We start from the raw sequence: 57,671 nt of genomic DNA on the forward strand, positions 1-57,671 counted from the left end.
CAATAGGATATGGTTAATTATATATTTTGTCGTTTTTCTTATACTAGGTTGTCGTTAATTTTATAAATGAAATAAGTCCTTTGCCATATAGTAAATCCATCGAAAGGAATTACTCCTTAGATACAAATTCCAGAGGTGGTACGGGTGTTACTCGTATCACTCCGGCAGCAAGCGAAGGTGTCATTGACACCCGTGGTATAGTCCCCCCGGCTATACCACGATCTTTTTTTCTACTCATCTCATCTCATCTTTACTGCAACACAATCACCGACCCAGCCTGTTTATTGAGTAAGTGCTATTCCCAAAATAAATTGATATTACGACTTTGAGTATTAATGAGTGTATCTACGCAAACATAGACAAATATGCGCAACTAACACAGCAGCCAATCTAATCAAGAAGGGAGATACAGCTTGATTGCAGGTCGGCGGAAAGTGAGTTCATATCCACACACCTGAATAAGCTTTATGATTAGGGTGACTGAATGTCGCTAACATCGCTGCAGCTTCAAGTGGGAAAGTTATCACTATTTATCAGGGGCGGTATTACTCGTTATCATCAACAAATTGGGTTGGCGATAAACCGAAGTGATGTTTAAATCTTTGGCTGAAATAAGACGGATCATTAAACCCACAATCAAAAGCGACTTGGGCGACTTTTCCTCCTGCGAGCAAATATTGGCACGCTTTCTCTAAGCGGATCTCATTTAGATACTCTTTGAATGTTTTATTGGTGATCGCTTTAAAACGACGCTGCAAGCTACGCTCCGATACGAAGAGTGATTTAGCCGCACTAGAGGTACTAAATTCAGGATCTGAATAGTAATTGTGTACCAATTTTTCTACTTTTTTAAGCCACTCTTTTTCCGTTACATCAATAGACTTGTCCTCTGAATGCTCTTCTACGACGATCATTTCAGGTGCATCACTCACAAGCTCTACTGATGGCCAAGAAAGCTCAACTAAATTTCGTTCTGGCGATGAAAAAATATGTATTTCCCCACCACTGCGCTGTACTAACAGTTGCATCTCCTCTAGTTCAAAACCAGAGATACGCTTATCACTATTGATGGATTGCACCTGATCGCCACAGTCAATCATCACAATAAACAGTCTTTTCTCCCTTTCATAACAATGAATTTGTAGCTCTTGATTTCTATAAAGACGTTTTACCGCATCAGACAGTAGCGTATTGAAAATGATGTCTAGGTTAAAATGGGCAGATTCAATATAAGCTTGTTTAAGCTCATTGTTCACCGCCAACGAAATATTCGCTTTCGCGAACTCTTCACGCCATCCGTCCACACAAGAGTTCAAGATTATCGATAGGTCGTAGAGCAACTGAGTCGCTGTTTTATCATTTCTTACGTTACGAAGTAACGCCAGTTCACGTTTTACTTTTAAAGCTAAAGACTCAAGTCGCGCGAGTTGATGGAGTTGGGAGCGATAAATCAGCTGATTTAATGTAGGAGTAATAGAATCTAACATCTGTTCAACAACGATATGGCGAATTTGTAATTGCTTGCGCAACTGCTGGTTATTAGTCAAAACAATTTTGCTTTGATGCCGTAGTTGATCCGTTTTCAAGGCCACCTGAGCTTTTAACTTTCGGTTTACTTTGGTAACCCAACGAGAACGCCACCATGAAGCAAAAGCAATAAGGCCTATAGAAAGGCAAAGGTAAAGAACAATAGCCCATGAAGACCAATACCACGGGTTATCCACAATAAATGATAGACTGTTTATCATACTGTTTTGCGGATTTGGACTGTAATTTCTCACCAGCAAACGATAGTGTCCAGGTAATAGGTGATCAAGAGTCAACTGAGCGCTTTCTAATCTCTGCCACTCCTTATCCCCTGCAATACGATACTCCAATGATAAGGCTCTCGATTCTGGCAATGCACCAAACAAAAAGCTTATCGAACTTCCATATTCCAGTTCTAGTGTCTGAAAACGACCACGACCGAACATGACAGGAATGTGATCGACATTCACTTGGCTAAAGATAATATTGGTATTAGGAGAGGTAGCAACCGTGAGTTCAGAGGACCATGCTGTCACTAAGCCAAAACGGGAACCTAGCAGCAACTGCTGTTGGTTATTGATAATACTTGATTCGCAAACTCCACTTTTAAATTCATTATTCATCAATCCGTGTGGATCACCAAAATGCTTTACCATCTCACCCATAGGATTGTAGAGCGAGATTCCTTGTGAGGAAGTCAGCCAAATACCGTTGCCCGTTTCAGTTAAACATTTGGGGCTAATATTCTCTTCAACCATATCAATAGATCGAATATCACTACGATCATGTGCCAAAACAAAGACACCATAAGCACTAGCAAACCAAACATCGCCCTTGCTACTCTCAAATATATCAATGCTTTGTCCATAATGACTAGTCGCTCGGAGAAAAACAATTTTGCCTTTGTCAAAAAGATAAACACCATGGTCAGTGCCGATAAATACCCCTCGCCGAGTTGACTTAAGTTTTATTATTTTTGCAGGCAAAAATGCATCAACAAACCATTCAGAACCGAAATCGGTTAGCGAGTTATCGGCCAACTGATATGACCACAAATGGTTACCTGTTGCTCCCCACAACAGTCCTTCATGATCAAATTCAAGGTGTTTAGTATCATTCGAACGCAGCTTCAGAGGTAAAACGCTCGTTTCTATCATCTTTTTTGTCTGCAAGTGATAAATAACGATGCCTGTATGTGTAGCTATCCATAGAGAATGATCATCTATTTGAGCGACATCATGCACTTCTCCAGGGAAAATAAGTTTAGGCTCTTGCCAATCTTCAGCATCGACTTGGTACAACCCTTGTCGAGTTAAAAACAAATATCCTTTATTATCTGACCTTGTCACAATTTTTGTTATGGGATTATTGTTGAGCTGTGCAATGGAATGGCGCTTAAATTTTTGTCCAAACAAAGAAAAGTAACGAACACCTTTATCCGTTGCGATCCAAATCCCACCTTGTAAGTCATTGACCAATGAATAAATTTTATTGCCTGGTAACCCATTATTGTCTTGGTCATTACTTTCTAACTTGACGGTTTTACCTGTCAAAAACGAATAAACAAATAATCCATCTTCAGTACCAATCCAATACTCTTGATCTGTCTCAGCAACAGATAATACATGGGAATCTCCAACCAACTTTTGTTGGCGCTTTGGGTCCTCGACATCAATAATCAGCCCACCATTGAGCGTTCCAATCACAAGTTCTCTACGTTTCTCGGAAAAATAGAGTTTCTCAATGAAGTTTTTACCAGAGCTGAGCACGTGAGAAAAACTCTCTCCATCTGACAGATAGACTCCAGCATTAGTGGCTAATACCCATTTAGAAAGCACAAACTTCGCATCATTAACGATCAATCGACTAGCTTGATTTAATTGATACATTTCTTTAAAAGAATAAGTAACTAACTTGTGGGTTTGCGCATGGTATGTATAAAAGTGCGTCTCATCGGCTAACCAGATGAAATTACCTGACGAACCTATTTTTTTTATGATGATTCCAGGCGTTAAGCTAAATACTAATTCGCGATCTTGTGCGGGATAAGTTCGATAAAGTTCATTATCAATGAACGTCCAAAAAGCGTTATTAAGATAGGTAATATTTTCGCTCTCTTGTGAAAGCACTGAGCCACGCCGGGGAAGGATGTTTTGTCCATCAAAGAAAACCACTTTGCCATGCACATCGTGTATCCAAATTCCCCCTTCTTCACCTAAAAACAAATTTTGTGCGGCAAAAATTTTCCCTTGAGCCTGAGCTGGCAATGGATAGAAGATGGAAGGTGCTTTGTCTAGAGCTTGTGTCCCCTGCGCTAATAAAAGCGTCAGAAAACCCAAGATCCAGAGCAAAGGTTTAAAATAGTCGTTCTTTCCTTTCAACAGACAGAGCCTCAATCAATAGCACGCCACATTGCAAACTGTTTTTTCGTGGCGATAATTGTCAAAACATTCTAACCAAAGATAAGGCTTTTTGAAGCTAAGAAAGCGACAATCTGTGAATCTTTATCCTAGATTTCAGTGCAGATCGTACAACATACAATACAGCGTACATCTATTGAGACAAACAAGTGTAAAAGTTGTTGCTCAGCTGATTTAACAGCTCAAAATAGCTGCCACTTTTCACTTTGATATCTGCGCCTAATGGATCAAGTACTCCCGTTTTAACCTTAGTGCCACGAGTCACAGTATCAATCACCGCCGGGGTAAACTGAGGTTCTGAAAACACGCATTTCGCTTCATTATTAATGATTGAATTTTTAATGGTGATTAGGGTTTTAGCACCCGGTTTTCTGTCAGGACTAACGGTAAAATGGCCGAGGTTATTCAAATGATATTGCTGTTCAAAATAACCGTATGCATCATGAAAAACATAATATCCTTTATCACTAATTTTGCTCATCTTCTGCGTGATTGCTTGATGGGTCGAATCTAATTGAGCTAAAAAGCGGACTAAGTTTACTTTATACTGCTCGGCATTAGCGCTATCACTTTTCACTAAACTTGCGGTAATCGCCGCTGCCACTTGCTTGGCTTGATCGGTTCCAAGCCAAAAATGTGGGTCATACATACCATGGTGATGCCCATCATGATCGTGTTGTTCGCCACTGAGCTCTCTCAGTGTCAGGCCATCAATTTGGCTGATGGTCAAAACGTTGTGGTGACTCGCTAATGTCTTACTTAAGAATGGCTCAAGGTCTTTTCCATACCAAATCACTAAATCCGCCGCTCTGATTTTTTTAACATCAGAAGGGCGCAACGCATAGTCATGCGGTGAGGTATTTGCCCCCAGTAGTACTTCTGGTTCATTCACATCGAGAGTCAATTCATATGTAATCATCTGAATCGGCTTAATGCTGGTCAAAATGACCGTAGACCACGCCAAAGGCGATAATGTTATTAAGCAAAGAAGGAGCATAATCTGACGCAACATGATGGTTTTTCCATTCGGTATATAGCGTTAAAGGGAACGAAATGTTACATTATAACACTTCCGAATTGCAAATAAGTTCCATTCATGTCCAACTTAATTCAGCTGCAAGGCATTTGTGTCGAATTCAACAACCGCCGTGTTTTGGACAATGTCAGTATCAACCTAGAAAAAGGGAAGATTACCACACTGATAGGTCCTAATGGTGCGGGCAAGTCGACGCTCGTTAAAGTATTGCTCGGGCTACAGCCCGTCCATAGCGGAACGATGACGCGCGTAAAAAACCTTAAAATTGGTTATGTTCCTCAAAAGTTAAAACTTAATGACGCGTTACCACTCCCCGTTAAACGATTTTTAAGTTTAGCCGGACGTTTTAGTCAGCAAGAGTTGCTAGACGCACTCCGGCTAGTCGGGGCCGAGCATCTTCTTGATTATGATATGCATAAGCTGTCCGGTGGTGAAACGCAACGGATTCTTATCGCCCGTGCATTGCTACAGCGCCCAGATATTCTAATTCTTGATGAACCAGCCCAAGGAGTTGACGTACAAGGGCAAATTGATCTGTATGATCTTATCGATGCCATACGACATCGTTTCGGTTGTGGTGTCTTCATGGTCTCTCACGATTTGCATCTGGTGATGGCAAAAACGGATGATGTTATCTGTCTTCATCACCATGTTTGCTGTTTCGGTTCACCTGCAACGATTACTCAACACCCAAGCTATATCGCATTATTTGGTACTCTCAATCGCGAAGCCTTAGCTTTTTACCATCACAAACATCAGCATCATCACGACTTAGCAGGCCAACCTGTGAAAGGAGATGCAACTTGCTGTTCAAATCATTCACACGGTCACCATCATGATTGAATTTCTTCTTCCATCAATATTAGCAGGCCTTGGTATTGCCGTTATCGCAGGTCCCCTTGGGTCATTCGTGGTTTGGCGAAAAATGGCTTATTTTGGCGATACCCTCGCACACGCCTCGCTGATGGGATTGGCGCTAGGTTTTTTGCTTGATATCAACCTTTATCTTGCGTTGCTCGTTTGCTGTCTTGGGCTTGCAATCATTTTGGTTACTATGCAGAAACAGCAGCTTGTGGCGACAGACACTTTGCTCGGCATTCTCGCTCACAGCTCGTTATCTATTGGTCTCATTGCAGTAAGCTTCCTTGATAACGTTCGCATCGATTTAATGAGCTATCTCTTTGGCGATTTATTGGCAGTGAACTTTACCGATTTAGCCTTCATTTGGGGGGGAGCGATTGCAGTAAGTGCACTGCTATTTCTTTTTTGGCGGCCATTACTTTCAACTACAGTGAACGAAGAGCTTGCGTTTGTTGAGGGTATCAACGTTGATTTAATGCGTTTACTGCTGATGCTATTGATTGGGGTGGTAATTGCACTAGGAATGAAATTTGTTGGTGCTCTGATTATGACATCGCTGCTGATTATTCCCGCGGCGACCGCTAGACGACTCACAAAAACCCCAGAGCAGATGGCAATATTGGCTTCTTTGGTCGGCGCTTTAGCTGTGCTGGGCGGGCTAATCCTCTCGTGGCATTTTGACACACCTGCAGGCCCTTCGGTTGTCGTGACGGCTACAACGATGTTTATGTGCAGTCAACTTGTAAAACGCTAGTATCAAAACCTATTGAATCTAAAGTAAAAACCCCGAAACAAGGTTCGGGGTTTGTCTTCAAACTGAGGAAGGCGTGATTACCAACCCGTCACTTCACGCAATGCTTTTCCGATATCAGCAAGGCTTTTGACAGTTTTCACACCCGCGGCTTCAAGCGCTGTAAATTTCTCATCAGCTGTCCCTTTACCACCAGAAATGATAGCACCAGCATGGCCCATCCGTTTACCCGGAGGCGCTGTCACACCAGCAATATAAGACACAACCGGTTTCGTGACATTCTCTTTAATGAATGCCGCGGCTTCTTCTTCGGCTGTACCACCGATCTCGCCAATCATCACAATCGCTTCAGTTTCAGGATCATCTTGGAATAGTTTCAAGATATCAATGAAGTTAGAGCCCGGGATTGGGTCACCGCCGATACCAACACACGTTGACTGACCAAAGCCTTCATCTGTTGTTTGCTTAACGGCTTCATAAGTTAGCGTTCCTGAACGAGAAACAATACCCACTTTTCCTTTCTTATGAATGTGGCCTGGCATGATGCCGATCTTACACGCATCCGGTGTAATCACACCCGGACAGTTCGGGCCAATCATACGCACACCAGTCTCTTCGAGCTTCACTTTTACGTCAATCATATCGGTAGTCGGTATACCTTCAGTGATCGTCACAATAAGTTCAATACCAGCGTCAATTGCTTCTAAAATAGCGTCTTTACAAAATGGTGCAGGTACATAAATAACGGTTGCCGTTGCACCCGTTGCTTTCACTGCGTCACGCACCGTATTAAATACAGGCAGACCAAGGTGAGTTTGACCACCTTTACCCGGGGAAACCCCACCGACCATTTGTGTACCGTAGGCAATCGCCTGTTCGGAGTGGAAAGTTCCCTGACCACCAGTGAAACCTTGGCAGATTACTTTGGTGTCTTTATTAATAAGTACCGGCATTATTTACCCTCCGCCGCAGCAACAACTTTCTGAGCTGCGTCCGTTAACGACTCAGCTGCAATGATATCAAGACCAGAATTTGCAAGTACTCCGCGTCCTAATTCCGCATTTGTACCTTCCAAACGCACAACTACGGGAACCGTTACACCAACTTCTTTCACCGCGCCGATAATGCCTTCTGCAATCATATCGCAACGTACGATACCGCCGAAAATATTCACCAATACGGCTTTCACGTTGTCATCAGACAAAATGATTTTGAACGCTTCAGCAACACGCTCTTTGGTTGCACCACCACCAACATCAAGGAAGTTTGCAGGTTTGCCGCCATGAAGGTTAACAATATCCATGGTGCCCATTGCAAGACCAGCACCGTTCACCATGCAGCCAACATTACCATCAAGAGCAACATAGTTCAGTTCCCACTGAGCAGCATGAGCTTCGCGCTCATCTTCTTGTGAGAGATCGTGCATTTCGCGAAGTTTAGGTTGACGATAAAGTGCGTTTGAGTCGATGTTGATCTTGCCATCAAGGCACAACAAGTTCCCTTCAGCGGTGACAACTAATGGGTTGATTTCTAGCAATGCAAGATCATACTGGGTAAACATAGCGCCAAGACCTAGAAAGATCTTCACAAATTGCTTAATTTGGTCGCCTTCCAAGCCAAGTTTGAAAGCAAGTTCGCGGCCTTGGTAGGCTTGCGGACCAACCAAAGGATCAATCGCGGCTTTATGAATCAGCTCCGGAGTCTCCTCCGCTACTTTTTCAATTTCCACGCCGCCTTCTGTTGAGGCCATGAACACGACACGACGAGTCGCACGGTCAACAACAGCGCCTAAGTAAAGCTCATTCGCGATATTAGAGGCTTCTTCAACCAAAATTTTTGATACTGGCTGGCCATTTGCGTCCGTTTGATAAGTAACCAGATGTTTACCTAGCCATTTTTGAGCAAACTCTTTGACACCATCTTTAGTGTCGTGCAACTCAACGCCACCCGCTTTACCGCGACCACCTGCATGCACTTGACACTTAACAACTTTCTTCGCTGTACTAATCCGACCCGCCGCTTCAAAAGCTTCTTGTGGAGTATCACAGGCATAACCTTCCGGTACAGGCAAACCGAATTCTGCAAACAGCTGTTTGGCTTGATATTCATGCAAATTCATTATGTTCTTCCGTTTGTTTATCCCTTAGGGGATTTATTATTTCCATAAAGCGGCAGCTATGCTGCGCCATATATCTGTAGGGTGCTTCTCAAATTAAGCGGCTGCAATTTATCCAAGAGGATAGCTTGTAGCCTTTTGCTTAAATGAAGGCTAGACGTGAGCCTGCCTAGCCTTACATTCACTGAACAACGTTCAGTGAGGTTACACGTCCAGTAGCAGACGTGCTGGATCTTCAAGTAGCTCTTTTACTGTCACAAGGAAACCAACTGACTCACGGCCATCCACCAAACGGTGGTCGTAAGAAAGTGCTAGGTACATCATTGGTAAAATTTCTACTTTGCCATCCACAGCCATTGGGCGGTCTTGGATTTTGTGCATACCCAATATGGCCGCTTGCGGCGGATTGATGATCGGTGTTGACATTAACGATCCAAACACACCGCCATTCGTAATTGTGAAATTACCGCCAGTCAGTTCTTCAACCGTCAATTTGCCATCTCTTCCTTTGAGTGCAAGCTCTTTGATGCCCTTCTCAATTTCGGCAAGGCTTAGCGTATCGCAATCTTTAAGAACCGGAGTCACTAAGCCACGAGGCGTTGAAACTGCCATGCTAATATCAAAATAGCTGTGATACACAATATCTTGGCCATCAATAGATGCATTCACTTCTGGGTAACGCTTTAACGCTTCTGTTACCGCTTTCACGTAGAAAGACATAAAGCCTAAACGAATACCGTGTTTCTCTTCAAACAGACCTTGATATTGCTTACGCAGATCCATGATAGGCTTCATGTTAACTTCATTAAACGTCGTCAACATCGCCGTGCTATTTTTTGCCTCAAGCAGGCGCTCCGCAACACGTTTACGCAAACGCGTCATCGGTACACGTTTTTCACTGCGCGCCATCGCAACGACAGGCTCAGGTTGACTTGAAGCAACTGCTGACGCTGATTTTGCAGCCGCTAGATGAGCATCAACATCTTCACGCGTGATACGTCCACCCACACCAGAGCCTTTCACTTGGCTTGCTTCCAAACCATGCTCGGCGAGTAAACGGCGTACCGCAGGGCTAAGCGCATCATTCGTTTCGTCTGTCAGTGTGGCTTTGTGGCGTTTATCAGGAGACGGCTCTGTATCGTTGGTGGTATCTTTCGTCGGTTCACCTGCAACGGCACCGGGTTTCAATTTCGCCAATAACTGTTTCGAAAGCACCGTCGCACCTTCTTGCTCGATAATGGCTTCGAGAACACCCGCCTCAGGCGCTGGCACTTCAAGAATTACTTTATCAGTTTCAATCTCAACGAGTACTTCATCACGAGCGACGGCTTCACCTGGCTTTTTATGCCATGTCGCGACTGTTGCATCAGCCACTGATTCAGGTAGATCTGGAACCAGAATTTCAATTGTCATAATCTGTGTCTTCCTTTTACTTCTAGTTCGTTAAGCTAGGGTCAGAGCGTCTTCAACCAACGCTTTTTGTTGTTTCAAGTGTACCGACATATAACCAACGGCTGGTGATGCTGATGCAGGGCGACCTGCGTATTTCAGATCAGCACCGGCTGGAATGGCAGAACGGAAGTTATGTTGGCTACTGTACCAAGCACCTTGGTTTTGAGGCTCTTCTTGGCACCATACATAGTCAACAACATTAGTGTATTGAGCGATAGCCGCTTCCACTTCTTCTTTCGGGAATGGATATAGCTGTTCAATACGGACGATAGCAACATCACCTTGTTCGTTATTGCGGCGCTGTTCAAGCAGGTCGTAGTAAACCTTACCAGAGCAGAACACAACACGTTTGACATTCGCTGGGTTGAGATCGTCAACTTCGCCGATAGCCGGCAAAAACGATCCGTCAGCCAAGTCTTCCAGTGTTGAGATACATAGTGGGTGACGCAGCAACGATTTTGGTGACATAACGATCAATGGTCGACGCATTGGACGAACAACCTGACGACGCAGCATGTGGTATACCTGCGCTGGCGTAGAGGGAACCACCACTTGCATGTTTTGTTCGGCACACAGTTGCAAATAACGCTCTAGGCGTGCTGATGAGTGTTCCGGGCCTTGTCCTTCATAACCATGAGGTAGCAGCATGGTTAAACCACACAAACGCGCCCATTTTTGTTCACCGGAAGAGATGAACTGGTCAATCACAACTTGAGCTCCATTGGCGAAATCACCAAACTGAGCTTCCCAAATCGTCAAACCACTCGGCTCCGCTGTCGCGTAGCCATATTCAAAAGCTAGCACTGCTTCTTCCGACAAAACCGAATCCAATACTTCAAAAGGACCCTGTTTATCATGGATATTCGCCAATGGAATATAGGTACTTGCGTCACTTTGGTTATGCAATACCGAGTGACGGTGGAAGAAGGTTCCACGCCCAGAGTCTTGCCCCGAAATGCGGATTCGCTTTCCATCATCAACTAAGGTTGCATAAGCCAGCGTTTCAGCCATACCCCAATCGAGAAGCTTCTCTCCATTAACCATCGCTTGTCGGTCGGTATAGATTTTATCCACACGACTTTGCAGTTTATGGCTTTCTGGATACTGACAAATTCGGTTACCCAGCTCTTTTAAACGCTCAAGGTCAACTTTATTATTCCATGGCATATCCCATTCATGGCCAATATACGGTGACCAATCAACAGAATGCAGTGCCATTGGACGCCACTCTTTCACCACGACTTCACCATGATCCAGAGCATCACGATATTCGTTGACTAACTGTGTGGCAATCTCGATATCAAACTCACCACGCTCTATCAAAACATCGGCATAAAGCTTACGCGGTGTAGGATGCTTTTTGATCTTTTGATACATCAGCGGTTGAGTTGCGTTTGGCTCGTCGGCTTCGTTATGGCCGTGACGGCGATAACAAACCAGATCAATGACGACATCACGCTTAAATTCATTACGATAATCGAGTGCAATGCGGGTGACGAAAGCAACTGCTTCTGGATCATCAGAATTGACGTGAAAAATGGGTGCCTGAACCATCTTAGCGATGTCAGTACAATACATAGTCGAGCGTGTATCACGAGGGTTTGACGTGGTAAAACCAACTTGGTTGTTAATAACAATACGTACCGTCCCTCCCACGCAATAACCACGCGCTTGAGACATGTTAAATGTCTCGGCAACGACACCTTGGCCAGCGATAGCAGAGTCACCATGAATCGAAATAGGTAGCACTGTCGAACCGTCTTCATCTCCCAATCGATCTTGCCGAGCACGAACTGAACCAATCACGACTGGGTTAACAATTTCAAGATGCGAAGGGTTAAATGCTAAGGCTAGATGCACATCACCGCCGGGTGTCGCAAAGTCAGCAGAGAAACCTTGGTGATATTTAACATCACCCGTTCCCCAGCTTTCACCATGCTTACCCGCAAACTCGTCGAACAGATCTTGAGGTTTTTTACCTAAGACGTTGACGAGCATGTTAAGACGACCACGGTGCGCCATACCAATCACAACTTCACGCATACCTGTGCTACCAGCATGACGGATCAACTCTTTCATCATTGGGATGAGTGCGTCGCCACCTTCTAAAGAAAAGCGTTTCGCACCAGGGAATTTCGCGCCTAAATAACGCTCAAGGCCTTCTGCGGCTGTCAATTCTTCGAGGAAAATTCGTTTTTCTTCTTTGCTGAAAGAAGGTTGTCCAACGACTGATTCAAGACGTTGTTGTATCCAACGCTTTTGTTCAGTGTCGATAATGTGCATGTATTCTGCACCGATGGAACCGCAATAGGTTTTGTTGAGGGCTTGATAAATGTCTTTCAATTTCATTGTCTCTTGCCCGATAGCAAAAGAGCCGACATTGAAAGTTTCTTCGAAGTCACCTTCGTTAAGATTGTGGAACGCTGGGTCTAATTCTGCCACTAATGGGCGTTGCCATAAACCTAGGGGGTCGAGTTGAGCCGCTTCATGACCGCGAAAACGGTAAGCATTAATCAGCTGCAAGACTCTTACTTGCTTAGCATCGACATCTGGATCACTAACTTGGACATTGTAATGCTTTGTTTCTTTCGCGAGTCGTCGGAAGTAGTCACGGACACGTGAATGTGGCTGTTCAACCACATTGTCAGCTTGCGCAGGCAAGCCATCAAAAACACGTTTCCACTCCTCACTTACCAGATCAGGATCACTTAGATACAGTTCGTAGAGGTCCTCTACGTAAGTTGCATTGGCGCCAGCCAAGTGTGAAGACTCGAGCCATGCCTTCATCACGCCGTTGTGCATATTTTCCCTTAACCAGTAGTTTTCACGTTTGCTTCGGTCTATGCCGAGCTATAAAAGGCAGGTCCGAAGACCTGCAATTTTTATTCATTTTAAACCGAACGGTTCACAAGCATTGATTTGATATGTCCAATGGCTTTCGTCGGATTTAATCCCTTAGGACAAACACTTACACAATTCATGATGCCATGGCAACGAAAAACGCTAAAAGCATCATCAAGATTAGATAAACGTTCATCTGTTGCGGTATCTCGGCTGTCAATTAGCCAACGATAAGCCGCCAACAAACCTGCTGGGCCGATAAACTTATCCGGGTTCCACCAGAAAGAAGGGCATGAAGTTGTGCAGCAAGCGCACATAATGCACTCATATAAACCGTCTAAATGCGCTCGCTCTTCTGGTGATTGCAAGTTCTCACGAGCCGGAGGCAAGTTTCCGTCAGTCACAAGGTAAGGTTTAACCTTCTCGTAATTTTCATAAAACTGGGCCATATCGACAATTAAATCACGGACGACTGGTAGCCCCGGCAGAGGTCGAATAACAATCGTGCCTTTGGCCAAAAGCGCGGATAATGGAGTGATACACGCTAATCCATTTTTACCGTTCATGTTCAAACCGTCAGATCCACACACTCCTTCACGGCACGAGCGACGAAAAGCAATGGTAGGATCTTGCTCTTTCAGCAAAATGAGTGCATCCAACAACATCATGTCAGAGCCCTCTTCGACTTCAAGCAGATAATCCTTCATGTAAGGCTTTTGATCGACATCCGGATTATAGCGATACAAAGAGAATTTCAATTTCATAATAGTGCCTTCTCCTTAGTATGTGCGCGCTTTAGGCGGAAACGCTTCACGATAAATTGGTTCCATATTTACGCTACGCTTCGACATGCTTTCAGTCTCAGGGTTGTAAATTGAATGGCATAACCAATTAGCATCATCGCGTTCAGGATAGTCAAAGCGAGCGTGGGCTCCACGGCTTTCGGTACGATAATTTGCAGCAACCGCGGTAGCAAATGCTGTTTCCATCAAGTTTTCCAGCTCTAAACACTCGATCCGTTGAGTGTTGAACTCGGTTGACTTGTCTGAAAGATGTGCGTTCTTCAAACGTTCACGAATCACTTTAAGCTCTTCAAGACCTTTAGCCATCGCTTCACCTTCACGGAACACCGAGAAGTTATTTTGCATACAACGTTGCAGATCTTTACGAATTTGCGCGGGATCTTCACCACCTGTACTGTTTTCCCAGCGGTTGTAACGTTCTAGCGATTTTTCAATGTCCGCTTCTGTGGCAGGTTTTGCGTCCGCTTGCTTTTTCAACGTTTCGCCCAAATGCAAGCCTGTTGCTCGGCCAAAGACCACTAAATCCAGTAGAGAGTTACCACCCAAACGGTTCGCGCCATGCACCGATACTGATGCAATTTCACCACACGCAAACAAACCTTGAACTTCCACATCAGCACCTTTAGCATCTTGCTTAATCGCCTGACCTGAAACTTGAGTCGGTACTCCTCCCATCATGTAGTGGCAGGTTGGGATCACTGGAATCGGTTCTTTAACTGGATCGACGTGAGCAAACGTACGTGACAACTCACATACGCCCGGCAGACGAGATTCCAGAGTTTCTTTGCCAAGGTGATCCAGTTTAAGCTTGATGTGTGGACCCCATGGACCATCGCAACCACGACCTTCACGGATCTCAATCATCATTGAGCGGGCTACTACATCGCGACCAGCCAAATCCTTCGCGTTTGGTGCATAACGTTCCATGAAACGTTCGCCATCTTTATTTAAAAGATAACCACCTTCACCACGACACCCTTCCGTCACAAGAACGCCAGCACCAGCAATCCCTGTTGGGTGGAATTGCCACATTTCGATATCTTGCATCGGGACGCCAGCGCGGATAGCCATGCCCACGCCATCACCCGTATTGATGTGCGCGTTGGTGGTTGAAGCATAGATACGGCCAGCTCCGCCAGTCGCTAATACTGTGGCTTTAGATTTGAAATAACAAACTTCGCCTGTTTCCATACACAAGGCGGTACAGCCAAGTACTGCACCCTCTTCATTTTTCACTAAATCAAGTGCGTACCACTCAGAGAAAATAGTGGTCTTATATTTAATGTTTTGTTGATACAAGGTATGAAGTAGTGCGTGACCAGTACGGTCAGCGGCAGCAGCGGTTCGAGCCGCTTGTTCACCGCCAAAGTTTTTGGATTGCCCACCAAATGGGCGCTGATAAATGGTGCCATTGTCAAAACGAGAAAAAGGCAAACCCATTTTCTCTAGTTCAATCACCGACTCTGGACCATTCTTACACATGTACTCGATAGCATCTTGGTCACCGATATAGTCGGAGCCCTTCACCGTGTCATACATATGTTGTTCCCAGTGGTCCTCATGCGCGTTGCCTAACGCAACGGTAATACCACCTTGAGCCGAAACCGTGTGAGAACGTGTTGGAAAAACTTTAGAAAGCAGAGCACAGGATAAACCTTGCTCTGAAATTTGCAGTGCTGCACGCATGCCAGCACCACCAGCGCCGATCACTACGGCATCAAATTCACGAACTGGAATAGTCACTTACGCACCCCACAATACAAATAAGCCAGAGAAGAAGTATCCAAAGAGCACTGCGATAACGACCAATTGCAGGCCACCACGCAATTTAGAACACTTAATGTAATCCGTTAATACTTGCCATAAACCGATCCAACCATGGATAAGGACAGAGACTAACGCCAGCATTGTGAAGACTTTGGTAAAGGTTCCACCAAAAAACTGTGTCCATGAAACATAGGAGATATCACCAGAGAAAGCACAGAAGCTGACTAGGTAGATAGTATAAAGAGTCATAATGATCGCAGAAGCACGGATCAGCAGATAATCATGCACTCCGTTACGACCAAAAGAAGAAACATGTTTTACCATACCAATACTCCCGCTAAAACTGAAAGCACTGCTGTTGCGATGAAGGCGACTTTGGCACTCATAGCCCCTGACTCCAACTCTTCAAAGTGGCCCAGGTCCATCAGCAAATGGCGTATACCACCTGCAATGTGGTAAGACAGCGCTGTTAAAATTCCCCATAAAATAAATTTTGCGAAAAAGCCATTCACAATGTTGCTGGCTTCCATAAAACCTACCGGAGAACTTAACGAGAGGGAGAGTAACCACAGCAAAATTCCGACCGTAACGAACATCATCACCCCAGACACTCGGTGTAGGATGGATGCAATCGCACTGATCGGAAAGTGAATGGTCTGTAAATCTAAATTAACAGGTCTTGACTTTCTTTCTTTCACGGGCTTGCTCACTCAGCTCCATTGAGCATTTATAGTTATAGATGAATTTTGGTTGTAAAACCCACAAAAGTTAACATTATTTTAACATAAAAAGCCCGATATCGCGCAGTTAAATGTAATAATTCCGTTAACAACAAAGACAGAATGCAATACTGAAATACAGTTTCTAGCCTTTTATTTATAAGGTGTTCACCAAAATTTTCAGTGCCACTATACGGCTCGCAACATTCTAATACAATTGATGTAACAATTTTTGCTACACAGAACAGATTTTTAACTTTATATGTATAAAAAATCAAAACAAGTGCACACATCAGACGAGAAAAATTGACTTTAATTAAGAACACACGTAAAAAAATGTCACACAAACATCCTGGACGGATTAAATAATAAACAAAGGAGATTGTTATGGCAGATAAGAAAGCGACCCTTCATATTGAAGGTAAAGCGCCAATCGAGCTGCCGATTATGGATGGGACTGTAGGCCCACAAGTAATCGACGTTCGTAAACTAGGAGCCAACGGATACTTCACTTTTGACCCTGGTTTTCTTGCCACTGCATCTTGTGAATCTCAAATCACTTATATCGATGGCGAAAAAGGGGTGTTACTGCACCGCGGCTTCCCTATTGATCAATTAGCCAATAACGCTGATTACTTGGAAGTTTGTTATATTCTTCTTTACGGTGAAGCCCCTAATCGTAAGCAATATGAAGAGTTTAAACATACGGTGACGCGTCACACTATGGTTCATGAGCAAATCGCAAGTTTCTTCCACGGTTTCCGCCGTGACGCTCACCCAATGGCTGTAATGTGTGGTGTGGTTGGAGCGCTTGCTGCGTTCTACCATGATTCACTTGATATTAATAATGATATACACCGAGAAATAGCGGCTTACCGCCTACTCTCAAAAATGCCAACATTGGCGGCGATGTGCTACAAGTATTCTGTCGGCCAACCATTTATCTACCCGCGTAATGACTTAAGCTATGCCGAGAACTTCCTACACATGATGTTTGCAACGCCGTGTGAAGAGTATGAAGTGAATCCTGTGGTTGCACGCGCGATGGATAAAATTTTCACACTGCATGCCGATCATGAACAAAACGCGTCAACCTCAACGGTTCGCCTTGCCGGTTCTTCTGGTGCTAACCCGTTTGCCTGTATTGCGGCTGGTATTGCCTCTTTGTGGGGGCCTGCTCATGGGGGGGCTAACGAAGCCTGTCTGCGTATGCTAGAAGAGATAGGCAACGTTGATAACATTCCTGAGTATGTCGTCAGAGCAAAAGATAAGGATGATCCATTCCGCTTGATGGGTTTTGGTCACCGAGTTTATAAAAACTACGACCCAAGAGCGACGGTAATGCGTGAGGCTTGCCATGAAGTGCTCAAAGAGCTGAATATTCAAGACCCACTGTTAGATGTGGCGATGGAACTTGAGCGCATCGCGCTTTCTGACGAATACTTTGTTGAGAAAAAACTCTACCCTAACGTTGATTTCTACTCAGGCATTATTCTGAAGGCTATCGGTATTCCAATCTCTATGTTTACCGTTATCTTCGCAATGTCTCGCACTATCGGTTGGATTGCCCACTGGAATGAAATGCACAGTGATCCAGATAATAAAATTGGCCGTCCTCGCCAACTTTACACTGGTCAAAAAATGCGCAACTTTAAACCGTTACACGAACGCGAATAGCAAACCCAGTCATAGTACTTAATAGAAAAGAGCGAGTTCCCACTCGCTCTTTTTTCATTGGATACATTGATCAGAAACAAACCCACTACACAGGGTTATTGATATCGATAAACTCAACCTCAAAGCCATATTCGCTCGCTAACCATTCTCCCAGAGCCTTAACGCCATAACGCTCTGTGGCATGGTGCCCTGCAGAAAAATAATGAATATTTTGCTCTCTTGCTGAGTAGGTAGTCCGCTCTGATATTTCACCAGAGATGAACGCATCTAATCCGTGCTGCGCCGCTAGATCGACGTAATCTTGCCCACCACCAGTACACCAACCCACCGTTTTGATGATTTTGTTTGAGCTCGGAGCTACGTGCAGTGGCCGTCGTTGTAAAGCTTGCTCGATTCGTTGACTGAGTTCATCGGCTGTCAACGCTTGTTCAAAATGGCCGAACATAGCGACCGACTGAGGATGTCCTTCTAATCCGCCATCAACATGAATCCCCAACAAATCAGCTAGCAATTTGTTATTGCCTAATTCTGGATGGATGTCTAACGGCAAGTGATATGCGTATAAATTTATATCATTTCGTATCAAAGCTCGGATCCGGTGGCCTTTCATTCCACGGATGGACTCAGGCTCACTTTTCCAAAAATAACCATGATGCACTAATAAAGCGTCAGCATTTCGTTCAATTGCTTGTTCAATCAGCGCTTGCGAGGCCGTCACACCCGTCACAATCTTTTTGATTTCAGTGCGACCTTCAACTTGCAATCCATTAGGGCAATAGTCTTTAATCAATTGAGGATTAAGCTTTTGATTGAGCAGAGCTTCAAGTTTTAAATTATCCATCTTTCATTCCAAAATTGAGTTTTATCATTAGCGTGGTTATAACAATTTCAAGCTAGAATGTCGAAAAATAAGGACGAGAACAATTAATGACAATGGACCTCAACACACTGGCACACTGGGTGTCGACAACCCCTACTCTTTTCCAAGGAGAGGGTGTAGTCGCGGCGCGTACTCCTTTTTTACCCAATGTTCCGATATTAAAAGAAGAATATAGAGGGAACCCTAGGTTAGGCTTTCTCTACCAGCATTTATGTTCTTTATTGTTTACGCTAAACCCCACTTATTCCGCCGTTTCTGAAGAAATTCAATTGAACGAAGCAGGAAGTACACTAGGTTCGCTAGATTTTGTCATCAAAAATAAACGCAGTCAGCGTTATGAGCATTGGGAAGTCGCAGTGAAGTTTTACCTGCTACATCAAGGGCTGTGGTATGGTCCCAATGCTCAAGATCGATTAGATCTCAAACTTGAACATATGTTGAACCACCAATTGACCCTTTCCCAATCAGCCCAATTTAGTGCGGCTTACCCACTTTGGCGTGACGTTAGCCGTCATTTACTAATGCAAGGGCGCTTGTATGTAAACCCTTTTCACGATGAGCCTGTTCCTAGTGAATGCCTAGGTTATAAACTCAATCTGTCACAAATTGCTGGTTTTTGGTGTTATCAAAGCCAGTCACATCAAATAGATGAAGCATTATTCTTACTGGAAAAGCCTCAATGGATTAGCGGGAAAGGTAAAAACTGCACGCGTTACACAGCAAATGAAGAGCATGGTTTTGTGCATTGCCAAAGTGACAGCGGAAAGTTCTGGTTCATCGTTCCCGACAGTTGGCCTCAGCTTTAACCAAGATAATAGACGACTAAATATAAAATAGGCGGCCTCTGGCCGCCTATTTTAATTGATAAGTTTGCTTACAAACCAGCGTCGGCAAAGACTTGATTAACAATCTGTTGCGCTTCCGCTTCGATTTGCTTGAGGTGCTCATCGCCCTTAAAACTTTCACAATAGATCTTATAAATATCTTCTGTGCCTGATGGACGAGCAGCAAACCAGCCATAATCAGTGGTCACTTTTAATCCACCGATGGCTGCGCCATTACCGGGAGCATGCGTCAAGCGGGCTGTGATCTCATCTCCCGCTAATGTTTGCGCAGAGACCATCTCTGGTGACAATTTGCTCAGCACTGCTTTTTGTGGGCCATTTGCGACAGCTTGAATACGACTATATTTAGACTCTCCATGTTTCGCGGCCAGATCTTCATAATATTGCTGCGGATTTTTACCTGTGACAGCGGTGATTTCCGCCGCCAGTAAGCAAAGGATAATACCGTCTTTATCCGTTGACCAAGGCGTTCCGTCTTTACGCAGGAATGACGCACCTGCGCTCTCTTCACCACCAAAACCGAAGTGACCACTGTATAAGCCATCAACAAACCACTTAAAGCCGACAGGTACTTCACACAGCTCACGGCCAAGATCGGCGACCACACGGTCAATCAATGCACTTGATACTAACGTTTTACCAACAGCTACTTCTTTACGCCATTGCTTGCGGTGACGATACAGATAATCGATGCATACGGCTAAGAAATGGTTTGGGTTCATCAAACCTTTCGGAGTGACAATGCCGTGGCGGTCGTAGTCAGGGTCATTACCAAACGCGAGATCATACTGATCTTTTAACGCTAATAACCCCGCCATTGCATAAGGAGAAGAACAGTCCATACGCACTACACCATCTTTATCGAGTGACATAAATTGGAATGTCGGATCCACCGCTTCACTCACCAGTGTTAAATCAAGCTGATACGCTTTGCCAATTTGACGCCAGTAATCAATACCACTGCCACCGAGCGGATCAACACCCAGTTTTAGATTGGCTTTTTGGATGGCCTCCATATCAATCACATTCACTAAGTCATCAATATAAGGTTTCACAAGATCAACTTGTTTAAACAGCGGCGATTGCTTTGCCGACATAATAGGCAGACGCTTCACGCCTTGCATGCCTTCTGCAATGATCTCATTGGCACGGTTTTCAATCGCTTGGGTGATTTCCCCTTCAGCAGGGCCGCCATGGGTAGGATTGTATTTAATACCACCATCTTGTGGTGGATTATGAGAAGGTGTGATCACAATGCCATCAGCTTTTTGCGCGTGCTTCAAGTTATGAGTCAAGATTGCGTGTGAAATACCCGGAGTTGGCGTATAGCCATTATCCTGTTGAACGATCACTTCAATTTCATTAGCGATCAGTACTTCAAGTACACTAGAAAAAGCAGGCTCAGAGAGTGCGTGCGTGTCTTTTCCGACAAAAATCGGCCCAGTGGTTCCTTGCTGAGCGCGCACTTCTGCTACCGCTTGAGCAATAGCAAGAATGTGGTTTTCGTTAAATGTCGATTTATCCGCACAACCACGATGCCCCGAAGTACCAAATTGCACTTTATGGTCTGGGTTAGCCGCATCAGGTTGAAGTAAAAAGTAGTTTGCAACGAGCGCAGGGATATTATGTAAGTCTTCCTGCCGTGCTTTTTGTCCGGCGCGTGGGTGCATAGCCATTTTTGACATCCTTTCTTAAAATAACAACGAAATAAAAAGCCTCATGATACGGACTTAGTGGTCCGCAGTATGAGGCTTGAATCAGATTTTTATCTATGAATGGGCACAAATCAGATTGAGTGCGTCACTTTCTCAATAATGTCACTCGGGAAATTCATCAATACCATCAGCTGCTCGATCATCTGTTGTTTGCGGCTAGTATTGTTATTGGTAATGACCCAAAATGGTGTGTTTGGAATCGCTCTTGGCTTGGTTGTCTGCCCACTAGCAAGCAAGGTTTGCTCGTTATCAGCAAAATACACACGCTTACGTCCTTTCACTAAGGTCGCTTCAGCAAAACTTACTGGATCGATACGGTATAAGGTTGAAAGCACCAACATAAAACGATCAATTGCTTTTTTCAAAGCCGCAAATTCATCAGAAATGAGCAAAGAACGCATCTCTTTTACGCTATCAATCTGTATCTCTTGTACGGCATCTTTACTCACAACAATGCCCTTGGGCTCGGTACTTACTTGCGTCACGACCGCTGCTGCAGACACTTTACCGTCAACATTGAGCAAACGGCGTAAAATATCCGACGCGCTTTCTCCAATATGTTGGGTTTGGCTGGCAATATAACGGTATAGATCCTCATCAACCTCAATTGTTTTCATTCGCTTTTCACAATCTCAATGTTTAAACTCTGAGGGATTATAGCGAGATCTTCACTGATACTCTACGTTAAACCAATCACTAATAAGATAAAATGTCAGCACTTCTTAATTACAAACTCGAAGGTGAAGGTCACACCGTTGTTTTGATCCATGGTTTATTCGGCAATTTAGACAACCTAGGTTTACTTGCAAGAGACCTAAAAGCCGATCACCAAGTATTGAGTATTGACTTGCGTAATCACGGTCAATCATTTCACAGTGAGGAACATGATTACGCGAGTATGGCATTCGATGTTGCTAGTTTACTCGAAGAGTTAGCTTGTGATTCAGTCACGCTGATTGGCCATTCAATGGGTGGTAAAGTTGCCATGAAGCTGGCTGACATCGCCTCATCCAAAGTCGCCAAACTGGTGGTTTTAGATATGGCACCCGTTAGCTATCAGCATCGGAAACATGATAACGTACTGGCGGGGCTCAACGCGGTTATTGCGCAGCAGCCTACCTCGCGAGCAGAGGTCATGGCCATTTTAGCGCAACATATTGAGCTAGAAGGTGTACGACAATTTCTCAGTAAATCGTTATTTAAACGAGAAGATGGTGTAATGAGCTGGCGTTTTAATGTCCCCGCCATTGAAAAAAATTACTGGAATATTTTAGGCTGGGAACCAATCCCTTGCAGCTCTGTTCCAACCTTATTGGTTAAAGGCAGCAACTCTGACTATCTACTAGCGGAACACCAAGAAATGATCCAGCAGCAGTTTAGCCAAGCGAAAGCACACGTCATCGCCAACACAGGGCACTGGCTACACGCAGAAAAGCCCGTTGAAGTTTTACGAGCGATCAGAAAGTTCATTGGCAGCTAGTCGCTTTACTGTGAAACAACAAGTGTGAAATAGGTACCAATGCGCGCATTAACTTTGACGAATAACAGTGTTATAGTGCGCTCAAGCAAATTGGCATAAAGGATACCCATGCTGTACGACTACATGAACATGCTTGAGTCGATTGGACTCGATCTTCTTTTTGCGTCTATATTTTTCCTTATCGGTATGGCAATAAAAGATGTCCTTAAGCAAGGTAATGTACCGCCATTTGGGCGCCGTATTGTATGGCTAGTTCTGTTTTTAGGTTGTGCTGGCTTTATCCTTAAAGGACTTATCCAACTCAGTTGGGAAGGCACCGGACTGGGGTAAAGAGCACGCTCATCCGCCAGAAAATGACAAATTAAAGGTAATGATTCTATGGCAAGTGTAGGCCTCTTCTTTGGTAGCGATACCGGTAATACTGAAGCCGTTGCGAAAATGATTCAAAAGCAACTGGGTAAGCAGCTCGTTCACGTTCAAGATATTGCGAAAAGCAGCAAAGAAGACATTGATAATTTTGACTTATTGTTACTGGGTATCCCTACTTGGTACTACGGTGAAGCGCAGTGTGATTGGGATGATTTTTTCCCAGAATTAGAAGCGATCGACTTCTCGACGAAATTAGTTGCTATTTTCGGTTGCGGCGATCAAGAAGACTACGCTGAATACTTCTGTGACGCGATGGGTACAGTGCGTGACATTATCGAAAGCAAAGGTGCAACGATTATTGGCCACTGGCCAACTGAAGGTTATGAATTCGAAGCCTCTAAAGCCTTGGTTGCGGGTGACAATAGCCACTTTATTGGTTTATGCATCGATGAAGATCGTCAACCAGAGCTGACTGAACAGCGCGTCAGCACATGGGTTAAGCAGATTTATGAAGAGATGTGTTTAGCCGAACTTGAAGGCTAATCTCTTAAACATAAAAGATCCCCTTGCGAGGGGATTTTTTATTGACCCGTATACAACAGCACTCTTTTCTTTACCAAAGTAGACGGCCGATAAATGGAGCAAGCAACACAGTGACCATACCCGCAATCATCATCACCACACTCGACACTACCCCTTCAGCATTGCCAATTTGATACGCTTTTGCCGTTCCTGCACCGTGCGCGGAAGCGCCAAGACTGGCTCCTTTACCAAGCCCAGAGCGAATGGATAATAACGCTAACACCACTTCACCTACCGCCATGCCTATCACCCCAGTAAGTACCACAAACAGAGCAGTCAGATCACTTTGCCCACCAATTGACTTCGTCGCCTCAACAGCAAAAGGCGTGGTAATCGAGCGCATCGCTAAACTGCGCTGAAGCATATCGGGTAATTCAAACCAACGAGCCAACAAAACCGTGCTCCCCACAGCCACCACAACCGATACGATCACTCCCACGGATAGAGAGAGCCAGTGGCGCTTGATCAACAATCGGTTGTCATAGACCGGAATAGCAAAAGCCACTGTCGCCGGACCAAGTAGCCACAATAACCAATGAGATTCTGCCATATAGGTTTGGTAAGGGATGTGAAAGATCATCACAACAGCCACTAACAATATAGGGGCCAATAGCAGCGGCATTAAGAAAATAGAACGTTTACGTTGATAAAGGCACTTGCTGCCATAGTAAAAAGCCAAGGTTAGCAGCAAGCAAAATACACCAAGCAGCGTTGAGGTAAGTAGTGAGCTCATGATGAACGCTCCACTTTGGTTAGGCGTATTGCCCGGTTGCTTTTTCTACGCGCTAATATCAGCTCTAAACGATACATTTTATCAACGGTCCAAGCAGTAATAGCAATGACCATGATGGTACTGATGACAAGTACCGCCATAATTCGTAACCCTTGCTGTTGCATTAACTCTTGATAGTTAACGACCGCAATGACCGCTGGTACAAAGAACAACAGCATTTCCGCCAATAACCAAGTTGCTCCCTTGCGCAGCCAATCAACTTTTACAACTCGCATAATCACTAAAGTTAACAGCAATAGCATGCCCGTTAAATTTGCTGGTAAAGGAATATGAAAAGTGCTGACTAGAAAATCCGCCAAAAACCAGATCATTGATAGCGCAACAACTTGTACCACTGTTTGCAGATTGTTTTTTACTCTTTGGCTGTTTCTTATTCTTTGCATGATGAGACTAATGCCGTTTTGTGAAATTAGTCACATTATATTAAGCCATAAAACCATCGTAAAATGACTTTTTATTATCATTTTCATGCCAAAATGGAATGATAAAAGGAGATATTATGGATATTAAAGCACTGCGCTATTTTGTTGAATTGGTCAATCAACAAAGCTTTACCCGCGCATCCGAGCAACTGTTCGTTACCCAGCCCACCATCAGTAAGATGATCCGCAGTTTAGAGCAGGAAATTGAACAGCCACTATTACATCGTGAAGGTCGACGTTTCTGGCTTACCGATGCAGGAGAAGTTGTCTATCAAAGAGCGCTAGAGATCTTAGCGCAGATGTCTCAGTTAGAAGCCGAGCTGGTCGATCTCAATCAGGTAAAGCGGGGACAACTGCATCTCGGAATTCCACCAATGGTTGGACACCTTTACGCAGGTCTGATCCGCCAATACCGTCAAACCTACCCTCATGTAGAGCTCACCATCGTTGAGTATGGCGGACGTAAAATAGAGCAAGCTATTCTCAATGGCGAAATTGACGTGGCCGTCACCATGCTTTCTCCTCATCCGATTGATAATCTGCGGTCACTCTCCTTAGACAGTTACCCCATTTGCGCCGTACTCCCCGATTCATCTCCTTGGAAGCAGCAAGAAGCCATCGGTTGGGAGCAACTACAAAATGAGCCATTTTACCTCTATACCCATGATTTTACGCTGAGTGACTACATCCACTCATTCTGCCTACAACACGGATTTACACCACAAGTTGCAGCGCGCAGTAGCCAATGGGATTTTTTAGTCGCGTTGGTCAAAAGTGGCGTAGGCGTTGCCTTTCTACCCGAACCACTTTGTCGACGAATTCAAGGAGAAGGCGTCTTAGTCAAACCTATGACACCCAGTATTGATTGGCACTTAGGATTAATATGGCACGCGGAACGGTACGTTTCTCGCACCGCCGAAGCTTGGATTGAGCTGTGCCAAATGCAGAATGAACAGCCTTAGCGGTCACAAAAAGTAACCATTTTGTCTGCATCACTCTCTTCTCTGTATTTAGGTTTTTTGCGCACGTACAATTTACGTTGCACTTCAGAGACCACTTCGCCTTTGGCATCCTTAACATGGATAACAAATTCCGGAAAGCATTTATCCCCATTGGCCGTGCTCACTAAGATTGAATCCAGTTGGTCTTGCGTTATCAGAAACTCCGCATACAAATCAGAATGGCCCGGTTTGATAAAGTTGATGCTGGCCTCTTTGTCCCATACATAATATTGCTCACCCAAAATCCCCATTAACATCAAAGAGTAAACAGGGTCCGTGAGAGAGAAAATGCTGCCACCATATTGAGTGCGATTGGCATTTTTGTTCCACCACCGCAGCTTTAGGCGCATTTTCACCTGACGGAAGTCGCTACTAATTTCATCAATGTGGATACCAGCGCCCCAAAAAGGAGGCCAGCTATTTAACGCCCACTTAACAATATTTGGCTTATAAAATCTTGCTAAAGAGTGATTCATTCCGTGCTCACCTTTTAAACCTATCGACTCAATCACTAATAAATGTTACGCAATTGTAACTGGTAAGAGCTGTTATATCAGTGATATTGCGCGGCTTTGTGACAAATATAAAGTAACCCTTTGAACTTCGTGGTTTATTGTTAGCAGTGACTCCCCTATAATGATCGCAATTATGAATTCTGTTAACTGCTGCAGATCATCAACAGGAAAGTGTATGTCAGATAATAACCAAGCGCTCAAGGATGCAGGTCTTAAAGTTACCCTTCCTAGGCTAAAAATTTTAGAAGTGCTACAGCAGCCTGAATGCCAACATATCAGCGCTGAAGAACTGTATAAGAAATTGATTGATCTTGGTGAAGAAATCGGTCTTGCGACTGTTTATCGAGTATTAAACCAATTTGATGATGCGGGTATTGTCACTCGTCACCATTTTGAAGGTGGAAAATCCGTTTTTGAACTTTCAACACAACACCACCACGACCACTTAGTGTGCTTAGATTGTGGTGAAGTGATTGAGTTTTCAGATGAGGTGATCGAACAACGCCAAAGAGAGATTGCCGAGCAATATAATGTACAGCTCACCAATCACAGCCTTTATCTATATGGTAAATGTGCCGACGGCAGTTGCAAGCAGAACCCTAACGCGCACAAGTCAAAAAGATAGCCATCATTCTCAGCCTTGAGCTGGACGATAATAAAAAAGCCGGGTGAATCAATCACTCGGCTTTTTTGTGTAGAGAGAAAGGAGTGGTAAGCCACTCCTTTTTACTAGGTATTAATTAGAAATAATCTCGAATCAACACTTCCGCAATTTGTACCGCATTTGTTGCAGCGCCTTTTCTCACGTTATCTGCCACTACCCACATGTTAATGCCACTGTGGTGACTGATATCGTTGCGAATACGCCCTACAAGAACCGTATCCTTCCCTCCCGCATCGCGAACTTGCGTGGGGAAATCATTCCCGCTGAATACTTCAATACCTTCAGTTTTCTCTAATAACTCAATAACTTGCTCAGCATCAATCGGTAAGCGTGTTTCAATATGCAGTGACTCAGCATGGCCGTAAAAAACTGGCACGCGTACACAAGTTGGGTTGACCATAATGGTTGAGTCATTGAATATTTTTTGCGTTTCCCACACCATTTTCATCTCTTCCTTGGTGTAGCCATTATCCATAAACTGGTCGATTTGTGGGATGCAGTTAAACGCAATTTGCTGGCTAAACACATCAGGATCGGCCGAAACACCGTTTAACAGCCTTGCGGTTTGTCCCGCCAACTCATCAATGCCTGACTTCCCAGCTCCTGAAACGGACTGATAAGTTGATACGTTAATTCGCTCGATACCCACAGCGTCGTGAATCGGCTTTAACGCCACCAACATTTGGATGGTTGAGCAGTTTGGGTTCGCAATAATATTGCGGTTACGGAAATCCGCAATCGCTTCAGGGTTCACTTCAGGCACAACAAGTGGGATATCGTACTCATAGCGGAAATGTGAGGTGTTATCGATGACTACCACGCCTTCTTCTGTGGCAATAGGTGCCCATTTTGCGGACAATTCACCACCAGCGGAAAACAGTGCAATCTGAACTTGTGACCAATCGAAATCTTCAACATTTTGTACTTGTATGGTCTTACCATTGAAGCGGTAGAATTTACCTTCACTACGCTCACTGGCAAGTAGGTAAAGTTCACCAACGGGGAATTTGCGATCTTTGAGCACTTCAAGCATGGTTTCACCAACCGCGCCGGTTGCTCCTAAAATAGCGATATTAAATTCTTGGCTCATTTGTTACCTCTGTTTTAAAACCTAATTTAGCTAAGGGAGTGAGATCACACGACTCACTACCGACGACAGTCATCGCGCTATATTCTCTTCTATCCCAATAAAGTTTACGCATTTGATCAAAAGCACCTGGTTTGCCAATTTCACGGCGAAACAAGGCGTCATCTTTGCGTACGTCATAAATCAATTGGGTTAAACTGTGTAATGTTTCCTCATCCCAACCGCGTGATAAATACACTTTGGCAATGGGAGTCTCGGGTAATAAACTACTGGCATTCGCGCAATGGTCATCGCCAAGATACTCACAAAAACTATTGAAAATCATGGTCGTGCCTCGGGCTTTACCTTCTAACCCATAGCCAGCCACATGCGGCGTCGCAAAGGCGAGCAAAGGCAGCAGTTCCATATCCACTTCAGGTTCAAATTCAAACACGTCTAAAGCGGCAATAAAACCATCATTTTTCTGTAGGCGTTGTTTCAGCGCTTGGTTATCCACCACAGGGCCACGAGCCGCGTTGATCAAGATCTGATCACTGCGCAACTGGGCAAGTCGAACTTCATCAATCAAGTGATGAGTCGGCCATTCACCACTTTTAGTAATGGGTGTATGCAGCGTAATGACATCCGCTTTATCAAGTAAAACATCAAGATGAGTAAACTCGCGGCAATCACCTTGTGCTTGTTTTGGGGGATCGTTGAGCAGCACATTAATGCCAATCCCCGCTAAACACTCGGCTAAATAGCTGCCGACTTGACCAGCACCAATAATGCCAACGGTTTTCTCTAAGGCAGAAAAACCATGCTGCTGCGCTAGCACCATCAATACACTGAAAACATACTCAGCCACTCCCACCTTATTACACCCCGGTGCGGCAGTAAAAAAGATGCCTCTTTCAGCCAAAAGCGCTTGATCAACGTGGTCCATACCTGCCGTCGCCGTACCAACAAACTTTAATTTATTGGCTTTCGCTAATAATGCTTGATTTACTTTCGTAACAGAACGAATCATCAAGGCGTCAACGTCGATAAGATCATCAGCCGTTAAGCTTCTACCGGGTTTCAACACCACCTCACCAAGCTGGCTAAATAACGATTCAGCATAAGGCATGTTTTCATCAATAAGGATTTTCATAGCGGAGTTCACAATTTTCGAAATTGAAGGAATTGTGCAGAAAAGCGCACAGACTGTCGAGAAGAAATCCCGCTTTCCATAAAAATGCCCGGCTCCTCACGGAAACCGGGCAAAAACCCAGAACAAAAGGATCCCGTCCCGCTCTCCATGGGACAGAGTCTGCGTCTGTTCGATCAGCTAAGCTGACCCGCTCTGGAAACCTTTTTATTAGAGGTGTGTAGGCGCATTAGCCTTGATACTTTTTGATCACTAGCGTCGCGTTCGTACCGCCAAAACCAAAACTGTTAGACATCACACTGGTTAGCTCTTGCTCGCGCATTTCGGTCACAATATCAAGGCCATCAGCCGCTGGATCTAAATTGTCAATGTTGATGCTTGGCGCGATAAAGCCGTGGTGAAGCATCAAGGTAGAGTAGATGGCTTCATGCACACCTGCCGCACCCAATGCGTGGCCAGTCATTGCTTTTGTTGCCGAGATAGCAGGGCTGTTGCCAGCGAACACTTCTTGAATGGCACCCAACTCTTTTACATCACCGACAGGTGTGGAAGTACCATGTGTATTGACATAATCCACACTATCTACCGCTTGCATTGCCATCTTCATGCAACGCACAGCGCCTTCACCTGATGGAGCCACCATGTCGTAGCCATCGGATGTCGCACCGTAACCGACGATTTCACCGTAAATTTTTGCGCCGCGAGCCAGTGCATGCTCAAGCTCTTCAACCACAACCATGCCGCCGCCGCCTGAAATCACGAAACCATCGCGGTCAGCATCGTAAGTACGTGACGCTTTTTCTGGTGTTTCGTTGTACTTAGTTGACAGCGCACCCATTGCATCAAACATCATAGTTAAAGACCAATCGAGCTCTTCACCACCACCTGCAAACACAACATCTTGCTTACCCAATTGGATAAGTTCCATTGCGTGACCAATACAGTGAGCCGACGTCGCACAAGCGGAGCTCATGGTGTAGTTGACGCCACGGATTTTAAATGGCGTAGCAAGACAGGCTGAAACAGTCGAAGACATAGTACGTGGAACCATGTAAGGACCAACGCGCTTCACGCCTTTTGTGCGCAATGTGTCGACAGCAATAACTTGGTTATACGACGACGCACCGCCAGAACCAGCCACAATACCAGTGCGGTCATTAGAGACCTGCTCTGGTGCTAAACCTGAATCGGCAATCGCTTGTTCCATTGATAGGTATGCAAACGCGGCCGCATCACCCATAAAACGCATCTGTTTGCGATCAATATGGTCAGCAGGGTTCATTTTCAGGCTACCCCACACTTGAGAGCGTAAACCGTTCTCTTTGAACTGCTCAGAAGCGGTAATACCTGATTTGCCTGCTTTTAGAGACGCTAAAACTTCTTCGACGTTGTTACCGATACTTGAAACAATACCCATACCGGTGATTACGACTCGTTTCATGTGACATTCCTATAATTCAAAATTCGCTTAGATAATAACTAAGAAGAATAACAAAAGTGGTCAGCTTTCCCAGAAATTCGTACAATCTCGAGCTATATATCGCCCGATTTCACAGAATTACACCATTATGACCAGCATAACCAACGCAACACTGGGTTGGAATGAAGCGGGCACACCCGTTTCCGACCAATTCGATGACGTTTACTTTTCCAACGTTAACGGCCTAGAAGAGACGCGTTACGTGTTTCTTTCCCAAAATCATATACCACAAAGATGGCACCAATATGACCAAAAACGATTCGTCATTGCCGAAACGGGGTTTGGCACTGGGTTAAATTTTCTCGCTGTATGGCAAGAATTTGATGCGTTTAGGCAACAAAACCCAAATGCGCCATTGCAAGCGCTGCATTTTATCAGTTTTGAAAAATATCCGCTCAATAAACACGACTTGATAACAGCGCACCAAGCGTGGCCTGAATTAGCGACTTATGCGAAAAAGCTTCAACAACACTACCCGATTGCAGTACCAGAATGTCATCGCATTGTTCTTGATGATGGCGCCATTACCCTTGATCTTTGGTTCGGTGATATCAAAGAGTGTATGCCGCAAGTTCCCACAACCGAGCAAGGCGTGGTAGACGCATGGTTTTTGGATGGTTTTGCTCCCAGTAAAAACCCTGAAATGTGGAATCAAACGCTGTTTGAGAATATGGCCAAACTGGCGAAACACAAAGCCACGTGCGCCACTTTTACCGCCGCAGGTTTTGTACGACGCGGATTGATAGAAGCAGGCTTTTCGATGAAAAAAGTGAAAGGCTTTGGCACCAAAAGAGAGATGATTGCTGGTCAACTGGAACACAAAACGCCGTACAGCAATATAAAACCTTGGTTTGCGATTGCGCCGACAACCAATATTACCGACGTGGCGATCATCGGCGGCGGCATTGCTAGTGCCACATTAGCTAAAATGCTCAATCGCCGCGGTATCAATGTCAGCCTGTATTGCGCCGATCCTCAGGCCGCTCAAGGTGCTTCAGGTAACCGACAAGGTGCGGTTTACCCACTGCTGAATAAAAACCACAGTGGTGTATCGCGTGTTTTTGCGCCCGCTTTTCTGTTTGCTCGGCAATTTGTTGAGCAAATGGCGCAAACCGTCCCTTTTGATCATGATTGGTGTGGTGTGACCCAATTGATGTGGGATGAAAAATCGACCCAAAAACAGATGGCGATGCTTGAAGGGAAATTTAACCCTCAGCTAATGCACTACTGCGATCAACAAGCAACGTTACAAAACGTCGGCTTACCGACTGACATGGTCAGCTTACATTACCCACTCGGAGGATGGCTTTGCCCTGCTCAACTGACACAAGGCCTGTTTGACCAATTAAGCCAAAGTGAGCGATTCAACGCCTATTTCAATCACGAGGTGGAGTCTTTGCGCTGGGATGAAATACAGCGGCAGTGGACATTAAGTGTTAATGGTAGCGAAAAGCACCATCAGTGTGTGGTCATTGCAAACGGTCATCAATTTGACCATTTCGAGCAAACACAAGCGTTGCCACTTGGCAAAGTGAAAGGACAAGTAAGCCATATTCCAACCTCAAAAACATTGCAAAAGCTGAGCAGCGTGTTGTGTTACGACGGCTATATAACACCGCACAACCCCAACACTCAACAGCACTGCATTGGCGCAAGCTATGACCGAAGTCAAATCAACCAAGCATTCGATGCGGCGGCGCAGCAAGAGAATGGACAACGCTTAACCCGTTGTATTAACGAGAAAAACTGGACACAGCAAGTCGATACATCTAGCAATCAATCTCGCCAAGGCATTCGCTGTGTCAGCCGCGATCATTTGCCGTTTGTCGGGAATGTGGGCAACTTTGAACAGATCAAGATCGACTACCAGCCGTTACCGTCACAAGATCCGCAACAGACTCCATCTGTGGCTCACTATCCTCATTTGTACTGCATGCTCGGGCTAGGATCGCGAGGACTAAGTTCTGCGCCATTAATGGCTGAGTTGCTGGCTTCACAAATGAGTGGCGATCCACTTCCGCTTGCTGTTGATGTTCTCGAAACGCTTCATCCAAGTCGAATGTGGGTGAGAAAACTCAAAAAAGGCAAAGCCATCACCGAACGTACTCCTCGATAAAACCCGTCATAGAAAAAAGCCTTACTTATCCAGCAAGGCTTTTTTAATGCTCACTTTTTCACGCGAAAAGCCGTGAAACTTAACGTGAGACGAACTTAAAACGAGACACGAAAGCTATACGAGCTTCGCAACCGCGTCTTTCAATTGTGCCGCCACTTCTGGGTTAGCCACTTGACCCGTAGCCAAGTCAAAATTGTCATAAAAACTCGGTACCGAGACAGACGCTTTTACATTACCACCAAAATAAGGAGCAGAATTATTTGCCGCCGCCAAAACCGATTGCGCGCCACCAGGACCAGGAGAGCTGGCTAGGTAAACAGCAGGTTTACCTTTGAATAGTTCACGGTCAATGCGTGTTGCCCAGTCAAATAAATTTTTGTACGCCGCTGGGTAGTGACCATTATGCTCAGCAAAAGAGATAACAAACGCATCCGCTTGAGCAAGATCACGCAGAAAAGCTTGAGCGCCTTCGGCTTGACCAAGCTCTTTTTCAAGATCTTCGCTAAACATAGGAACGGTATAGTTGTTAATATCAAGCACCACCACGTCTGCACCTTCGATGAGGTGAGCGGTGTAAGTGGCCAATGCTTTATTGATTGAAGTTGAGCTGTTTGATGCTCCAAATGCGATGACTTTCATGGTGTTGCCCTTGTGTGTTCGAATATGGCTTAAGCATAGCGATCGCACAAATTAACAACAACCATAAAAATTTTACGGACTCATTCAAAGAATTCGAATGAGTTAAGTGTGGTCACCTTAAGCTTGGTTGTGAAGCTCGGTCCATAAATCGAACACAATCACACGGTCTGCAGGCGTAAGCTCTGTGCGCGCTTGCTCTAGGCTTTGCTCAATTCGTGCTTTAAACAGAGATAGATCGTCAATTCCTTCATCTTCACACGCGGCTGCAGACAAAGAAATATGACCTCGCAAATAACCACCCGCAAACAATTCATCGTCCGATGCCGTCGCAATACGTGCATCAATCATTTCCAGCAGTTTTTCTTCAAATCCAATAATCATACAACTCTCATTTTCTCTTATTATTTAGCTAGTTACCTGATAATAAAGTGCTCTAGCCTTAATTCTGTCGTACCATAAAAAGCACGTAATGCATCTGACAGCATCTTCACTCGGGGTGGAAGCCCAACCTGTAAGATAGCGACTACCTCACGATGTACCTGAGTCATAAAGGCGATACGGTCTGGTTCAAAATCGCCGTGTAGGTTGTCACAACTCACAGTAAAAGGAAAGCCAGCACTGACCGATAAAATCCACTCATACGCTTGAGGGCGAACCTCTACTTTTTCAAATTCGGCTTGAACTTGCGCGGTTCGCCCGTCTGGTTGATACCAATAGCCAAAATCTTCCATCAATCGCCGTTCAGGGCCGGCGACGCACCAATGCGCGATTTCATGCAGTGCCGAGGCAAAGAAGCCTCGTGCGAAAATGATGCGGTGATGATTGATTTGTGCATCAGCAGGCAAGTAAATCGGCTCATCACCACCGAGCTCTAAACGCGTATTGAATGGCTCAAAAAAAGTGTCATTGAACAGGGAGATCAAGTCTTGGTATTGATGTGTCATCGCTCAGTCATGCAGGCAAAAATTTCTCAACGCATTCTCTTATTTTTCTGTAGTCAGGTAAAGCCATTCAATCACCCCACTTCATTAGTTTTATTAATCGGTCAAACGGTTTCTTGGCATAAAATCTCATTCGCCATCGCCTGACTTTACTACTACACTTGCGCCTCCATTTTTAAGTTCAACCGCTTTCTCGGTTCTTATATACCCAAGGAAGTGCTGTCGGAGTACCGCATTATGTTGCTCAGTGTTTTATATATTATTGGTATTACTGCCGAAGCGATGACTGGCGCATTGAGTGCAGGCCGTCGAAAAATGGATTGGTTCGGTGTGATGTTAGTAGCGAGTGCCACTGCGATTGGAGGCGGTACGGTGAGGGATATTTTACTCGGCCATTATCCGCTAGGTTGGGTGAAGAATCCGGAGTTTTTAGCCATTACCTGTATCGCAGGCGTTCTCACCACAGGCTTAGCTAAATGGGTAATCAAACTCAAAGGGTTGTTCATTCGTTTAGATGCATTGGGACTAATTGTGTTCAGTATCATAGGCACAAAAGTCGCAATGGGCATGGGTTTGCATCCCGGCATTTGTATGGTTTCTGCGTTGGTCACTGGGGTGTTTGGTGGGTTATTACGCGATTTAATCTGCAGACAAACGCCATTGGTACTGCATGAAGAGCTCTACGCTTCGGTTTCATTAGTCGCTTCAGGGCTTTATTTAACCTTGCTCGCATTCGGCATCAATGATGTCACCAGCACGATAGTAACGCTTATTGCAGGTTATTTATTGCGTATGGCGGCAGTGCGTTTTAAATGGCGTTTGCCTTCTTTCCAGCTTGATGCTGAAAATCAGATTCATTAGCCACAATCCGATGTTAGATATTTAGTTAGTTAGCTGACTTGTTTCGATAAAAAATTCATTCAGCCGCGGAAATTGGCTAAACAGAAAATGGCTTAAAACAAAAGCGCCCTAACAAAAAGGGCGCTTTTCATCTTAATTCGGTCATGCTGGATTAGATTTTAGGCGTTTCGGTTTGAACCGCAAAATTCTGCCCGCGATGACGAAGTAAGTGGTCCATCAACACAATCGCCAGCATTGCTTCGGCAATGGGTACAGCGCGAATACCAACGCAAGGATCATGGCGACCTTTCGTGATAAGTTGTGTGGGTTCACCCGTGCGAGTAATGGTATCGCCAGGTACTGTAATACTTGACGTGGGTTTAAGCGCAATACTGGCAACAATATCTTGCCCAGTCGAAATACCGCCTAAAATACCGCCGGCATGATTTGAGCGAAAGCCGTTCGGTGTTAGAGGATCTCGATGCTGGCTGCCTTTTTGCTGCACGACATCAAAACCGTCACCAATCTCTACCCCTTTCACTGCATTAATGCTCATCAAAGCGTGCGCAATATCCGCATCTAGACGATCAAATACCGGCTCACCTAAACCAACAGGCAGGTTTGTCGCGACAACTTGAATCTTTGCACCGATCGAATCACCTTCTTTTTTCAAATCACGGATCAGTTGGTCGAATGCCGCAACTTTGTCTGCATCTGGACAGAAAAAGGCGTTATTCTCAATTTCATTCCAATCCACTTTATCGATACAAACATCACCCATTTGTGACAAGTAAGCGCGAATTTCAACCCCAAATTCTTGTTTGAGATATTTCTTCGCAATGGCTCCCGCTGCCACTCGCATCGCTGTCTCACGTGCTGATGAACGACCACCACCACGATAGTCGCGAATGCCATATTTTTGATGGTAGGTATAATCGGCATGACCGGGGCGAAACTTGTCTTTAATGTCTGAATAATCGGTTGAACGTTGGTCGGTATTTTCAATTAATAGACCAATCGATGTACCTGTGGTTTTCCCCTCAAATACACCAGAAAGAATTTTGACTTCATCCGCTTCACGGCGCTGCGTTGTATAGCGAGATGTGCCAGGACGGCGACGATCTAGGTCTATCTGTAAGTCAGCTTCTGTAATTTCTAAGCCCGGAGGACATCCGTCGACGATACATCCTAGTGCGATACCGTGACTTTCTCCGAATGTCATCACCCGAAAATGTTGTCCGATACTGTTTCCTGCCATTACTTCCTCAATATTGATGACACAGAGCGACATGCTCCCTATCACCGCTTCATTCTATTGTTCGTGGATTCATAGTGGCTTTATTACGAAATGATGTAAAGCCCCAAAATAAAGCAATGTGTATTTTTCTAATGGATAAAAAAACGCAAGCACTGTGGCTGGCGTTTTTCTTATGCATACGGCATTAGTCGATATAAAGCGCAAAGTCGCTAGCGCAATCAACCAACTGCTGGCGAGTCAGCATGAATACGCCATGCCCACCATTTTCAAACTCAAGCCAAGTAAACGGAATGTGGTCGTATTGGTTCATCATATGCACCATCGAATTGCCCACTTCACAGATCAAAATACCGTTATCAGTGAGGTACCCCGCCGCATTGGCCAAAATACGACGCACCAATTTCAAACCATCGGTACCGGCGGCTAAGCCGAGTTCTGGTTCGTGTTTGAACTCTTTGGGCAAACTATTCATATCTTCTTGATCCACATACGGTGGATTCGACACGATTAGGTCATATTTCTCTTTTGGCAAATCACGGAATAGATCGGAACGGATCGGGAAAACTTGTTGCTCCATACCGTGATCTTGAATATTTTGCTCTGCCACTTGCAGTGCGTCGGTTGAGATATCAATCGCATCCACTTCAGCATCAGGGAACGCGTGGGCGCACGCAATGGCGATGCAACCGCTGCCAGTACACAAATCCATAATGCGTACAGGCTCGTCGATCAACCAAGGTTGGAACTGCGCTTCAATCAATTCGCCAATCGGTGAACGTGGCACCAGTACTCGCTCATCCACATAAAACTCAAGGCCACAGAACCAGGCTTTATTGGTTAAATAGGCGATAGGAGTACGTTCATTAATGCGCTTAATCACCCGTTCAACAATACGCAGACGTTCGCTGCCTGTTAAACGAGAATTCAGTACATGCGGAGGAACATCAATCGGAAGATAGAGTGTCGGTAGGATTAGCTGAACGGCTTCATCCCACGCATTATCGGTCCCATGACCATAAAATAAGTTGGCGGCATTAAAACGGCTGACCGTCCAACGAATCATATCTTGAAGCGTGTGAAGTTCAGAAACCGCCTCTTCTACAAAAATCTTATCCAAAATTGCCTCCGAAAAGCGCTACAATACTGCCAATATCGATCTGTTAGAAAATGACCAAACCCAATGAGCCAAAAAGAGACCGAACACGATGACGCTTTCGACTTGTTTCGGGATGCAGTAAAGGGCGTTAAAAAGTTGCGACAGGATACCATAATCCAGCCGCCAAACAGAAACCCCAAACAAAAAGAAATCCGCCGTATTGCGCGGGAAGCCAGCGATACCGAATTTTATTTTTCCGATGAGTTTATACCAAAACTCAGCGATGAAGGCCCGACGCGCTATGCTCGTGATGATGTGTCGAAATATGAAGTTAAACGGTTAAGACGTGGCGTTTATGTGCCGGATGTGTTTTTGGATATGCACGGCATGACACAGCAAGAAGCGAAACGAGAACTCGGGGCGATGGTTGCTTATTGTGTGAAAGAAAATATTCACTGCGCTTGTGTCCAACATGGGATCGGTAAACACATTCTCAAACAAAAAGTTCCTCTCTGGCTCGCTCAACATCCTGATGTGATGGCATTTCATCAAGCCCCCCTTGAATTTGGCGGGCATGGCGCGGTATTGGTGCTGCTTTCTATTCCTGATAAGTGATTTAAACTGACGCTAACCTCAGCATTAACGCTTTTGCCCCAGCATAACGATGAGGATTAATGTCGTAAATCCGGTGGAATCGGCATGTTATTCTCATCGAGTTTGGGTCTTTGGCCACCGCGTTTACGATACTGCTTAAGCTGAAAGACATAAGCCAGTACCTGCGCGACCGCCACGAAAAGCCCGTCGGGGATCTCCTGCTCAAGATCGGTTGTGTGATAAAGCGCTCGAGCCAAAGGCGGTGCGGGGATGATGTGTATATCATGCGCACGTGCTACTTCACGAATTTTCATCGCCATGTGATCGACGCCTTTAGCCACCACAATCGGTGCTTTATCCGTATTTTGTTTATAGCGCAGCGCAACTGAGAAGTGTTCTGGGTTGGTGATGATTACATCCGCTTGTGGCACTTCCGCCATCATCCGCCGCTGGGCCGCTTCACGTTGCAACATCCGAATTCGGCCTTTAACCTCAGGTTTTCCTTCCGTATCTTTGTATTCGTCTTTTACTTCTTGCTTGGTCATTTTTAATTGGTCAGCGTGCTGCCAGATTTGGAATGGGATATCGATGGCGACCACGACCAATAAAGAACAACTGATCAGCAACACGAAGTTGAGCAAAATATCGAGCGCATGGAAAATATTTTGTGGATAGACATCCATGCTCAGTTGAAATAGATCTTCTTTCGATACATTGATCAGATAAAAAGCAACGCCAGAAACAAGCAATACTTTTAAAATGGACTTAAATAACTCAACCCAACTTTGCAAACCGAACATACGTTTTAAGCCACTGAGCGGGTTCATTTTGGAGGGCTTTGGCATCGCAGCTTCGACAGAAAAGTTAATTCCACCAATGCCAGCCGCGCCAATTAATGCAGCAATAAATAACGTGATTAAGATAAGCGAGAGTGGCAATATCAGGGTCGCAAGAGAACCAGCCGCAATATCAAACAACTTTCCGAGATCAAACACTTCTTCTCGGCTTAAGTTGAAGATTCGACCCATCAAAGCGTACAAGGCTCGGGCTAACGATTCGCCAAACCACATCAATGCAATCGCACCCACCACCAGTACCGAAACGGACGCTAACTCTTTTGAACGAGCGACCTGACCTTTTTTTCGCGCCTCGTCCAATCGCTTGGGCGTGGCGTCTTCGGTACGTTCTTGACCGTCTGACTCTGCCAAACGCGCCTCCTAACAGTTCATACGGATAAGGCGACAAATTTGTTGCTCGCCTTCTAACCAGAATAGTTCGTAGTGACTATACAGGCCGCCTAAAATATACCAACAGAGTAACAAGCCGACCAAAAGCGCAAACGCAAAACCCAACGAGAAAATGTTGAGCTGAGGGGCTGCACGAGTCATCACACCAAATGATAAGTTGACGGTTAATAGCGCAATGATGCCAGAAAGAGACATACTCAGCGCCACTTTAAACATAATTCCCAGCCACAATGCGAGCTCACGAAAATCCACGGTCGTTAATGCTCCATCGCCAATAGGCAAGGTTTTGAAACTGAATACCACCAGTTGGATCATCTTTAAATGACCATCGGTTGCTAAGAAGAACAAGGTCGCTAAAAACATAAACAATTGACCAAGCAAAGGGGTGTTCTGCCCGTTTACGGGGTCGACCATTGAAGCAAAACCTAAGCTGGCTTGCATACCCAATATTTGACCAAGCATAACAAAGGTTTGGATTATAAACTGAGTGATCATGCCCATTGCAACGCCAATAATAATCTGCTCAAAGGTGGTCAAAAAACCTTTAAATGAAAGTAGTTCAACGGTCTCTGAAACGGCAGGAATCGCGGGCATCATGGCGAAGGTAATAGCCAAACCTAAGTAGAGCCGCACTCGGGTCGGAACAAAGCGGGCACCAGTGACTGACATCACCATCAGCATGGCGGAAATACGAGTGTAGGGCCAAAAATAGCTAGCAATCCACTCTAAAACGAGGCTTGTTGGGTACTCCATTCAAGCTCCTAGTACAGCACCTGTGGTAGCCGTTCAACGATAGAGAAGAAATACTCCATCAACATCTGCGTCATCCAATGGGCAAAGAACATCAGTGCCAGTAACGTCACAATGAGACGCGGTAAAAAGCTCAACGTCTGTTCGTTAATTGAGGTCGCGGCTTGGAAAATGGCGACCACTAAGCCAATCAACAAACTCGGGATGATGATGGCGCACACCATGATAAGCACCATCCACAGTGCGTCTCGAAACAGCTCAACAAAGACTTCAGGAGTCATTCGCGCCCCCGCTATAAAGCAAAACTGCCGGCTAGCGTTGAGAGGATCAAGTTCCATCCATCCACTAGTACAAACAGCATGAGTTTAAAAGGCAGCGAGACGATCATCGGCGAAAGCATCATCATACCCATCGCCATCAAAACAGACGCCACCACTAAATCAATGATTAAAAAGGGCAAAAATAGCATAAAGCCGATTTGAAACGCCGTTTTTAGCTCCGAGGTGATGAACGCAGGGATCAGCACCGCCATCGAGACCTCTTCAGGATTGGTTGCGTCAGAGCCCGATATCTCAACAAAGGTTTCTAAATCTTTGACTCGCGTCTGTTTCAGCATGAAGGCTTTTAGTGGCTCTTGAGCCGTATCAAACGCTTGACGCGCCGTCATCTGCTCATTGAGATACGGCTGCACAGCTTGCTCATTAATGGCATTGATGACTGGTGACATAATGAAAAAAGTGAGAAAAATAGCGATGCCGATAATTACTTGGTTTGACGGCGTTTGTTGCAGACCCATTGCCTGGCGCAAGATCGACATCACAATCACGATACGTGTAAAGGAAGTCATCAAAATGACCATGGCAGGCAAAAAACCTAACATGGTCATCAAGGCTAAAATTTGTAGATTGATCGAGTAATCTTGACTGCCATCTGAATTGGTCGTCATGGTAAATGCTGGAATACCGCCACCACCACTGACGCTACCAGCGGCTATGGTTTTAGAGGCGCCACTGTCTTTATTCATCGCCGTTACTGTCACCGTTTCTGCGCCTACGGCGCTGGAAGGAATTGGCGTGGCTAACTCTTGCTCTGAAAACGCAAACGGGGTAAACAATAGAGCCATCAGCAACATAGAAAGATGCCATAGATGACCAAGGTAACCCAATGAGGCCGTGCGACTATTTCTTGTCATTTTTCTTTAGCAGCTGAGTCAGTTGACCGGCAAACGGACTGACCTCAGCCTCCTCCTGTTTGAGTGGGGCATCTAATTTGGCGATCAATTGGACAGATTGTGACGTGACTCCGACGAGAAATTGTTCTTCTCCCGCTTGCACAATAACGATACGCTCTTTGGTGCCCACTGGCAGTTGGCGTACAATGCTCAGCCCTTTTTGATTACCGAACGTGGGCACTCGCATGCGTTTTAACACCCAAGCCAAAAAGAGAATTAGCGCAATAACGAACAAAAGCGACCCGAAAGTGGTCGCTAAATCTAAGTGATCATTCGGCGCTGCCATCGCTTGGCTTGAACAGAGCAATAAACCGATCAGTTTTTTCATCCAAATACTTCTTTTTCGTAAGCCGACGTTATGCTAACGCAGCTTTTTAATACGCTCAGTCTGGCTGATTACATCGGTTAAACGAATACCGAATTTATCGTTAACCACTACCACTTCTCCATGAGCAATCAAAGTGCCGTTCACCATCACATCCAATGACTCACCCGCGATGCGATCAAGCTCAACCACCGAGCCTTGGTTCAATTGCAGTAAGTTACGAATGCTGATCTTCGAACGCCCCACTTCCATCGAAATGGTCACCGGAATGTCCATGATCGTATCAAGTTTGCGGCGCTCATCTTCGGTGATCGGTGGTGAAGTGTCTTTCAATTCATCAAGAGGCGCGGCCAGAATTTCATCTACATCAATACTAGGCGCGGATGGGTCTTCCCCTAATGCGGCTGCCCATTCGTCTGCCAATCTTTGGTCGTCACTTGGTTCCATCTTCGTTACCTACTCTATTATTCTTCGTTATCTTCTTCGTCATCATCTTCAAATTCAGACATGATGTCTTTGCCTAAAAAGGCGAGATCCGTTTTTACTACATCAGGGCGTTTAATTTTTTCAGAGACTTGAACCGCCATTTTTTCACCAGAGCGGCCCATTTTCACTCGGTAAGTTGGCAGCTCTTCAACAAACATCGTTGCGTTTTTTGGCATTTTAATTGGGATGATATCGCCTACTTGTAGATCCATTAAGTCACGCAATGAAATGTCTTGTTCTAATAAATTGACTCGGAAATTGACGGGTACATCCATGATCTCTTCGCGCAGTGCAGAACTCCAACGCACATCGGTTTCCATTTTATCAGACTGGACACCCGCATCGAGTAACTCACGGATGGGTTCAACCATCGAATAAGGCATGACCACGTGGAAATCGCCGCCGCCGCCATCGACTTCGATATGAAACGAGCTCACTACGATCACTTCCGTTGGGCTGACGATGTTAGCCATACTTGGGTTCACTTCTGAATCCAAATATTCAAACTCAACGCCCATCACCGGTGACCAAGCTTCTTTGTAGTCACCGAAAACAATTTTTAACAGTAATTGAATGACACGTCGTTCTGTTGGCGTAAATTCGCGCCCTTCAATTCGAGCGTGGAAACGGCCATCGCCACCAAAAAAGTTTTCCACCAAAATGAAGACTAAACGCGCTTCCATCGTGACCAACGCTGTCCCTTTTAACGGACGAAAACGCACCATGTTCAAGCTGGTCGGAACATAAAGCGTATTTTGGTATTCACCAAACTTCATCATTTGTACGCCGTTAATCGACACTTCAGCCGTTTTACGCAGCATGTTGAACAAACTAATACGCATGTGACGAGCAAAACGTTCGTTGATAAGCTCCAGCGTAGGCATTCGCCCACGGACAATACGGTCTTGCGAAGAGAAGTCAAAGTTAATCGCCGACTTATCGGCAACATCGTCATCGTCTTCCGCCTCATCAACACTGTCTACACCATGAAGCAGGGCATCAATTTCGTCTTGGCTTAATAAATCAGTCACTTCTCACCTACTGCATTACAAAATCGGTAAACAACACTTTTTCGATCACAGGTTGCCCAACCGCTTTAGTGAGTGCCGCTTTAATATCATCTGTCGCCTTATCTCTCAGCTCAATTCGCCCGGTAGGGCTACGAAGCTGTTCCACAGTGGCAGACGCAAAAGTGGCCAGTAAAGAACTTTCCACTAAAGGTGAATGGTAACGTGCAAGGCTTTCGTTTTCTGAACCTCGCACCATCAACTGCACTTTGATTTGCACCAAACGATCTTTCTTATCACCCGTGACGTTAAACACAAACGGCTGTGCAATATTAACGTAAGCTACAGGATCCGTTGGCAAAGCTTGCTGCGCTGCGGGGGCTTGCTCACTCGTGGCTTCACCCTCATCTCCGCTCATCAAAAAGAAAGCTGCACCACCACCACCAAGCAGTAACACTACGGCAGCAATAATGATAATCAGCAGTTTTTTCTTCCCTTTGGGGGCTTCCGCGCCTAACTCTTCATCGGCCATAATGTTCTCTATGTCGTTATTTTTAATATTAGTTTAAGCGTAATAACTGATTCCATCACGCTTTGATGCGACATTCAAATCAAGTTTGACGTCTGTATCAAGGTTTTCTTCGTCTAAATAGCTTCCGTTGCGCGCCAATTGACCAGATTGGGCATCCCCGTCGGCAGTGTAGCGCGCTTGTTGCTGACCAGCGCTCTGTTGTTGGACAGAGGTCTCACCCAACTGCACACCTTGTTGTGCCAACATTTCTCGTAGCCTTGGCATAGATTGTTCAATCACATCACGTGCTTGATGGTTAGCGACCGTAAAATGAACCGTCGTATGATCACCATTCATATTCATACGAATTTGTAAACGCCCCAATTCCGGTGGATCTAAGCGAATATCGACATGTTTAAGGTTTTTCGACATCATCATTTGCAGCCGTTCCGCCATTTGCTCACTGGCCATTTCTCGGTTAAGCAACAAAGGAGGCTGTTGCGCGGCTTGCAAGTTGTCAGCACGGCTCTGCGTCGCGTTCAAACCATGTTGCCCCAAAGCACTCGAAAGCTGCTGCGCTAATGTGCCCTCTTTTTGCTCTTGAGCCGACCCTGCATCATTCACACCCGATAACGCTTTCGCGCCTAATCCGGCTTTGAATAGCGCGGGGTTGAGTGGCAATTCGGCATGGGTTGCAGCTGGTATCGCGGCCGCATTCGCTAACTGTTGTATTTGTACATTGGATAACTCATTGCTTGCTGTAACAAGAGGTGACGATGCTAGTGCGGCTTTGTCTGCCGCCACGGCAGCCTGCATGGTTTGAGATTGTTGCTGAGCTAAGGCTTGCTGAACAGAATGGGCTAATGAAACCGGCGTATTTTTACCCTTGAGGACCGTTTCACTTTGTGCCACATCTAGAGGTAATGCTTGCCCTTCGGCAACAACTGTGTTCGCCCAAGGAATGGCAGCGGCAGTCAATAACGCCTCTGTGGGCAGTCCTTGCTGATCATTTTCCGAATCGGTTTGAGGTGTATTCGTAGATGGAGAGAGTGGCAACTTGCCCTCTGCTAAATTTGTTGTCAATTGTGAATCAAGTGCTTGCGCTTCAACCAAAGGTGATGGCTCTATGGGCATGGTGTTGTCACTTTTTGCCACCGCGTTAACTGCTGCATCGCCAACTTCAGTTGTGGCAAGTAAAGTGGCCTCATCTTCTATCGCTTGCGACAAAGCGCTTGCTTGCACTGACTTTGTATCTTGAGGCGGCTGAATGAATTTTCGGACTGATTCCGGCAGGATGAGTTCACCATTCTCTTCAGTCTCTGCGTTTAAGCTTGATGCCGTAGGTGAACCTTCCGCAGCCATCAAACGCTCTTTGCCCTGCTGAATAGGCAGCACACGCTCTGCATCTTGTTCCGTGATGTGCTGATCAGATAATGGAGCTTGCTCATTCACTGACGCCGGTGCTACTGATTCAGTAGTGGGTTTAGCGAATGCATCCTGTGCTGATATTTGCGCAGCCGCTGGCGTTTTTTGCTCCACTTGATCCGAGGAGTCACCTGCGTTGTCGTCGATTTGCACGTCTACCGGATGAGTGTTTTGTGGCAAGGTTTTGCCGTTTTGGTCAGCAAGTGCTTGATTGGCGCTATTTAAACGGCCAAGGATTTCATCGCCATCGCTCATCACTTGTGCTGTTTTCTGCTGAAGAGCGGAGTCATCAACCTCTGCTGAAGGGGGTGATTTTGTTTGCGCGGTATCAACATCGGCCTCTTCACTCAATGCCTCACCAAGTTCTTTATCTAACAAGGCATCGCTACTTTGGGCTGCCACGTCATCGGTGAGCACAGCTCCCTCATCAAGCGCCTTAAAGTCAGTTTCTGCCGAAGATTCAGTGCTACGACCCATAATGAGGGCGGTCAGTTTTTCAAAAAAACCTTGAGATTCAGAACCTTCACTCACCGCATCAGAGCCTGCTTTACTCACGCTGGCCATTTTAGAGGTGTCGGATGGTGTTGTAATATTTACATTCATATCCATGATGCTCGCACTAAAAACAGAGGATGACGCGGATTCATTATTGGCCAGTAAGCCATGTTTCATCATTTTTTGACGATGGCGCAGTGGATTAACCTAATGAACTCCGTGATTAGTCAGAAGCAAGAAATGAGCCAAGCCTTCAATATCGATAAGAAAGTATGACACCCATCTTATTGGACACGTTGACGACTTGAGGCGTCAGTGACTTAAAACTTATTTTGATTAAAACTTATGTTGCTTAAAACTTGTGTTGATTAGAACGTTGCCTGCTAAAGAGCAGTGTAGAGAACTCATCCATCTGCTTCTGCTCTCGTTTATCTTGTAGACGTTGCGCTTCTATCTGTTTTTTTTCAATGAGCCATTCGTAAGAGCGTCGCTGTTTTCTCACTTCCATCCAATGCTCTTGGCAGTTCTCTACCTGATTTTTGAAGTGTTGTTCTGCATCTCTTTGTTTGACAAGGGTTTCATCTAACTGGGTAAGAAATCGGTTTAAGTGTCCATATTGGCTCGCCGTCAAACCTGACATGCCGCGCTCCATAAGCTGCTGACAATAATCCAGTCGATATTGTTCAATCTGCGCCAACTGCTTGTAATAACTCTCTAGCTCATCACGCGATTTAGATAACGCCATCACGGCTTTTTCTTCTTTGTCTTTGGCTTGGTCAAGCAAAAACTCGAGTGCGTTATCCATCGATTACCCCACTTGCAAAACGTGCTTGAGCATATTGACGCACATGTCGTAAGGAACCGAATCCTTCATCCCTTGCTGCAAATATTCATCCAGTCTAGGTTTTAGCGTAAATGCACTGTCAATCGCAGGGTCCGTCCCCGGCTTGTAAGCACCGATAGAGACGAGATCTTGATTTTTCCGGCAGATGGAGAGTATTTGACGCACCGCTTTCGACATCAACAGATGTTCATCGGTGGTGATTTGTGGCATAACACGGCTGACCGATTTCTCTACATCAATCGCTGGGTAATGTCCGGCATCGGCCATTTCACGTGATAAAACAATGTGACCATCAAGAATGGCTCGCGATGCATCAGCGATCGGGTCTTGTAGATCATCCCCTTCGGTGAGCACGGTAAAGAAAGCGGTAATCGATCCTTGGTGAGGACCGCCATTTCCCGCTCGTTCAACCAAGGCGGGCAGTTTAGCAAACACCGATGGCGGATAACCTTTTGTGGCTGGCGGCTCACCCACAGATAACGCAATTTCACGTTGCGCTTGGGCAAAACGAGTCAACGAGTCCATTAGTAGCAATACATCTAACCCTTGATCACGAAAGTATTCCGCAATCGCTAACGCGGTTTGACAGCCTTTTAAACGCATCAGCGGTGAGGAGTCCGCAGGCGCGGCTACTACAACTGAACGTTGACGTCCATCAACGCCTAAAATCTCTTCTATAAACTCTTTTACTTCGCGGCCACGTTCACCAATCAGCCCCACCACCACCACTTGAGCGGTTGTGCCACGAGTCATCATGCCAAGCGTTACCGACTTACCGACACCAGAACCGGCAAATAAACCAATCCGCTGCCCTTTACCCACCGTCAGTAAACCGTTGATCGCTTTTAGGCCAACGTCCAGAGGTTCTGTTATGGGTTTGCGAGCTAATGGATTGATGGGGTCAGCATTAAACGATGCGCGCTTTTCGGTATAAATAGGCCCCAGCCCATCGAGTGGATTACCGACACCATCAATCACCCGTCCAAGCAGCTCCATCCCGACTGGTAGGCCAGCATCCCCTGTCATTGGGGTAACTTTAGCTCCGGGCAGTACGCCTGTTATCTGTTCGCTGGGCATCAGATAGAGGTTATCGCCAGAAAAGCCAACCACTTCCGCTTCCATTTCTCCTGACATGGTTTCTACTTTACATAAGCTACCAATAGGAGCTTTACAACCGGTAGCCTCAAGGGTTAAACCAACCACACGGACCAGTTTGCCAGATGCCATTGGGCGGCAGGTTAACCCTTCGGTTTTGTATTGACTAAGGCGATCGGCAAGAGACAACACTATTGCTCACCTTGTTGGTGACGATTGGTGCCACAAAAACTTTTCAACACGCTACGAATGCGATCTTCCATTCGATAATTCACACTCGATTCACCTGCTTCAATCTGGACGTCACCGCGATTTAATGCCGGCTCTTTGACCAATGTCCAGTTTCGGAAATCCAGCTCTTTTTCGCCATAAGCAGAATGAATCACTTCAACATCTTCTGGATGGAGTTTTAATGTGATGGCATGACCAGATACAGGCAGGGACTCAACCGACGATTTGACGGTATCTAAGATCACTTGCGGATTGGTTTGTACTTCAACGTGAACGACTTCTTTGACCAAGGTTAAAACCATATCGACCAGCTGTTTTTCGACTTGGGCATTCATCAACTCTAGCGGTTGAGCAAATTGATTGGCAAGACCAACGAAAATATCAACCTGCTGCTGGATGAGAGTTTGCCCTTCAGCGACCCCCTCGGTTTTGCCTTGCTCAACACCTTCTTGGTGTCCTGCAATCAGCCCTTCTTCTTTGCCTTTTTCATAACCTTGTTTGAATCCGGCTTCTTGGCCTTGGTGCAAACCTTCTTGATAAGCCCCTTGTTTGATCTGGCCAATCTCTTCTTCGCTGAGTTGCAGCGGCTCTTCAACCACAGGCTCATCAAAACTTGGCATCCAACCGGGGTCGTAGTTCATTGCCGTTTCTTTGGCTTTTTTATTGATCTCTGCGCCGTAGTCCGGCAACCCCCACTTTTTGGCTTGTTCAATATTAGCGTCTGCATCTAAACGTAAAAAGCCGCGTTTTCTTTCTCCAGACATAATGCTACCTATTGTTGAGTCAGGGTTAGATTATAAGAATTCGTCTGCGCCGCCAGACAGCATAATTTCGCCACTGTCGGCCATACGACGTGCAATCGCCAGAATCTCTTTTTGCGCCGCTTCGACATCTGATACTTTAATCGGAGGCATGGCTTCCAGATCATCTTTCATCATCTCAGCTGCACGTTTTGACATGTTTTTGAAGATCTTCTCACGCAATGCGTCATCAGCACCTTTAAGTGCTTTTTGCAGTACATCTTGCGGTACATCACGCAGCAATTTTTGAATGCCTTGGTCGTCCACTTCGACTAAGTTTTCGAACACAAACATCAGATCTTGGATCTGCGTTGCCATGTCTTCATCTTGCTCACGCATCTGATCCATGAGGATGCCTTCGATATTGTTATCGAGGTAGTTCATGATATCAGCCGCGGCTTTCAAGCCACCAATTTTCGCCGCTTGCGCGCCCGCTTGACCGGCAAATTGTTTCTCCATGATTTCATTCAACTCAGCCAATGCCGAAGGTTGTACTTCTTCAAGGTTGGCAATGCGCATCAATAAGTCTAAACGGTCACGTTCAGCAAACTGCGCCAAAATTTCAGCCGATTGATCCGGTTCTAAATACGATAAAACAATGGTTTGGATTTGTGGGTGTTCATTAACAATGATGCTCGCCACTTGTCGTGGGTCCATCCATTTCAATGAATCCAACCCTTTTGAACCCGTGCCAAGCAAAATTTGATCGACCAAGTTATTGGCTTTATCGGCACCTAATGCAGCGATAAGCGCGTTACGCATAAAGTCTTCGCTGCCCATACCGATATTGGTGTATTTCTGAATATCTTCGAGGAAAGCACGATGCACCGCGCCGACTTTCTCTTGGCTAAGCTCTTTCGCTTTCGCCATCGCGCTACCGACTCGTTGTACCTGTTTAGGTTCAAGATGGCGGATGATGCCAGCGGCGTCCTCTTCGTTTAAGCTCAACAACAAAATAGCCGCTTTTTCATCACCAGAAATTGTTGAAATATCAACCGATGATTCTGTCACTTCTGTTCCACTCTTATTTTTATTATCAGGCATTTTGCATCCAATTCTTCACTACTTGAGCCGCAAGTTCAGGCTCATTGGCCACTAGAGCACGCACCGCTTTCAGTACATCCTCATCCTTGTGTAAGTTTGGCAAATCAATACCGGAACCAAACTCAAAGAGATCACCGCCATCAATACCACTGCCAATTAAACTGGTTTCACCATCAGCACCAATCGGTAAACCATCAGGTCCGTACATTGGGTCATCATCATCCGCAGCAGGGTTGAGCAGTTTTTTCAGCGCAGGGCGAACCAGCACCAGCACCACAACCACAATAACCAAGGCACTAGCAAACCAGCGTACCCAATCATTGAAGTTTGGATGCTCCCAAATAGGGACATCAACCATTGACTCAACTTCAGGCACGGCAAATTGCATGCTCAAGACATTCAACAAATCGCCACGGTTTTCATCAAAGCCAACCGTCCCAATCAATACTTGTCGCACGGCGCTAATTTCACTTTCGCTCAGGGGAGTATAGGTGACTTCGCCAGTCTCTGGGTTAACCGATGGTCGGTTTTTAATCGCCACCGCAACGGTTTGGCGATTCACCACACCCGATTGTTTGCGTTCATGACTGATGGTGGTATCGAGTTCAAAATTGCGCGTGGCTTCTTTATGGACCGAACCTTGCCCAAGTACCGAGCCATCTTTCATCTGCGCAACGTCTTGTGGGATAGAAGCATCCGCAGGTGGCTGATTACTTAATGCACCTGGAACGCCAGCCACCACATTGCCGTTGTTATAGTCTTCAAGCGTATATTCGCTGCGTGTCGCTGGCGTATTCGGGTCAAAGCGTTTACGCGTTTGTTCAATGGCACTGAAATCCAGTTGGATATCCACTTGGGCGGTGTAATTACCAAAGCCTAGAATTGGGATTAATACCGAATCAATTTTGTCACGCAGCGCCTCTTCTTGCTTGCGTTCAAGTTCTTGTTCTTTACGACGGGCTGACGACACAGGATCTTGAGAGCCTGAGCTGAGCAGCCGACCATGTTGATCAGTCACGGTAATTCGATTGGGTTTCATCCCTGGCACGGCACTGGCGACCATATCGACAATAGAGTCGACCTCTTCTTGTTTGAGGTTAGCACCAGTTCGCAAGGTAAGAAATACGGAGGCAGAAGCATCTTGGTTATGACGAACAAATACGCTTTGCTTAGGCAGTGCCAATAACACACGAGCTTTGTTGACGAGCTTCATCTCTTCAATCGCTTTGGCAAGCTGACGTTCACGGCTAAGTTTAAGGCGCTCTTGCTCAAGGCGCTGAGAAACACCAAAGCCCATGTCTTGCATCAAGATTTCATCGCCCGCTTGCTTGTTTTGATTTAACCCTGCACGGACGAGGTTGAGTTTTAAGCTGTTGTATTCACTGGATGGCACTAAGATAGTATTACCATCTAATTTGTAGGTCAGTTTCTGCTGATCAAGATAATCGAGGACAGGAATAAGTTCTTCGGTTTCATAAGCGCCAAGCGGGCGCATTTCAGGTTCTCGAACCCAAAAGAACAACATGACAATCAGTGCCACACAGATGGAAATAGAGAGGACTAACACCACCTGGCGCAACAAGTCCAAGTCGCCCATCGCAAAATCACTTTTGGATGAACTCTTCTCTTCAAGATCTGGGTTTTGCGTGTCCATGTCTAGATCTGAGCTCGCCATTAAAGCGTGGTCAGAACCACTGGTCACGGTAAGATCGGTTGTTTGCTTATCTTCTGCCACGGCGGCTACCTAATTTATACGGGCATATTCATGAGTTCTTTGTAGGCGTCGACAAGTTTATTTCGAACTTGAATCGTCGCTTCAAAGGCTACACTCGACTTATTACGAGCAATCATCACATCCGATAGTGAGACATTTTCATCTCCCCGATCAAAGCGGGTTTGTAAATTACCTGAGGTCTTTTGCAAACTGTTCACGTTATTAATGGCTTTGGAAAGCATGTCGCCAAAATCAGCACTCACACTTTGTCCAGTTGCCGTAGGACGAGCATTGGTTGCTTCCAACATCATTGTTTGCATTTCGCTGTTTAAACCATCAAGTCTCATTGCTACCTCTAACGCCAAATCTTTGACTGCTGTGCTGCTTCTTTCTGTGATGCAGCAATTTATATGCCATCACCCACTTTGGGGTTAATTCGGGATATCAATTCCTGCATCACGCATTTTCGCTAATTTATAACGCAGTGTCCTAGGGCTAATTCCGAGCTTGTCAGCCATCTCTTTACGGCGGCCTTGGCACTCGACTAAAGTATCCATGATAATGGTGTATTCTTGATCTCTCAGCTCATCACCCAATGCAGCGCCATTGTTATTAAACAGCTTGTTCACTTCGACTTGTGCTACAGGCTTAATCTCTGGTGTGGCAATATCGCTGCGCTCTACGACTTGTTGCAGGCTGCTAGCATCTTGCCAATCAACCCCTTCCAACAAGATATGTTCACTTGCAATGTCTCCTTGCTCACTCAAGATCAGCGCGCGTTGCACGACGTTATCAAGTTCACGGACGTTGCCCGGCCAAGCGTAACTAAGCAACTTGTTAATGGCTTGCGGCGCGATACGAGGCACAGGTAAACCAAGCTTAGTGCAGTGACGCTCTACAAGGTGGTGAGCCAGCGGTTCAATATCCCCTTTGCGGTCACGTAGCGCTGGCCATGAGATTGGGAAGACGTTGAGGCGATAATATAAATCATCACGGAAATTGCCTTCCTGCACATACTGCTTTAGGTCGCGGTTGCTGGTCGCCAATACGCGGACATCAAGCTTAATGCTTTTACGCCCACCCAAGCGTTCCACTTCACGCTCTTGGAGTACACGCAGCAGTTTTGCTTGTAGGTTCAGATCCATCTCGCTGATCTCATCGAGTAAAATGGTCCCACCTTGTGCTTGTTCAAATTTGCCCGGACAAGCTTGTACCGCTCCTGTAAATGCCCCTTTTTCATAACCAAATAAGGTGGCTTCGAGCATGTTGTCTGGAATGGCGGCACAGTTGATCGCCACAAATGGCCCATCTTTACGCGGAGATGAGTTATGAATGTAGCGAGACATGACCTCTTTTCCTGAGCCGCTTGGGCCCAAAATCATGACGTTAGCATCGGTTTTTGCCACTTTGTCGGCAAGTGACAATAAGCGCAGGCTTTTCTCATCGGCAACAACCGCATCACCATTATCATCCGATTTCACTGGCGCGTAACGGCTAACCATGTTGAGTAGCACTTCGGGGGCAAAGGGTTTTGCCATGTAATCAATGGCGCCCTCTTTCATCGCCGAGACCGCATCTTCAATATTGGCGTACGCCGTCATCAGCAACACGGGTAAATTGGGCCAATGCTGTTTGATGTTGCGCAGCAGTGCAAGGCCACCCATGCCAGCCATTTGAACGTCAGAGACAACAATATCAACAGGATGTGCTTTGAGTTTAATCAGTGCATCTTCGGCGCAATCAGCTTCCAGCCATTCATAACCAGCCAGCGCCAAAGTATCGACTAACGCTTCGCGTAGACCTTCATCATCTTCAACGATTAAGACTTTGCTTTGAGCCATCATCCTTCTCCAGTCTCTGTTGGTGAAGAAGGGGCATGACGCTCGAGTGGAATGCACATAGTAAAGCAAGCACCCTCCCCTTCTTCTGAAATTAATTCCAATCGCCCATCATGGGCGCGGCAGACCATTTGTACCACCGCTAACCCTAACCCCGTTCCTTGTGAACGAGTGGTAAAAAACGGTTCCATAATTTTACTTTGCAACGCAGCAGGGACTCCCGGGCCACTGTCTTGTACCGAGATTTTCAGCTCACCATTTACCGGGCGAAAAAAGACATCAATTTGCGACGCCTTACCCGCAATTTGTATTGCGTTCATCACTAAGTTACTCAGTGCAGAGGCAATGGCATTTGCATTTCCTAACACCACTGTCCCTTCTTGTTCCACTTCCTGATGATAATCAATTGCGCTATTTTTTAATGCCGTTTCCACCATGGGAACAAATTCGCTGACCAAGTCTGTCACTGTAAACGGCTGAATGACTTTATTGTCACCACCTTTGGCAAACAACAACATATCATTGACTTGTTTTTCAAGATCATGAAGCCTATCCATCAGCTTAGACTGAAAACGCTCTCTTGTAGCGTTTGGCAAGTTAGGCGCACCTAAATTTGAGGCATAGAGCATGGCACTGGATAACGGTGTACGAACTTGATGTGCCAAAGACGCCACCATTCGACCGAGTGAGGATAAGCGCTGTAAATCACTGATGCGTGATTGAAGTAACCGAGTTTCGGTTAAATCGGTGATTAATATCAATTGGCCTGTTGCTGATGCTGAAATGGCTAATCTAACTTTACGACCATTGCGCAGCGAGATTTCATGCCCATCATCTTCTCTCGGCGCAAAGGCACTTTGAATGACGGAATACCATTTTTCACCCGCCAATGGGACTTGCAATAACCGCTGAGCTTCAGGGTTAGCTTCTCTGACTACGCCTTGAGTATCGAGCAAAATGACGCCAGCAGGCATCACATCAAGAACCTGTTTATAGCGCTCAACTTGATCCTCTACAGAATCCAAGTGAGATTGATTAATGGGTGTGTCAGGAGACTGCATGTCGAAATTCTACCTATAAAACAACAATAGCCTAACACGCAAAATACATGCCAGGCTATTTTTCTTTAAAATCAAAGAATTAATCCATTGCCAATATATTGACTAAACTTTACCCATGCTGTTTTTGAATCACCGTTGCATATTGTATTTACGCATTTTTTCAACCAAGGTCGTACGGCGCATACCCAGCATATCAGCGGCACGCGCTACCACTCCGCCTTGAGCTTCAAGGGCTTGGTTGATCATATTGACTTCCAAGTCCGCCAATAGCTCTTTCAAATTCACGCCTTCAGGAGGCAATGACTGCGGTGCGTTGAGGTTTTCGTGCATCTCTTCGACGTCTTCAAAACTGAAGTTTTCAGAGAAAATACCCGCCAGCACATCACGTTCTTGGTCTTCAACAGAGCCATAGCAGCTGTGCTCTGGTTGGAATTCTGGAATATCACTATAGCGGTATTTAGTTGGTAAATGATTGACGTCGACGAGACTATTTGGATAGAGAATGATCATCCGCTCAACTAAATTCGCTAGCTCACGAACATTGCCAGGCCAATTATGTTCCATTAACGAATTGACTGCTCGCGGGGTAAAACAAAATGGCTGTCCACCTTCCGCTTCCATACGTGTCATGAGTTCTTGTAACAGCAATGGAATGTCGTCTTTGCGATCTTTTAGCGCTGGCATTTCAATTGGGAAAACATTGAGTCGATAGTAAAGATCTTCACGAAATGATTCATCATCAATCATGTTTTCTAAATTGCGGTGAGTCGCTGACACCACACGCACATTCACTTTAATGGTGGTGTTACCGCCCACACGTTCAAAGCAGCGTTCTTGTAACACACGCAACAACTTTACCTGCATCGACATCGGCATATCACCGATCTCATCGAGAAATAAAGTACCGCCTTCGGCAAGCTCAAAACGACCTTTACGCGCGGTTATCGCTCCGGTAAACGCCCCTTTTTCATGACCAAATAATTCACTTTCAAGTAAATCAGCCGGAATCGCACCACAGTTAATCGGCACAAACGGACCGTTGCGGCGTGCAGAATGATAATGGATGTTACGCGCAACCACTTCTTTGCCCGTTCCAGATTCACCTAAGATCAACACATTGGCTTCTGTGCCTGAGACTTGCTCAATCAAATGGCGAACTTCTTGGATACCATGACTTTGGCCTACAAGGCTACGAAATAAGGTATTCTTACGCGATGTAGAGGGAACTTGCACGCCTTTGCGTCCTAAAAATTCTTTGCAATGTCGTAATGCGTCACTCAGTTGAGGGTAATTAAGAGGTGACTCAAGTTCACCGACGTATTGAGTAAATTCTTCCAATGAATATGGCTGCTTGTTTGCCATTAGAAGTGGAATATAATTGGCCTTAGTCAACCACTGAGCTATCTCATCAGTTAACTGCTCACTTTTTAGCGATCCAATAATGCAGCCCCCCCACAATCTTGAACAATCAATATCCTTGATTTGGGATGACTCGATCGCCTCGCAGTGCTCTCCAACAAATTCTAAAATGTTACTTAGATTGAGACGGATCTGCGGATCGTCTTCTATCACAAGCAGTTTTGCTAAACCTTGCATAGGTGAGAATATTTGCCTTAAATCAGAGAAATTGTGGCCGCACTTCTGAAAATCGTTATTCAGTTTTGTTTTTCTATAATCACTTGATTAAACGATAGACAATTTGTGGAATTCAGCAACAAAAAAAGCCATTAGGCTAGTAATGGCTTCTATTCTATGGAATAAAAAAAATAAGGCAACCAAGCAATGAGCTGGTGTGACATCAGTTAAAACTTTAAAAAATAAGTGCCTAAAGTTTTATAAATAACTTATATGCCCACTTCGCTTGCCGTCAGATTGTGGTATTCAGGAGGGATTTGATCCCATGCTGATTTAATTTCTCGAATGATGTCGATCACATCATCCAGTGGTTGCGGGTCATTTTGATGATTCGCTTCGGTGATCTGAGTGATCATAAATTCATAAAGCTGATCTAAATTTTTTGCAATATCCCCGCCATCACTCATCGATAAGCAACTGCGTAAGCTAATAATGATATCCAATGCTTTACCAAGGCGTTCACCCTTACTTGGAATATTCCCCTGTAGCATTGCTGCTTTTGCTTGAATAAGGCGTTCAATGGCACCCGCCATCAACATTTGTACGACTTTATGCGGCGAGGCCGCACTGAGCTGGCTATCCACTGATACCTTTTTGTATGCCTGTAAAGAACCGCGCATAGTCTTCCTCTTATAAAAACTTTTTGTATTGCTGAACGGATTTATTACCGTGTCGGTATTTTTGGAGCGTTCTACCGATCTCGACCGTTTTTGACTGCATCAGTTCAACAAGATGTTTAGTTTCATCAATAGCCTCTCGCCATTGGCTCGACATTGCAAACTGTGGATTTTCTGACGCATGCGTCAGTAAGTTTTGCAATATCCGTTCCCTTTTATCGACAAGATGATTGATTTCTTCAGTATTAATTTCATCAATGACAAGCATTGCTCTTATTTGGTGATCTAGATCACTTAAAAGGTCGAGTTGCTGTTCCATATCAGCCGCCTAACGCATTCATCATACCAGCTAATTGGTTCTGCATTTTACTGGTCGCGTCTTGCATTGCTGAAAACTTAGAATGCGTTCGCTTCTCCAAACTGTCCATGCGGCGATCAAGTGCCGCTTGGTCGTCCGCCACACGGTAGTTGCGTTCTACTAAGCTTTTTTCGCGTGTGCGAATCGACCCTGTCACCCCCGTCATGCTCTGAATAGCATCTTCAACCCGTTTGGCAAATCCTTGGTTTCCACCAAAGAACTCACCTAGCTTATTAAAGTTGTTATTGAGTTGGCGATCTAGCATGTCGTAGTTAATTTCAAGTGTCCCTTGGCGTGTGGTGGTAATACCAAACTCAATCAGACTTTTGATCTCTTCTGGAGCCTGCTCAATTCTAGTCGAAAAAACACTACGTAGGCGGGAGTCTGCACTGCGCACAATACTGTCACCCGCCAGTGGCCCTGCTTGGCCAGTCCGAGGGTCAACGCCTCCAAGTTCTTTAGAGACCTGATAAAACTGATTATACGCCGCGACAAATTGTTCAATATCATCGCGCACGGTTTTGCGGTCATATTCGATGCC

The 57,671-nt window shown here is 45.4% G+C and carries 57 protein-coding genes (1 of these 57 running past the window's edge); 12 read left to right on the forward strand and 45 right to left on the reverse strand.

Annotated features, from left to right (window positions below; translation table 11 throughout):
- Window positions 1-545: 545 nt before the first annotated feature.
- The gene (locus AACQ42_RS03525; RefSeq protein ID WP_094165151.1) at window positions 546-3,908 is read right to left on the reverse strand and encodes an AraC family transcriptional regulator; all 3,363 of its coding nucleotides are present in this window, start codon (window positions 3,906-3,908) and stop codon (window positions 546-548) included.
- A 172-nt stretch (window positions 3,909-4,080) separates the two neighbouring features.
- On the reverse strand, window positions 4,081-4,959 hold the full coding sequence (znuA, locus tag AACQ42_RS03530; protein ID WP_017045228.1) for a zinc ABC transporter substrate-binding protein ZnuA: 879 nt from the start codon (window positions 4,957-4,959) through the stop codon (window positions 4,081-4,083).
- An 84-nt stretch (window positions 4,960-5,043) separates the two neighbouring features.
- Here znuA and znuC point away from each other — a divergent pair, with 84 nt between their 5' ends.
- Together znuC and znuB are read left to right on the forward strand one after the other, a co-directional pair.
- Entirely contained in the window at window positions 5,044-5,826 is a 783-nt protein-coding gene (znuC, locus tag AACQ42_RS03535) for a zinc ABC transporter ATP-binding protein ZnuC (RefSeq protein WP_094165153.1), read from the forward strand.
- Window positions 5,819-6,598, forward strand: a complete 780-nt coding sequence (gene znuB / locus AACQ42_RS03540; protein ID WP_026027242.1) for a zinc ABC transporter permease subunit ZnuB — start codon at window positions 5,819-5,821, stop codon at window positions 6,596-6,598. The genes znuC and znuB overlap by 8 nt, the downstream gene beginning before the upstream one ends.
- Window positions 6,599-6,675: 77 nt before the next feature.
- Here the strand turns inward: znuB and sucD are convergent, their stop codons facing one another.
- The 8 genes from sucD to sdhC all read right to left on the reverse strand — a co-directional run bounded on the left by sucD (window position 6,676) and on the right by sdhC (window position 16,284).
- Window positions 6,676-7,548, reverse strand: coding sequence for a succinate--CoA ligase subunit alpha (gene sucD, locus AACQ42_RS03545; protein WP_094165155.1), 873 nt, complete (start codon window positions 7,546-7,548; stop codon window positions 6,676-6,678).
- Complete coding sequence (sucC, locus tag AACQ42_RS03550; RefSeq protein WP_013856351.1) at window positions 7,548-8,714, reverse strand: ADP-forming succinate--CoA ligase subunit beta; 1,167 nt, start codon at window positions 8,712-8,714, stop codon at window positions 7,548-7,550. Before sucC ends, sucD begins: the two co-directional genes overlap by 1 nt.
- 201 nt (window positions 8,715-8,915) lie before the next feature.
- Window positions 8,916-10,124 carry a 2-oxoglutarate dehydrogenase complex dihydrolipoyllysine-residue succinyltransferase gene (gene odhB, locus AACQ42_RS03555; RefSeq protein ID WP_094165156.1) on the reverse strand — a complete coding sequence of 403 codons (1,209 nt, stop codon included), beginning with the start codon at window positions 10,122-10,124 and terminating at the stop codon, window positions 8,916-8,918.
- 30 nt (window positions 10,125-10,154) lie between these two features.
- Window positions 10,155-12,965 (reverse strand): 2-oxoglutarate dehydrogenase E1 component, encoded by a 2,811-nt coding sequence (gene sucA / locus AACQ42_RS03560; protein ID WP_013856349.1) that lies wholly within the window; start codon window positions 12,963-12,965, stop codon window positions 10,155-10,157.
- Between the two features lie 89 nt (window positions 12,966-13,054).
- Window positions 13,055-13,768 carry a succinate dehydrogenase iron-sulfur subunit gene (locus AACQ42_RS03565; RefSeq protein ID WP_013856348.1) on the reverse strand — a complete coding sequence of 238 codons (714 nt, stop codon included), beginning with the start codon at window positions 13,766-13,768 and terminating at the stop codon, window positions 13,055-13,057.
- 15 nt (window positions 13,769-13,783) lie between these two features.
- On the reverse strand, window positions 13,784-15,550 hold the full coding sequence (gene sdhA, locus AACQ42_RS03570; protein ID WP_013856347.1) for a succinate dehydrogenase flavoprotein subunit: 1,767 nt from the start codon (window positions 15,548-15,550) through the stop codon (window positions 13,784-13,786).
- On the reverse strand, window positions 15,551-15,898 hold the full coding sequence (sdhD, locus tag AACQ42_RS03575) for a succinate dehydrogenase, hydrophobic membrane anchor protein (protein ID WP_010318675.1): 348 nt from the start codon (window positions 15,896-15,898) through the stop codon (window positions 15,551-15,553). It lies immediately after the preceding gene.
- Window positions 15,892-16,284: a succinate dehydrogenase cytochrome b556 subunit gene (sdhC, locus tag AACQ42_RS03580; RefSeq protein ID WP_094165159.1), complete on the reverse strand. Its 393-nt coding sequence runs from the start codon at window positions 16,282-16,284 to the stop codon at window positions 15,892-15,894. Before sdhC ends, sdhD begins: the two co-directional genes overlap by 7 nt.
- A gap of 396 nt (window positions 16,285-16,680) precedes the next feature.
- Here sdhC and AACQ42_RS03585 point away from each other — a divergent pair, with 396 nt between their 5' ends.
- The gene (locus tag AACQ42_RS03585) at window positions 16,681-17,970 is read left to right on the forward strand and encodes a citrate synthase (protein WP_017042719.1); all 1,290 of its coding nucleotides are present in this window, start codon (window positions 16,681-16,683) and stop codon (window positions 17,968-17,970) included.
- Between the two features lie 85 nt (window positions 17,971-18,055).
- Here the strand turns inward: AACQ42_RS03585 and AACQ42_RS03590 are convergent, their stop codons facing one another.
- Window positions 18,056-18,811, reverse strand: a complete 756-nt coding sequence (locus AACQ42_RS03590) for a Nif3-like dinuclear metal center hexameric protein (RefSeq protein ID WP_094165161.1) — start codon at window positions 18,809-18,811, stop codon at window positions 18,056-18,058.
- Between the two features lie 86 nt (window positions 18,812-18,897).
- Between AACQ42_RS03590 and AACQ42_RS03595 the strand changes: the two genes are divergently transcribed.
- Window positions 18,898-19,656 (forward strand): DUF1853 family protein, encoded by a 759-nt coding sequence (locus AACQ42_RS03595; protein WP_047687810.1) that lies wholly within the window; start codon window positions 18,898-18,900, stop codon window positions 19,654-19,656.
- Window positions 19,657-19,724: 68 nt separating this feature from the next.
- Here the strand turns inward: AACQ42_RS03595 and pgm are convergent, their stop codons facing one another.
- Window positions 19,725-21,371: a phosphoglucomutase (alpha-D-glucose-1,6-bisphosphate-dependent) gene (gene pgm / locus AACQ42_RS03600; RefSeq protein WP_026028060.1), complete on the reverse strand. Its 1,647-nt coding sequence runs from the start codon at window positions 21,369-21,371 to the stop codon at window positions 19,725-19,727.
- A 110-nt stretch (window positions 21,372-21,481) separates the two neighbouring features.
- Window positions 21,482-22,027, reverse strand: a complete 546-nt coding sequence (gene seqA, locus AACQ42_RS03605; protein WP_010318681.1) for a replication initiation negative regulator SeqA — start codon at window positions 22,025-22,027, stop codon at window positions 21,482-21,484.
- A gap of 92 nt (window positions 22,028-22,119) precedes the next feature.
- Here seqA and AACQ42_RS03610 point away from each other — a divergent pair, with 92 nt between their 5' ends.
- The 3 genes from AACQ42_RS03610 (at window position 22,120) to fldA (ending at window position 23,802) form a co-directional block, all read left to right on the forward strand.
- Window positions 22,120-22,890, forward strand: coding sequence for an alpha/beta fold hydrolase (locus AACQ42_RS03610; RefSeq protein WP_017045728.1), 771 nt, complete (start codon window positions 22,120-22,122; stop codon window positions 22,888-22,890).
- A 108-nt stretch (window positions 22,891-22,998) separates the two neighbouring features.
- On the forward strand, window positions 22,999-23,220 hold the full coding sequence (locus AACQ42_RS03615; protein ID WP_010318683.1) for a DUF2788 domain-containing protein: 222 nt from the start codon (window positions 22,999-23,001) through the stop codon (window positions 23,218-23,220).
- A gap of 48 nt (window positions 23,221-23,268) precedes the next feature.
- The gene (fldA, locus tag AACQ42_RS03620; protein WP_013856340.1) at window positions 23,269-23,802 is read left to right on the forward strand and encodes a flavodoxin FldA; all 534 of its coding nucleotides are present in this window, start codon (window positions 23,269-23,271) and stop codon (window positions 23,800-23,802) included.
- Window positions 23,803-23,872: 70 nt separating this feature from the next.
- On the opposite strand, the gene AACQ42_RS03625 is transcribed toward fldA, so the two are convergent.
- Both AACQ42_RS03625 and AACQ42_RS03630 read right to left on the reverse strand, forming a co-directional pair.
- Window positions 23,873-24,574, reverse strand: a complete 702-nt coding sequence (locus AACQ42_RS03625; RefSeq protein WP_013856339.1) for an LrgB family protein — start codon at window positions 24,572-24,574, stop codon at window positions 23,873-23,875.
- Window positions 24,571-25,017 (reverse strand): CidA/LrgA family protein, encoded by a 447-nt coding sequence (locus tag AACQ42_RS03630; RefSeq protein WP_013856338.1) that lies wholly within the window; start codon window positions 25,015-25,017, stop codon window positions 24,571-24,573. The genes AACQ42_RS03625 and AACQ42_RS03630 overlap by 4 nt, the downstream gene beginning before the upstream one ends.
- A 116-nt stretch (window positions 25,018-25,133) precedes the next feature.
- Between AACQ42_RS03630 and AACQ42_RS03635 the strand changes: the two genes are divergently transcribed.
- On the forward strand, window positions 25,134-26,018 hold the full coding sequence (locus AACQ42_RS03635; RefSeq protein WP_026028359.1) for a LysR family transcriptional regulator: 885 nt from the start codon (window positions 25,134-25,136) through the stop codon (window positions 26,016-26,018).
- Here AACQ42_RS03635 and AACQ42_RS03640 read toward each other — a convergent pair.
- Window positions 26,015-26,533 (reverse strand): DUF4442 domain-containing protein, encoded by a 519-nt coding sequence (locus tag AACQ42_RS03640; RefSeq protein ID WP_010318688.1) that lies wholly within the window; start codon window positions 26,531-26,533, stop codon window positions 26,015-26,017. The two genes, AACQ42_RS03635 and AACQ42_RS03640, sit on opposite strands and share 4 nt — an antisense overlap.
- 214 nt (window positions 26,534-26,747) lie before the next feature.
- Here AACQ42_RS03640 and fcrX point away from each other — a divergent pair, with 214 nt between their 5' ends.
- A complete protein-coding gene (fcrX, locus tag AACQ42_RS03645; RefSeq protein WP_010318689.1) occupies window positions 26,748-27,197 on the forward strand; it encodes a ferric iron uptake transcriptional regulator FcrX in 450 nt (149 codons plus the stop codon).
- Between the two features lie 115 nt (window positions 27,198-27,312).
- Here the strand turns inward: fcrX and AACQ42_RS03650 are convergent, their stop codons facing one another.
- From AACQ42_RS03650 to fabB, 3 genes are all read right to left on the reverse strand, one after another.
- Entirely contained in the window at window positions 27,313-28,326 is a 1,014-nt protein-coding gene (locus AACQ42_RS03650; protein ID WP_013856334.1) for an aspartate-semialdehyde dehydrogenase, read from the reverse strand.
- The gene (locus tag AACQ42_RS03655; protein ID WP_026028062.1) at window positions 28,310-29,455 is read right to left on the reverse strand and encodes a 4-phosphoerythronate dehydrogenase; all 1,146 of its coding nucleotides are present in this window, start codon (window positions 29,453-29,455) and stop codon (window positions 28,310-28,312) included. The genes AACQ42_RS03650 and AACQ42_RS03655 overlap by 17 nt, the downstream gene beginning before the upstream one ends.
- 226 nt (window positions 29,456-29,681) lie before the next feature.
- The gene (gene fabB, locus AACQ42_RS03660; RefSeq protein ID WP_017047845.1) at window positions 29,682-30,893 is read right to left on the reverse strand and encodes a beta-ketoacyl-ACP synthase I; all 1,212 of its coding nucleotides are present in this window, start codon (window positions 30,891-30,893) and stop codon (window positions 29,682-29,684) included.
- Window positions 30,894-31,020: 127 nt separating this feature from the next.
- Between fabB and mnmC the strand changes: the two genes are divergently transcribed.
- On the forward strand, window positions 31,021-33,048 hold the full coding sequence (gene mnmC, locus AACQ42_RS03665) for a bifunctional tRNA (5-methylaminomethyl-2-thiouridine)(34)-methyltransferase MnmD/FAD-dependent 5-carboxymethylaminomethyl-2-thiouridine(34) oxidoreductase MnmC (protein WP_094165163.1): 2,028 nt from the start codon (window positions 31,021-31,023) through the stop codon (window positions 33,046-33,048).
- Between the two features lie 114 nt (window positions 33,049-33,162).
- Here the strand turns inward: mnmC and AACQ42_RS03670 are convergent, their stop codons facing one another.
- The 3 genes from AACQ42_RS03670 to AACQ42_RS03680 form a co-directional block, all read right to left on the reverse strand.
- On the reverse strand, window positions 33,163-33,687 hold the full coding sequence (locus tag AACQ42_RS03670) for an NADPH-dependent FMN reductase (RefSeq protein WP_094165165.1): 525 nt from the start codon (window positions 33,685-33,687) through the stop codon (window positions 33,163-33,165).
- A 117-nt stretch (window positions 33,688-33,804) separates the two neighbouring features.
- Window positions 33,805-34,068: a YfcL family protein gene (locus AACQ42_RS03675; protein WP_013856329.1), complete on the reverse strand. Its 264-nt coding sequence runs from the start codon at window positions 34,066-34,068 to the stop codon at window positions 33,805-33,807.
- Window positions 34,069-34,100: 32 nt separating this feature from the next.
- Window positions 34,101-34,631, reverse strand: coding sequence for an elongation factor P hydroxylase (locus tag AACQ42_RS03680; RefSeq protein WP_017045732.1), 531 nt, complete (start codon window positions 34,629-34,631; stop codon window positions 34,101-34,103).
- 234 nt (window positions 34,632-34,865) lie between these two features.
- Between AACQ42_RS03680 and AACQ42_RS03685 the strand changes: the two genes are divergently transcribed.
- Entirely contained in the window at window positions 34,866-35,489 is a 624-nt protein-coding gene (locus tag AACQ42_RS03685) for a trimeric intracellular cation channel family protein (RefSeq protein WP_094165167.1), read from the forward strand.
- Window positions 35,490-35,640: 151 nt separating this feature from the next.
- Here the strand turns inward: AACQ42_RS03685 and aroC are convergent, their stop codons facing one another.
- Both aroC and prmB read right to left on the reverse strand, forming a co-directional pair.
- Entirely contained in the window at window positions 35,641-36,726 is a 1,086-nt protein-coding gene (gene aroC, locus AACQ42_RS03690) for a chorismate synthase (protein WP_026028357.1), read from the reverse strand.
- A gap of 184 nt (window positions 36,727-36,910) precedes the next feature.
- The gene (gene prmB / locus AACQ42_RS03695; RefSeq protein ID WP_013856325.1) at window positions 36,911-37,843 is read right to left on the reverse strand and encodes a 50S ribosomal protein L3 N(5)-glutamine methyltransferase; all 933 of its coding nucleotides are present in this window, start codon (window positions 37,841-37,843) and stop codon (window positions 36,911-36,913) included.
- 63 nt (window positions 37,844-37,906) lie between these two features.
- Here prmB and smrB point away from each other — a divergent pair, with 63 nt between their 5' ends.
- Window positions 37,907-38,437 (forward strand): endonuclease SmrB, encoded by a 531-nt coding sequence (smrB, locus tag AACQ42_RS03700; protein WP_013856324.1) that lies wholly within the window; start codon window positions 37,907-37,909, stop codon window positions 38,435-38,437.
- Window positions 38,438-38,493: 56 nt separating this feature from the next.
- On the opposite strand, the gene flhB is transcribed toward smrB, so the two are convergent.
- From flhB to fliD, 21 genes are all read right to left on the reverse strand, one after another.
- Entirely contained in the window at window positions 38,494-39,624 is a 1,131-nt protein-coding gene (gene flhB, locus AACQ42_RS03705; protein ID WP_017045734.1) for a flagellar biosynthesis protein FlhB, read from the reverse strand.
- A gap of 9 nt (window positions 39,625-39,633) precedes the next feature.
- Complete coding sequence (gene fliR, locus AACQ42_RS03710) at window positions 39,634-40,416, reverse strand: flagellar biosynthetic protein FliR (RefSeq protein ID WP_094165169.1); 783 nt, start codon at window positions 40,414-40,416, stop codon at window positions 39,634-39,636.
- Between the two features lie 8 nt (window positions 40,417-40,424).
- Window positions 40,425-40,694 carry a flagellar biosynthesis protein FliQ gene (gene fliQ, locus AACQ42_RS03715; protein ID WP_013856321.1) on the reverse strand — a complete coding sequence of 90 codons (270 nt, stop codon included), beginning with the start codon at window positions 40,692-40,694 and terminating at the stop codon, window positions 40,425-40,427.
- An 11-nt stretch (window positions 40,695-40,705) separates the two neighbouring features.
- Window positions 40,706-41,545: a flagellar type III secretion system pore protein FliP gene (fliP, locus tag AACQ42_RS03720; protein WP_094165171.1), complete on the reverse strand. Its 840-nt coding sequence runs from the start codon at window positions 41,543-41,545 to the stop codon at window positions 40,706-40,708.
- A gap of 46 nt (window positions 41,546-41,591) precedes the next feature.
- The gene (fliO, locus tag AACQ42_RS03725; protein WP_013856319.1) at window positions 41,592-41,972 is read right to left on the reverse strand and encodes a flagellar biosynthetic protein FliO; all 381 of its coding nucleotides are present in this window, start codon (window positions 41,970-41,972) and stop codon (window positions 41,592-41,594) included.
- Window positions 41,973-42,005: 33 nt separating this feature from the next.
- Window positions 42,006-42,416: a flagellar motor switch protein FliN gene (gene fliN / locus AACQ42_RS03730; protein WP_010318705.1), complete on the reverse strand. Its 411-nt coding sequence runs from the start codon at window positions 42,414-42,416 to the stop codon at window positions 42,006-42,008.
- A 17-nt stretch (window positions 42,417-42,433) separates the two neighbouring features.
- On the reverse strand, window positions 42,434-43,486 hold the full coding sequence (gene fliM, locus AACQ42_RS03735; RefSeq protein ID WP_088729043.1) for a flagellar motor switch protein FliM: 1,053 nt from the start codon (window positions 43,484-43,486) through the stop codon (window positions 42,434-42,436).
- Window positions 43,487-43,493: 7 nt separating this feature from the next.
- Window positions 43,494-43,994, reverse strand: coding sequence for a flagellar basal body-associated protein FliL (gene fliL, locus AACQ42_RS03740; protein WP_017045735.1), 501 nt, complete (start codon window positions 43,992-43,994; stop codon window positions 43,494-43,496).
- 33 nt (window positions 43,995-44,027) lie between these two features.
- The gene (locus AACQ42_RS03745; RefSeq protein ID WP_094165173.1) at window positions 44,028-46,073 is read right to left on the reverse strand and encodes a flagellar hook-length control protein FliK; all 2,046 of its coding nucleotides are present in this window, start codon (window positions 46,071-46,073) and stop codon (window positions 44,028-44,030) included.
- Window positions 46,074-46,245: 172 nt separating this feature from the next.
- Window positions 46,246-46,698, reverse strand: coding sequence for a flagellar export protein FliJ (fliJ, locus tag AACQ42_RS03750; protein ID WP_010318709.1), 453 nt, complete (start codon window positions 46,696-46,698; stop codon window positions 46,246-46,248).
- Window positions 46,699-46,701: 3 nt separating this feature from the next.
- Complete coding sequence (gene fliI / locus AACQ42_RS03755; protein WP_013856312.1) at window positions 46,702-48,024, reverse strand: flagellar protein export ATPase FliI; 1,323 nt, start codon at window positions 48,022-48,024, stop codon at window positions 46,702-46,704.
- Window positions 48,024-48,827, reverse strand: a complete 804-nt coding sequence (fliH, locus tag AACQ42_RS03760) for a flagellar assembly protein FliH (protein WP_094149460.1) — start codon at window positions 48,825-48,827, stop codon at window positions 48,024-48,026. The genes fliI and fliH overlap by 1 nt, the downstream gene beginning before the upstream one ends.
- A gap of 30 nt (window positions 48,828-48,857) precedes the next feature.
- The gene (fliG, locus tag AACQ42_RS03765) at window positions 48,858-49,907 is read right to left on the reverse strand and encodes a flagellar motor switch protein FliG (RefSeq protein WP_013856310.1); all 1,050 of its coding nucleotides are present in this window, start codon (window positions 49,905-49,907) and stop codon (window positions 48,858-48,860) included.
- On the reverse strand, window positions 49,900-51,642 hold the full coding sequence (gene fliF, locus AACQ42_RS03770) for a flagellar basal-body MS-ring/collar protein FliF (protein ID WP_013856309.1): 1,743 nt from the start codon (window positions 51,640-51,642) through the stop codon (window positions 49,900-49,902). Before fliF ends, fliG begins: the two co-directional genes overlap by 8 nt.
- A gap of 14 nt (window positions 51,643-51,656) precedes the next feature.
- Window positions 51,657-51,968 (reverse strand): flagellar hook-basal body complex protein FliE, encoded by a 312-nt coding sequence (gene fliE / locus AACQ42_RS03775; protein ID WP_026028064.1) that lies wholly within the window; start codon window positions 51,966-51,968, stop codon window positions 51,657-51,659.
- 84 nt (window positions 51,969-52,052) lie between these two features.
- Window positions 52,053-53,462: a sigma-54-dependent transcriptional regulator gene (locus AACQ42_RS03780; RefSeq protein ID WP_064625770.1), complete on the reverse strand. Its 1,410-nt coding sequence runs from the start codon at window positions 53,460-53,462 to the stop codon at window positions 52,053-52,055.
- Complete coding sequence (locus AACQ42_RS03785; RefSeq protein WP_013856306.1) at window positions 53,462-54,520, reverse strand: sensor histidine kinase; 1,059 nt, start codon at window positions 54,518-54,520, stop codon at window positions 53,462-53,464. Before AACQ42_RS03785 ends, AACQ42_RS03780 begins: the two co-directional genes overlap by 1 nt.
- Window positions 54,521-54,649: 129 nt before the next feature.
- Window positions 54,650-56,116, reverse strand: coding sequence for a sigma-54 dependent transcriptional regulator (locus tag AACQ42_RS03790; protein WP_088729045.1), 1,467 nt, complete (start codon window positions 56,114-56,116; stop codon window positions 54,650-54,652).
- 248 nt (window positions 56,117-56,364) lie between these two features.
- The gene (fliS, locus tag AACQ42_RS03795; protein ID WP_010318718.1) at window positions 56,365-56,775 is read right to left on the reverse strand and encodes a flagellar export chaperone FliS; all 411 of its coding nucleotides are present in this window, start codon (window positions 56,773-56,775) and stop codon (window positions 56,365-56,367) included.
- A 10-nt stretch (window positions 56,776-56,785) separates the two neighbouring features.
- Window positions 56,786-57,091 (reverse strand): flagellar protein FliT, encoded by a 306-nt coding sequence (locus tag AACQ42_RS03800; protein WP_013856304.1) that lies wholly within the window; start codon window positions 57,089-57,091, stop codon window positions 56,786-56,788.
- Between the two features lies 1 nt (window position 57,092).
- Window positions 57,093-57,671 carry the 3' portion of a flagellar filament capping protein FliD gene (gene fliD / locus AACQ42_RS03805; protein ID WP_094165175.1) on the reverse strand. The gene runs 1,422 nt beyond the window's last position, so the window shows 579 of its 2,001 coding nt (coding positions 1,423-2,001); the start codon falls outside the window, past its right edge; it ends in the stop codon at window positions 57,093-57,095.

The sequence above is a fragment of the Vibrio sp. V12_P9A6T4 genome, assembly GCF_963874835.1.
GTDB lineage: Bacteria > Pseudomonadota > Gammaproteobacteria > Enterobacterales > Vibrionaceae > Vibrio > Vibrio anguillarum.

Bases quoted from the DNA above. Each gene is read 5' to 3' on its own strand.
- fliJ (WP_010318709.1), bottom strand. From the start codon at position 46,698: ATGGATAACGCACTCGAGTTTTTGCTTGACCAAGCCAAAGACAAAGAA.
- AACQ42_RS03635 (WP_026028359.1), top strand. From the start codon at position 25,134: ATGGATATTAAAGCACTGCGCTATTTTGTTGAATTGGTCAATCAACAA.
- fldA (WP_013856340.1), top strand. From the start codon at position 23,269: ATGGCAAGTGTAGGCCTCTTCTTTGGTAGCGATACCGGTAATACTGAA.
- znuC (WP_094165153.1), top strand. From the start codon at position 5,044: ATGTCCAACTTAATTCAGCTGCAAGGCATTTGTGTCGAATTCAACAAC.
- AACQ42_RS03685 (WP_094165167.1), top strand. From the start codon at position 34,866: ATGTTGCTCAGTGTTTTATATATTATTGGTATTACTGCCGAAGCGATG.
- fcrX (WP_010318689.1), top strand. From the start codon at position 26,748: ATGTCAGATAATAACCAAGCGCTCAAGGATGCAGGTCTTAAAGTTACC.
- znuA (WP_017045228.1), bottom strand. From the start codon at position 4,959: ATGTTGCGTCAGATTATGCTCCTTCTTTGCTTAATAACATTATCGCCT.
- mnmC (WP_094165163.1), top strand. From the start codon at position 31,021: ATGACCAGCATAACCAACGCAACACTGGGTTGGAATGAAGCGGGCACA.
- seqA (WP_010318681.1), bottom strand. From the start codon at position 22,027: ATGAAAACAATTGAGGTTGATGAGGATCTATACCGTTATATTGCCAGC.
- fliO (WP_013856319.1), bottom strand. From the start codon at position 41,972: ATGAAAAAACTGATCGGTTTATTGCTCTGTTCAAGCCAAGCGATGGCA.
- AACQ42_RS03595 (WP_047687810.1), top strand. From the start codon at position 18,898: ATGACAATGGACCTCAACACACTGGCACACTGGGTGTCGACAACCCCT.
- sucA (WP_013856349.1), bottom strand. From the start codon at position 12,965: ATGCACAACGGCGTGATGAAGGCATGGCTCGAGTCTTCACACTTGGCT.
- fliQ (WP_013856321.1), bottom strand. From the start codon at position 40,694: ATGACTCCTGAAGTCTTTGTTGAGCTGTTTCGAGACGCACTGTGGATG.
- AACQ42_RS03785 (WP_013856306.1), bottom strand. From the start codon at position 54,520: ATGCAGTCTCCTGACACACCCATTAATCAATCTCACTTGGATTCTGTA.
- AACQ42_RS03745 (WP_094165173.1), bottom strand. From the start codon at position 46,073: ATGATGAAACATGGCTTACTGGCCAATAATGAATCCGCGTCATCCTCT.
- aroC (WP_026028357.1), bottom strand. From the start codon at position 36,726: ATGGCAGGAAACAGTATCGGACAACATTTTCGGGTGATGACATTCGGA.
- fliR (WP_094165169.1), bottom strand. From the start codon at position 40,416: ATGGAGTACCCAACAAGCCTCGTTTTAGAGTGGATTGCTAGCTATTTT.
- sdhD (WP_010318675.1), bottom strand. From the start codon at position 15,898: ATGGTAAAACATGTTTCTTCTTTTGGTCGTAACGGAGTGCATGATTAT.
- pgm (WP_026028060.1), bottom strand. From the start codon at position 21,371: ATGGCTATGCACCCACGCGCCGGACAAAAAGCACGGCAGGAAGACTTA.
- sucC (WP_013856351.1), bottom strand. From the start codon at position 8,714: ATGAATTTGCATGAATATCAAGCCAAACAGCTGTTTGCAGAATTCGGT.
- fliS (WP_010318718.1), bottom strand. From the start codon at position 56,775: ATGCGCGGTTCTTTACAGGCATACAAAAAGGTATCAGTGGATAGCCAG.
- znuB (WP_026027242.1), top strand. From the start codon at position 5,819: ATGATTGAATTTCTTCTTCCATCAATATTAGCAGGCCTTGGTATTGCC.
- fliG (WP_013856310.1), bottom strand. From the start codon at position 49,907: ATGCCTGATAATAAAAATAAGAGTGGAACAGAAGTGACAGAATCATCG.
- AACQ42_RS03655 (WP_026028062.1), bottom strand. From the start codon at position 29,455: ATGAAAATCCTTATTGATGAAAACATGCCTTATGCTGAATCGTTATTT.
- AACQ42_RS03670 (WP_094165165.1), bottom strand. From the start codon at position 33,687: ATGAAAGTCATCGCATTTGGAGCATCAAACAGCTCAACTTCAATCAAT.
- AACQ42_RS03790 (WP_088729045.1), bottom strand. From the start codon at position 56,116: ATGCAAGGTTTAGCAAAACTGCTTGTGATAGAAGACGATCCGCAGATC.
- fabB (WP_017047845.1), bottom strand. From the start codon at position 30,893: ATGAAACGAGTCGTAATCACCGGTATGGGTATTGTTTCAAGTATCGGT.
- AACQ42_RS03625 (WP_013856339.1), bottom strand. From the start codon at position 24,574: ATGAGCTCACTACTTACCTCAACGCTGCTTGGTGTATTTTGCTTGCTG.
- AACQ42_RS03800 (WP_013856304.1), bottom strand. From the start codon at position 57,091: ATGGAACAGCAACTCGACCTTTTAAGTGATCTAGATCACCAAATAAGA.
- AACQ42_RS03585 (WP_017042719.1), top strand. From the start codon at position 16,681: ATGGCAGATAAGAAAGCGACCCTTCATATTGAAGGTAAAGCGCCAATC.
- odhB (WP_094165156.1), bottom strand. From the start codon at position 10,124: ATGACAATTGAAATTCTGGTTCCAGATCTACCTGAATCAGTGGCTGAT.
- AACQ42_RS03590 (WP_094165161.1), bottom strand. From the start codon at position 18,811: ATGGATAATTTAAAACTTGAAGCTCTGCTCAATCAAAAGCTTAATCCT.
- AACQ42_RS03615 (WP_010318683.1), top strand. From the start codon at position 22,999: ATGCTGTACGACTACATGAACATGCTTGAGTCGATTGGACTCGATCTT.
- fliN (WP_010318705.1), bottom strand. From the start codon at position 42,416: ATGGAACCAAGTGACGACCAAAGATTGGCAGACGAATGGGCAGCCGCA.
- fliL (WP_017045735.1), bottom strand. From the start codon at position 43,994: ATGGCCGATGAAGAGTTAGGCGCGGAAGCCCCCAAAGGGAAGAAAAAA.
- fliH (WP_094149460.1), bottom strand. From the start codon at position 48,827: ATGTCTGGAGAAAGAAAACGCGGCTTTTTACGTTTAGATGCAGACGCT.
- AACQ42_RS03780 (WP_064625770.1), bottom strand. From the start codon at position 53,462: ATGGCTCAAAGCAAAGTCTTAATCGTTGAAGATGATGAAGGTCTACGC.
- AACQ42_RS03630 (WP_013856338.1), bottom strand. From the start codon at position 25,017: ATGCAAAGAATAAGAAACAGCCAAAGAGTAAAAAACAATCTGCAAACA.
- fliP (WP_094165171.1), bottom strand. From the start codon at position 41,545: ATGTTGCTGATGGCTCTATTGTTTACCCCGTTTGCGTTTTCAGAGCAA.
- AACQ42_RS03640 (WP_010318688.1), bottom strand. From the start codon at position 26,533: ATGAATCACTCTTTAGCAAGATTTTATAAGCCAAATATTGTTAAGTGG.
- smrB (WP_013856324.1), top strand. From the start codon at position 37,907: ATGAGCCAAAAAGAGACCGAACACGATGACGCTTTCGACTTGTTTCGG.
- AACQ42_RS03650 (WP_013856334.1), bottom strand. From the start codon at position 28,326: ATGAGCCAAGAATTTAATATCGCTATTTTAGGAGCAACCGGCGCGGTT.
- AACQ42_RS03675 (WP_013856329.1), bottom strand. From the start codon at position 34,068: ATGATTATTGGATTTGAAGAAAAACTGCTGGAAATGATTGATGCACGT.
- sucD (WP_094165155.1), bottom strand. From the start codon at position 7,548: ATGCCGGTACTTATTAATAAAGACACCAAAGTAATCTGCCAAGGTTTC.
- AACQ42_RS03565 (WP_013856348.1), bottom strand. From the start codon at position 13,768: ATGAAATTGAAATTCTCTTTGTATCGCTATAATCCGGATGTCGATCAA.
- AACQ42_RS03680 (WP_017045732.1), bottom strand. From the start codon at position 34,631: ATGACACATCAATACCAAGACTTGATCTCCCTGTTCAATGACACTTTT.
- AACQ42_RS03610 (WP_017045728.1), top strand. From the start codon at position 22,120: ATGTCAGCACTTCTTAATTACAAACTCGAAGGTGAAGGTCACACCGTT.
- fliE (WP_026028064.1), bottom strand. From the start codon at position 51,968: ATGAGACTTGATGGTTTAAACAGCGAAATGCAAACAATGATGTTGGAA.